General features: G+C 68.7%; 57 protein-coding genes and 1 tRNA gene (2 of these 58 only partly in view). 26 read left to right on the top strand and 32 right to left on the bottom strand.

Going from position 1 to position 55,424, the window contains the following annotated elements; genetic code table 11:
- Positions 1–498, bottom strand: partial view of a tRNA glutamyl-Q(34) synthetase GluQRS gene (gene gluQRS / locus G537_RS0122340; RefSeq protein ID WP_034852627.1) — the 5' portion only. Its footprint begins 360 nt before the window's first position; 498 of the gene's 858 nt are visible here — the first part of the coding sequence; the start codon lies at positions 496–498; the stop codon falls past the left edge of the window.
- 66 nt (positions 499–564) lie between these two features.
- Between gluQRS and G537_RS0122335 the strand changes: the two genes are divergently transcribed.
- Together G537_RS0122335 and G537_RS0122330 are read left to right on the top strand one after the other, a co-directional pair.
- Positions 565–1,245, top strand: coding sequence for an alpha/beta hydrolase (locus G537_RS0122335; protein WP_026872011.1), 681 nt, complete (start codon positions 565–567; stop codon positions 1,243–1,245).
- A 150-nt stretch (positions 1,246–1,395) separates the two neighbouring features.
- Entirely contained in the window at positions 1,396–1,959 is a 564-nt protein-coding gene (locus G537_RS0122330; protein ID WP_026872010.1) for an HNH endonuclease, read from the top strand.
- A gap of 21 nt (positions 1,960–1,980) precedes the next feature.
- On the opposite strand, the gene G537_RS0122325 is transcribed toward G537_RS0122330, so the two are convergent.
- From G537_RS0122325 to G537_RS0122310, 4 genes are read right to left on the bottom strand one after another with little or no spacing between them, the layout of a single operon-like run.
- A complete protein-coding gene (locus G537_RS0122325; protein WP_026872009.1) occupies positions 1,981–2,442 on the bottom strand; it encodes a CreA family protein in 462 nt (153 codons plus the stop codon).
- Between the two features lie 5 nt (positions 2,443–2,447).
- The gene (locus G537_RS0122320; protein WP_026872008.1) at positions 2,448–2,999 is read right to left on the bottom strand and encodes a demethoxyubiquinone hydroxylase family protein; all 552 of its coding nucleotides are present in this window, start codon (positions 2,997–2,999) and stop codon (positions 2,448–2,450) included.
- Positions 2,996–3,478 carry a disulfide bond formation protein B gene (locus tag G537_RS0122315; protein ID WP_064742192.1) on the bottom strand — a complete coding sequence of 161 codons (483 nt, stop codon included), beginning with the start codon at positions 3,476–3,478 and terminating at the stop codon, positions 2,996–2,998. The genes G537_RS0122320 and G537_RS0122315 overlap by 4 nt, the downstream gene beginning before the upstream one ends.
- A gap of 53 nt (positions 3,479–3,531) precedes the next feature.
- Positions 3,532–4,512, bottom strand: coding sequence for a threonine ammonia-lyase (locus G537_RS0122310; protein WP_051248867.1), 981 nt, complete (start codon positions 4,510–4,512; stop codon positions 3,532–3,534).
- A gap of 90 nt (positions 4,513–4,602) precedes the next feature.
- On the opposite strand from G537_RS0122310, the gene G537_RS0122305 reads away from it, so the two are divergent.
- Entirely contained in the window at positions 4,603–5,094 is a 492-nt protein-coding gene (locus G537_RS0122305) for an Lrp/AsnC family transcriptional regulator (RefSeq protein ID WP_026872005.1), read from the top strand.
- A 55-nt stretch (positions 5,095–5,149) separates the two neighbouring features.
- Positions 5,150–5,236: transfer RNA gene (locus G537_RS0122300), tRNA-Leu, on the top strand.
- An 11-nt stretch (positions 5,237–5,247) separates the two neighbouring features.
- Here G537_RS0122300 and G537_RS0122295 read toward each other — a convergent pair.
- Together G537_RS0122295 and G537_RS0122290 are read right to left on the bottom strand one after the other, a co-directional pair.
- Complete coding sequence (locus tag G537_RS0122295) at positions 5,248–5,775, bottom strand: GNAT family N-acetyltransferase (protein WP_026872004.1); 528 nt, start codon at positions 5,773–5,775, stop codon at positions 5,248–5,250.
- Positions 5,776–5,831: 56 nt separating this feature from the next.
- Positions 5,832–6,476 (bottom strand): TetR/AcrR family transcriptional regulator, encoded by a 645-nt coding sequence (locus G537_RS0122290; RefSeq protein WP_162146137.1) that lies wholly within the window; start codon positions 6,474–6,476, stop codon positions 5,832–5,834.
- Positions 6,477–6,638: 162 nt separating this feature from the next.
- Between G537_RS0122290 and G537_RS0122285 the strand changes: the two genes are divergently transcribed.
- The 3 genes from G537_RS0122285 to G537_RS0122275 all read left to right on the top strand — a co-directional run bounded on the left by G537_RS0122285 (position 6,639) and on the right by G537_RS0122275 (position 9,113).
- Positions 6,639–7,136, top strand: a complete 498-nt coding sequence (locus G537_RS0122285; protein WP_026872002.1) for an anthrone oxygenase family protein — start codon at positions 6,639–6,641, stop codon at positions 7,134–7,136.
- Positions 7,137–7,350: 214 nt separating this feature from the next.
- Positions 7,351–8,415, top strand: coding sequence for a glycosyltransferase family 4 protein (locus G537_RS0122280; protein WP_026872001.1), 1,065 nt, complete (start codon positions 7,351–7,353; stop codon positions 8,413–8,415).
- A gap of 116 nt (positions 8,416–8,531) precedes the next feature.
- Positions 8,532–9,113 (top strand): HPF/RaiA family ribosome-associated protein, encoded by a 582-nt coding sequence (locus G537_RS0122275; RefSeq protein ID WP_026872000.1) that lies wholly within the window; start codon positions 8,532–8,534, stop codon positions 9,111–9,113.
- A gap of 9 nt (positions 9,114–9,122) precedes the next feature.
- Here G537_RS0122275 and G537_RS0122270 read toward each other — a convergent pair whose 3' ends face one another.
- Complete coding sequence (locus G537_RS0122270; protein ID WP_026871999.1) at positions 9,123–9,707, bottom strand: TetR/AcrR family transcriptional regulator; 585 nt, start codon at positions 9,705–9,707, stop codon at positions 9,123–9,125.
- A 327-nt stretch (positions 9,708–10,034) separates the two neighbouring features.
- Here G537_RS0122270 and pseB point away from each other — a divergent pair, with 327 nt between their 5' ends.
- Both pseB and pseC read left to right on the top strand, forming a co-directional pair.
- A complete protein-coding gene (pseB, locus tag G537_RS0122265) occupies positions 10,035–11,075 on the top strand; it encodes a UDP-N-acetylglucosamine 4,6-dehydratase (inverting) (RefSeq protein ID WP_026871998.1) in 1,041 nt (346 codons plus the stop codon).
- Between the two features lie 52 nt (positions 11,076–11,127).
- Complete coding sequence (pseC, locus tag G537_RS0122260) at positions 11,128–12,345, top strand: UDP-4-amino-4,6-dideoxy-N-acetyl-beta-L-altrosamine transaminase (protein ID WP_026871997.1); 1,218 nt, start codon at positions 11,128–11,130, stop codon at positions 12,343–12,345.
- A gap of 97 nt (positions 12,346–12,442) precedes the next feature.
- On the opposite strand, the gene G537_RS0122255 is transcribed toward pseC, so the two are convergent.
- Entirely contained in the window at positions 12,443–13,090 is a 648-nt protein-coding gene (locus tag G537_RS0122255; RefSeq protein ID WP_026871996.1) for an NnrU family protein, read from the bottom strand.
- Between the two features lie 70 nt (positions 13,091–13,160).
- Here G537_RS0122255 and G537_RS0122250 point away from each other — a divergent pair, with 70 nt between their 5' ends.
- The 5 genes from G537_RS0122250 (at position 13,161) to G537_RS0122230 (ending at position 18,395) form a co-directional block, all read left to right on the top strand.
- Positions 13,161–13,802: a TetR/AcrR family transcriptional regulator gene (locus G537_RS0122250; RefSeq protein WP_026871995.1), complete on the top strand. Its 642-nt coding sequence runs from the start codon at positions 13,161–13,163 to the stop codon at positions 13,800–13,802.
- A gap of 121 nt (positions 13,803–13,923) precedes the next feature.
- On the top strand, positions 13,924–14,877 hold the full coding sequence (locus G537_RS0122245) for a sugar ABC transporter substrate-binding protein (protein WP_026871994.1): 954 nt from the start codon (positions 13,924–13,926) through the stop codon (positions 14,875–14,877).
- A gap of 241 nt (positions 14,878–15,118) precedes the next feature.
- Positions 15,119–16,267, top strand: a complete 1,149-nt coding sequence (locus tag G537_RS0122240; RefSeq protein ID WP_026871993.1) for an ABC transporter permease — start codon at positions 15,119–15,121, stop codon at positions 16,265–16,267.
- Positions 16,264–17,070, top strand: coding sequence for an ATP-binding cassette domain-containing protein (locus tag G537_RS0122235; protein ID WP_026871992.1), 807 nt, complete (start codon positions 16,264–16,266; stop codon positions 17,068–17,070). Before G537_RS0122240 ends, G537_RS0122235 begins: the two co-directional genes overlap by 4 nt.
- Positions 17,071–17,222: 152 nt before the next feature.
- Positions 17,223–18,395, top strand: a complete 1,173-nt coding sequence (locus tag G537_RS0122230) for a Gfo/Idh/MocA family protein (protein ID WP_034852658.1) — start codon at positions 17,223–17,225, stop codon at positions 18,393–18,395.
- Positions 18,396–18,582: 187 nt separating this feature from the next.
- On the opposite strand, the gene G537_RS0122225 is transcribed toward G537_RS0122230, so the two are convergent.
- Together G537_RS0122225 and G537_RS0122220 are read right to left on the bottom strand one after the other, a co-directional pair.
- Positions 18,583–18,918, bottom strand: a complete 336-nt coding sequence (locus G537_RS0122225) for a hypothetical protein (RefSeq protein ID WP_155888715.1) — start codon at positions 18,916–18,918, stop codon at positions 18,583–18,585.
- Positions 18,919–19,057: 139 nt separating this feature from the next.
- The gene (locus tag G537_RS0122220; RefSeq protein WP_026871989.1) at positions 19,058–19,510 is read right to left on the bottom strand and encodes a VOC family protein; all 453 of its coding nucleotides are present in this window, start codon (positions 19,508–19,510) and stop codon (positions 19,058–19,060) included.
- 250 nt (positions 19,511–19,760) lie between these two features.
- Here G537_RS0122220 and G537_RS45105 point away from each other — a divergent pair, with 250 nt between their 5' ends.
- The 4 genes from G537_RS45105 (at position 19,761) to G537_RS39295 (ending at position 22,554) form a co-directional block, all read left to right on the top strand.
- Positions 19,761–20,591, top strand: a complete 831-nt coding sequence (locus tag G537_RS45105) for a BON domain-containing protein (protein ID WP_051248865.1) — start codon at positions 19,761–19,763, stop codon at positions 20,589–20,591.
- Between the two features lie 110 nt (positions 20,592–20,701).
- Complete coding sequence (locus G537_RS0122210; RefSeq protein WP_026871988.1) at positions 20,702–20,971, top strand: hypothetical protein; 270 nt, start codon at positions 20,702–20,704, stop codon at positions 20,969–20,971.
- A gap of 255 nt (positions 20,972–21,226) precedes the next feature.
- On the top strand, positions 21,227–21,655 hold the full coding sequence (locus tag G537_RS0122205) for a cupin domain-containing protein (protein ID WP_026871987.1): 429 nt from the start codon (positions 21,227–21,229) through the stop codon (positions 21,653–21,655).
- Between the two features lie 11 nt (positions 21,656–21,666).
- Positions 21,667–22,554, top strand: a complete 888-nt coding sequence (locus G537_RS39295; protein ID WP_211230467.1) for a DMT family transporter — start codon at positions 21,667–21,669, stop codon at positions 22,552–22,554.
- Here the strand turns inward: G537_RS39295 and G537_RS0122195 are convergent.
- Together G537_RS0122195 and G537_RS0122190 are read right to left on the bottom strand one after the other, a co-directional pair.
- Positions 22,551–23,492, bottom strand: coding sequence for a zinc-dependent alcohol dehydrogenase family protein (locus G537_RS0122195; protein ID WP_026871986.1), 942 nt, complete (start codon positions 23,490–23,492; stop codon positions 22,551–22,553). The two genes, G537_RS39295 and G537_RS0122195, sit on opposite strands and share 4 nt — an antisense overlap.
- A gap of 31 nt (positions 23,493–23,523) precedes the next feature.
- Complete coding sequence (locus tag G537_RS0122190; RefSeq protein WP_026871985.1) at positions 23,524–24,450, bottom strand: cysteine peptidase family C39 domain-containing protein; 927 nt, start codon at positions 24,448–24,450, stop codon at positions 23,524–23,526.
- Between the two features lie 262 nt (positions 24,451–24,712).
- Here G537_RS0122190 and G537_RS0122185 point away from each other — a divergent pair, with 262 nt between their 5' ends.
- On the top strand, positions 24,713–25,168 hold the full coding sequence (locus G537_RS0122185; protein WP_026871984.1) for a nuclear transport factor 2 family protein: 456 nt from the start codon (positions 24,713–24,715) through the stop codon (positions 25,166–25,168).
- Between the two features lie 54 nt (positions 25,169–25,222).
- Positions 25,223–25,834, top strand: a complete 612-nt coding sequence (locus G537_RS0122180; RefSeq protein WP_026871983.1) for a gamma carbonic anhydrase family protein — start codon at positions 25,223–25,225, stop codon at positions 25,832–25,834.
- 11 nt (positions 25,835–25,845) lie between these two features.
- Here the strand turns inward: G537_RS0122180 and G537_RS0122175 are convergent, their stop codons facing one another.
- Complete coding sequence (locus G537_RS0122175; protein WP_026871982.1) at positions 25,846–26,505, bottom strand: ArsR/SmtB family transcription factor; 660 nt, start codon at positions 26,503–26,505, stop codon at positions 25,846–25,848.
- 71 nt (positions 26,506–26,576) lie between these two features.
- On the opposite strand from G537_RS0122175, the gene G537_RS0122170 reads away from it, so the two are divergent.
- Positions 26,577–27,080, top strand: coding sequence for a DUF2938 domain-containing protein (locus G537_RS0122170; RefSeq protein ID WP_026871981.1), 504 nt, complete (start codon positions 26,577–26,579; stop codon positions 27,078–27,080).
- A gap of 12 nt (positions 27,081–27,092) precedes the next feature.
- Here G537_RS0122170 and rfbA read toward each other — a convergent pair whose 3' ends face one another.
- The 9 genes from rfbA to G537_RS39275 all read right to left on the bottom strand — a co-directional run bounded on the left by rfbA (position 27,093) and on the right by G537_RS39275 (position 39,181).
- Positions 27,093–27,998: a glucose-1-phosphate thymidylyltransferase RfbA gene (rfbA, locus tag G537_RS39290; RefSeq protein WP_051248864.1), complete on the bottom strand. Its 906-nt coding sequence runs from the start codon at positions 27,996–27,998 to the stop codon at positions 27,093–27,095.
- Positions 27,999–28,181: 183 nt separating this feature from the next.
- Positions 28,182–29,417 (bottom strand): glycosyltransferase, encoded by a 1,236-nt coding sequence (locus tag G537_RS0122160; RefSeq protein ID WP_026871980.1) that lies wholly within the window; start codon positions 29,415–29,417, stop codon positions 28,182–28,184.
- Complete coding sequence (locus tag G537_RS43080) at positions 29,414–31,714, bottom strand: glycosyltransferase (RefSeq protein ID WP_081688971.1); 2,301 nt, start codon at positions 31,712–31,714, stop codon at positions 29,414–29,416. Before G537_RS43080 ends, G537_RS0122160 begins: the two co-directional genes overlap by 4 nt.
- On the bottom strand, positions 31,704–32,951 hold the full coding sequence (locus G537_RS43075) for a class I SAM-dependent methyltransferase (RefSeq protein WP_081688970.1): 1,248 nt from the start codon (positions 32,949–32,951) through the stop codon (positions 31,704–31,706). Before G537_RS43075 ends, G537_RS43080 begins: the two co-directional genes overlap by 11 nt.
- A 12-nt stretch (positions 32,952–32,963) precedes the next feature.
- The gene (locus G537_RS39285; protein WP_051248862.1) at positions 32,964–33,923 is read right to left on the bottom strand and encodes a class I SAM-dependent methyltransferase; all 960 of its coding nucleotides are present in this window, start codon (positions 33,921–33,923) and stop codon (positions 32,964–32,966) included.
- Positions 33,924–34,106: 183 nt separating this feature from the next.
- Positions 34,107–35,582 carry a glycosyltransferase family 4 protein gene (locus G537_RS0122130; protein WP_026871975.1) on the bottom strand — a complete coding sequence of 492 codons (1,476 nt, stop codon included), beginning with the start codon at positions 35,580–35,582 and terminating at the stop codon, positions 34,107–34,109.
- Complete coding sequence (locus tag G537_RS0122125; RefSeq protein WP_026871974.1) at positions 35,579–36,928, bottom strand: glycosyltransferase family 4 protein; 1,350 nt, start codon at positions 36,926–36,928, stop codon at positions 35,579–35,581. Before G537_RS0122125 ends, G537_RS0122130 begins: the two co-directional genes overlap by 4 nt.
- A gap of 53 nt (positions 36,929–36,981) precedes the next feature.
- Entirely contained in the window at positions 36,982–38,793 is a 1,812-nt protein-coding gene (locus tag G537_RS39280; protein WP_034852616.1) for an ABC transporter ATP-binding protein, read from the bottom strand.
- Positions 38,794–38,965: 172 nt separating this feature from the next.
- Complete coding sequence (locus G537_RS39275; protein WP_034852615.1) at positions 38,966–39,181, bottom strand: hypothetical protein; 216 nt, start codon at positions 39,179–39,181, stop codon at positions 38,966–38,968.
- A 542-nt stretch (positions 39,182–39,723) separates the two neighbouring features.
- On the opposite strand from G537_RS39275, the gene G537_RS0122110 reads away from it, so the two are divergent.
- From G537_RS0122110 to G537_RS0122100, 3 genes are read left to right on the top strand one after another with little or no spacing between them, the layout of a single operon-like run.
- Entirely contained in the window at positions 39,724–40,782 is a 1,059-nt protein-coding gene (locus tag G537_RS0122110) for a methionine ABC transporter ATP-binding protein (protein WP_026871973.1), read from the top strand.
- The gene (locus G537_RS0122105) at positions 40,751–41,416 is read left to right on the top strand and encodes a methionine ABC transporter permease (protein ID WP_026871972.1); all 666 of its coding nucleotides are present in this window, start codon (positions 40,751–40,753) and stop codon (positions 41,414–41,416) included. Before G537_RS0122110 ends, G537_RS0122105 begins: the two co-directional genes overlap by 32 nt.
- A 25-nt stretch (positions 41,417–41,441) precedes the next feature.
- The gene (locus G537_RS0122100) at positions 41,442–42,221 is read left to right on the top strand and encodes a MetQ/NlpA family ABC transporter substrate-binding protein (RefSeq protein WP_051248860.1); all 780 of its coding nucleotides are present in this window, start codon (positions 41,442–41,444) and stop codon (positions 42,219–42,221) included.
- Positions 42,222–42,289: 68 nt separating this feature from the next.
- Here the strand turns inward: G537_RS0122100 and G537_RS0122095 are convergent, their stop codons facing one another.
- The 6 genes from G537_RS0122095 to G537_RS0122070 all read right to left on the bottom strand — a co-directional run bounded on the left by G537_RS0122095 (position 42,290) and on the right by G537_RS0122070 (position 47,661).
- Positions 42,290–42,730, bottom strand: a complete 441-nt coding sequence (locus G537_RS0122095; RefSeq protein WP_051248858.1) for a DoxX family protein — start codon at positions 42,728–42,730, stop codon at positions 42,290–42,292.
- 70 nt (positions 42,731–42,800) lie between these two features.
- A complete protein-coding gene (locus G537_RS0122090) occupies positions 42,801–43,904 on the bottom strand; it encodes a helix-turn-helix transcriptional regulator (RefSeq protein ID WP_026871969.1) in 1,104 nt (367 codons plus the stop codon).
- 109 nt (positions 43,905–44,013) lie between these two features.
- Complete coding sequence (locus G537_RS39270; RefSeq protein WP_051248856.1) at positions 44,014–44,865, bottom strand: alpha/beta fold hydrolase; 852 nt, start codon at positions 44,863–44,865, stop codon at positions 44,014–44,016.
- Entirely contained in the window at positions 44,862–45,752 is an 891-nt protein-coding gene (locus G537_RS39265) for an NAD(P)-dependent oxidoreductase (protein ID WP_051248854.1), read from the bottom strand. Before G537_RS39265 ends, G537_RS39270 begins: the two co-directional genes overlap by 4 nt.
- Positions 45,753–46,042: 290 nt before the next feature.
- Complete coding sequence (locus G537_RS0122075) at positions 46,043–46,498, bottom strand: hypothetical protein (RefSeq protein ID WP_026871968.1); 456 nt, start codon at positions 46,496–46,498, stop codon at positions 46,043–46,045.
- A 158-nt stretch (positions 46,499–46,656) separates the two neighbouring features.
- Positions 46,657–47,661, bottom strand: a complete 1,005-nt coding sequence (locus G537_RS0122070; protein ID WP_211230466.1) for an NmrA/HSCARG family protein — start codon at positions 47,659–47,661, stop codon at positions 46,657–46,659.
- Between G537_RS0122070 and G537_RS0122065 the strand changes: the two genes are divergently transcribed.
- Positions 47,642–48,559 (top strand): LysR family transcriptional regulator, encoded by a 918-nt coding sequence (locus G537_RS0122065; protein ID WP_026871966.1) that lies wholly within the window; start codon positions 47,642–47,644, stop codon positions 48,557–48,559. The two genes, G537_RS0122070 and G537_RS0122065, sit on opposite strands and share 20 nt — an antisense overlap.
- Before the next feature lie 83 nt (positions 48,560–48,642).
- Here the strand turns inward: G537_RS0122065 and G537_RS0122060 are convergent, their stop codons facing one another.
- Complete coding sequence (locus tag G537_RS0122060; protein ID WP_026871965.1) at positions 48,643–50,928, bottom strand: phosphocholine-specific phospholipase C; 2,286 nt, start codon at positions 50,926–50,928, stop codon at positions 48,643–48,645.
- 98 nt (positions 50,929–51,026) lie between these two features.
- Positions 51,027–51,638: a TetR/AcrR family transcriptional regulator gene (locus G537_RS0122055; RefSeq protein ID WP_026871964.1), complete on the bottom strand. Its 612-nt coding sequence runs from the start codon at positions 51,636–51,638 to the stop codon at positions 51,027–51,029.
- A gap of 78 nt (positions 51,639–51,716) precedes the next feature.
- On the opposite strand from G537_RS0122055, the gene G537_RS0122050 reads away from it, so the two are divergent.
- Positions 51,717–52,667, top strand: a complete 951-nt coding sequence (locus G537_RS0122050; protein WP_026871963.1) for an alpha/beta fold hydrolase — start codon at positions 51,717–51,719, stop codon at positions 52,665–52,667.
- Between the two features lie 65 nt (positions 52,668–52,732).
- Here the strand turns inward: G537_RS0122050 and G537_RS39260 are convergent, their stop codons facing one another.
- Positions 52,733–55,424, bottom strand: partial view of an alpha-2-macroglobulin family protein gene (locus G537_RS39260; protein WP_155888713.1) — the 3' portion only. Its footprint extends 2,507 nt past the window's final position; 2,692 of the gene's 5,199 nt are visible here — the last part of the coding sequence; its start codon lies beyond the right edge, outside the window — the gene reads right to left on this strand; the stop codon is at positions 52,733–52,735.

Genomic DNA, 55,424 nt, shown 5'->3' with positions numbered 1-55,424 from the left:
CGGCCCGGTGCGCCGGATGGCCCCCGCCATGTCGAGCCGCAGGGCATAGGACCTTCCTTCGGCCAGGCGGTCGGCGCGCTGCTGCGGCGACAGGCGGCGGCAGGTGCCGGGGTAGAGCGGCACGCCGTCCGGCGTGTCGGCCGGGCCGTGCGGCGCGCTCTGCATCGCCGCGATCTCGGCCTGGATCTCGCGCCGGGTGCAGAAGCAGGGATAGATCAGCCCCTGCCCTTCCAGCACCGCCAGCGCCGCGCGGTAGTCGCCCCAATGCTCCGACTGGCGCCGCACCGGCCCGTCCCAGTCGAGGCCGAGCCAGGCCAGGTCCTCCAGGATCGCCGCCTCGAACTCCGGCCGGCAGCGGCCCTGGTCGATGTCCTCGATCCGCAACAGGAAGCGCCCGCCCGCCTCGCGCGCCCGGCGCCAGCCGGCCAGCGCCGAATGGGCGTGGCCGAGATGCAGGAAGCCGGTCGGGCTGGGGGCGAAGCGGGTCACGACGGTCATGATGGAAGAGCACTAGGAACCCCGGCCGCGATTGACAAGGGACGGCAGGGCCGGGAGAGATGGCGCATGGACACGATCCGCCCTCTCTTCGGCCCCCGCCTCGCCCCGGCCAGTGGCCGCGCCCCCAAGGCCCTGATCGTCCTGCTGCACGGCGTCGGCGCCGACGGGCAGGACCTGATCGGCCTGGCGCCCTATTGGGCGCAGCAGCTGCCCGAGGCCGAGTTCCTGGCGCCGGACGGGCCCGAGCCCTGCGACATGGCTCCCTTCGGCCGGCAGTGGTTCAGCCTGCAGGACCGCACGGCCGCGGTGATGGAAGCCGGGCTGCAGGTCACGGTGCCGATCCTGAACGGCTTCCTCGACCAGGCGCTGGCCGAGCGCGGCCTGACCGATGCCGACCTGGCGCTGGTCGGCTTCAGCCAGGGCACCATGACCTCGCTCTACACCGCGCTGCGGCGGCCGCGACCCTGTGCCGCGGTGGTCGGCTATTCCGGCGCGCTGCTGGGCGCCCCGACCCTGGCCCGCGACATCCGCTCGCGCCCGCCGGTGCTGCTGGTGCATGGCGAGGAGGACCCGGTGGTGCCCTTCGCCGCCATGGCCGCCGCGGCCCAGGCGCTGCAGGGCGCCGGGGTGGCGGTCGAGACCCTGGCCCGTCCCGGCCTCGGCCACGGCATCGACCCGGAGGGCCTCGCCGCCGGCCTGGCGGTGCTGCGCCGGCATCTGCCCCAGGCGATCGGGGCCGCGGCGTAGCGAGGCCCGAGGAGCGAGGCGGGACGGCGTGACGAGATCGTGACATTTCCTGTGCTTTGGGCGCAGGATATTGCGTCAAGCGGGTTTCTGCGTATATCCATGGCGCATCCGCGGCCCCGCGGGAACACGAGGTGATGGCGAAGGAGTGGGATGGTGTCTCCCCCACCCGACAACTGCCCGGCTCTCGTCCTCAACGCCGACTTCCGTCCGTTGAGCTACTTCCCGCTGTCCCTGTGGCCCTGGTACGAGGCGATCAAGGCGGTCTTCCTCGACCGGGTGAACATCATCGCCGAATACGACCGGGTGGTGCGCAGCCCGTCCTTCGAGATGCGGCTGCCCAGCGTGATCTCGCTGAAGGAGTACATCCCCTCGGCGCGGCGCCCGGCCTTCACCCGGTTCAACGTGTTCCTGCGCGACCGCTTCAGCTGCCAGTACTGCGGCGGGCGCTTCCCGTCGCAGGAGCTGACCTTCGACCACGTCATCCCGCGCGCCCGCGGCGGGCGCACCAGCTGGACCAACGTGGTCGCGGCCTGCTCGGTCTGCAACCTGCGCAAGGGGCACCAGATGCCCGACCACTGCGGCATGCATCCTTTGACGCCGCCGCAGCAGCCGACGACGTATGAGCTTCAGGAGAATGGGCGGGCTTTCCCGCCCAATTTCCTTCATCAGAGCTGGCGCGACTTCCTGTACTGGGACACCGAGCTGGAGCACTGAGCCCGGCTCGGGCGGCCTTCCCTACTGTCCCCAGGGCATCACCGGAACCGCCGAGACGCTGTTCATCGGCGAGCCATCAATCAGCTTGGTCGAGTAGGACAGGTAGACCAGCGTGTTGCGCGGACGGTCGTACATCCGCACCACCTGTGTCTCCTTGAACAGAATCGAGGTCGAGCTGTCGAACACCTCCTTCTGCCGGTCGATGCGCTCCGGCAGGGTGATCGGGCCGACCTGGCGGCAGGCGAGCGCGAAGCGCGACGGGTCCTCGGCCAGGCCGAGCCAGCCGGAGACGCCGCCGGTGCGGGCCTGGCTGAGATAGCAGGCGACACCCGGAATGTCCGGGTCGGTGAAGGCCTCGACGCAGACCTTGTGGTCCGGGCCGATCAGCTTGAAGGCGGTGTTGACGCAGCCGACATCCTCGGCCCAGGCGCCGGAAGCGGTCAGCAGCGCCGCCCCGGCGATGAGAAGCGCGGAAAGCCGCATCGCCGTCAGACCCGCTCCGACAGCCAGATCGCGGTGCGCGTCGCCGCCTTCACCGCGCCGGACAGCAGCCGGTATGCCGGCGCCTGCTCGGCCTCGTGCTCGAGCCCGATGTCTCGATGCTCCAGCTCCTCCGCCCGGAAGCGCTCGATCACCGCCTTCAGCTCCGGCTCGTCCTCGCCCAGCGCCTCGGCCTGGCGGGCGTAGTGGTCGTCGATCACCTCCTCGACCGCCACGGTGCAGGCCATCGCCGCGCGGTCGCCCAGGAGCGCAGTGGCCGCGCCCATGGCGAAGGCGCCGACATGCCAGAGCGGGTGCAGCAGGGTCGGGCGCACGCCGCGCTCCGTCACCAGCCGGTCGAAGGTCTCGAGATGCTCGCGCTCCTGCTCCGCCATATGCTCGATCACCGGCCCCTTGGGCCCGCGGCCGAGCACGGCGAGCTGGCCTTCATAGATGCGCTTGGCGCCGTATTCGCCGGCATGGTCGACCCGGATCATGCGGGCGATCCGCTCGCGGCGGGGAAGATCGCCCGGCAGGGCGCGGCGGCGGGAGACGGTCATGCGGCCCTCGAACGGATCGCGGCGGCCAACAGGACGAGCCCGGCAACCACCGACAGGATGGCGTTATATCCCGCCATGGAGATCCCGAACAGGACGAAGCCCGGCACGTCGCAGCGCACCACCGGCGCGTTCAGCAGCTGGTCGCGGAGGGCCGAGGCGTCGCCGCTGCCGTAGGAGATGGCGGCAGTGCAGGCGGTGAAGCCCGGAAACCAGCCGTACTCGACCCCGGCATGATACGCCGCGAGCAGGCCGCCGAGCAGGATCACCAGCCCGGCGAGCAGCACCAGGACGCGCCGCGCCGGGCGAATCGCCGCGGCCAGCCCCCCGAGCACGATCACCGCCGCCCAGGGCCAGCGCTGGTAGAGGCAGAGCTCGCAGGGCTGCAGCCCGCCGAGATACTGCGAGGCGAGGACGGCGCCCAGCACGACGACGCCGAGGGCGGCGGTGAGCCAGGAGAGGAGATCGAGGCGGCGCAACATGGCGCGGATCATGCCGCGCGGCCGATACGCCGCCTAGCGCCCAAATGTCGCGATCAGCCGCCCAGCAGCCGGGCCTGGAAGGCGGCGTCGAGATTGCTGCCGGTGATCACCGTCGCCACCCGGCGTCCGGCGAAGCGGTCGCGGTTCGTCATCACGGCGGCCAGGCCGGCGGCGCCGGAGGGCTCCGCCAGCACGCCGGCGCTGCGCAGCAGCAGCCGCGCCGCGGCGAGGATGGCGTCGTCGTCGACCAGCAGGATCTCGTCGACGCAGGCGCGCAGCTGCGCCACGGCCGAGGGCACCGGCCGGCTGATCGCCATGCCGTCGGCGATGGTGTCCGTACCCGGTGTGTCGATCGCCCGGCCGGCGGCGAAGGACTGGGCCATCGCCGGCGCGCCGCGGGCGACCACGCCGACGATCCGCACCCCCGGCGCCTGGGCCTTGAACCAGGAGCCGATGCCGGTCGCCAGCGCGCCATCACCGATCTGGAGCACGACGTCGTCGACCTCATGGCCGGCGGCCGTCAGCTCCTGCCCGATGACCCCGGCGCCGGCGGAGATCACCGGATGGCCGCCATCCTCGACGAACAGCGCCCTGGTCTCCGCGGCGATCCGACGGGCCAGATCCTTGCCGGCGCCGTCCTCCGGCTCGGCCAGCCGCACCGTGGCGCCGAGCCGGCGCATCGCCTCGAGCTTCAGCGGGTTGGCCCAGGCCGGCGCGACGATGGTGACGGCGACACCGCGCCGGGCGGCCGCCCGCGCCAGCCCCTGGCCGAAATTGCCGCTCGAGGTCGCGATCACCGCCTGCGGACGCGGTTCCAGCGCCGCCATCACCGCCTCGGTGCCGCGTCCCTTGAAGGAGCGGATCGGGTTCAGCGTCTCGACCTTCAGCGTGCAGGCGCAGCCCAGCGCCTCGTCCAGCGCGCCGTGCCGCATCGCCGGCGAATCGAGGAAGGCCGGGTCGATCGCGGCCCGGGCGGCGAGAATCTGCTGCGGCGTGATCGCCGGGGTCGAAGGAAGGCCGGCCTGCGCGTCCATGGTGGGTCTCCCGGTTGAGCTGCCGGGACTCTAGCCGGCGCCGCCCCGGCTGTTGTTGAAATCTCATGCACCGTCGCGCAAAATTCTTGCATGAACACCAAGCCCTCCCCCGTCCTGGACCGCCTCGACCACAAGCTGCTGGCCCTGCTGCAGGCCGACAGCGGCCGGACGCTGGAGGAGCTGGGCGACGCGGTCGGCCTGTCGCCCAGCGCCGTGCAGCGCCGCATCGCCCGCTACCGGGCCGACGGCCTGCTGCAGCGGCAGATCGCGGTGCTCGACCCCGGCCGCCTCGACGGCGTGGTGCTGGCCGCGGTGTTCGTGACGCTGGAGCAGGAATCGGTCGCCCTGCACCGCGCCTTCAAGGACCGGATGCGGGCGGCACCGGAGGTGCAGCAATGCTATGACCTGGCCGGCAGCCGGGACTATCTCGTGATCCTCGCCGTCACCGGCATGCGGGCCTGCCGCGAGGCCGTCGACCGGCTGTTCATGACCGACCCGAACATCAAGCGATTCGACACCCATTTCGTGTTCGATGCGGTGAAGACGGGTCTGGCCCTGCCGACCGCTGGCGCCGGAGGGTGAGCGCCCGCGCAATTTCGTTGACGAGGGTCCGCCGCCCCCTATGATGCGGCCCCGCGCGGGCGTGGCGGAATTGGCAGACGCGCTGGACTCAAAATCCAGTTCTGGTGACAGAGTGTCGGTTCGACCCCGACCGCCCGCACCACCTTCCCGATCTCACGAGTCCTTCGCGAGCATCAGGTACCAGAACAAGGCCACCTCGTTCCGCAGCCCCGGAATGGTGGCGTAGTGGTATTCGTCATATCCGCCCAGGACGAAGCCGTACCGTTTGTAGAAGCGGCAAGCGGGCACGTTGTTGGACTGCGTCTCCAGCCGCACGCCCGGCAGGCCCTGCTCCCTGGCCCACCGCACCGACCGATCCATCAGCCGTAGCCCGATGCCCGCTCCGCGGAACGCACGGTCGACCGCGAAATCGTCAATCGAGGCGTAGTTGTTCCAGCTTCTGGACACCAGGATGTAGCCGCGAAGGCGGCCGGCGTCCTTCGCCACGGCAAGCATCCGGTCGGGGCCGATGTCCGAAAACTCCTCCGGGTCGAATTCATACGCCTTCCGGTACGGCTCGACCGGTCTGGCATGCTCGACCGGATCCCGGTACGGGGCCACGAGCTCGCTGTCGATCTCGAACGAGAAATCGCAATGCGCGATATCGGCCTTCGCAAGCCGTTCTGCCGTCTCGATCATCATGTCATAGGCCCGTTCGCCGAGGTGATGTCGGTTTCTAGCGCCCGAACCGACCGAGTTCAGCCCTGCTCCGGCGCCAGCTCCCGCAGCGCCATGCGCTTGTAGGCCTCGACCAGCGCGTCGCCCTCGTCGCGGCCGACCGAGATGGCGAGCCGCATCGTCGCCTCGCCCAGCTGCATCACCAGGAAGGCGCGGGTGAAGAGATCGGCCGGGTCGGCCTTCGGGTCGATCCGGGCCAGCGCCTCGGCCAACACCCGGCCGTTGATCCGGCTGTCCTCCAGATCGATCTCGCGCAGCCCCTTGTCGGCCTGCAGGCCGGACCAGATGTCGCGCATCACCGGTTCCGCCAGGAACAGCCCGTAATAGGTGTCGATCAGCCGGCCGAAGGCCCGGCGCAGCCCGGCGGCGTCGCGCACCTCCCTCAGCCCCTCTTCGATGCAGGCCCGGCCCTCGGCGTTATAGCGCTCGGCCAGGGTGCGGATGATCGCCGCCTTGTCCGGGAAGTACTGGTACAGCGAGCCGATCGAGATCCCGGCCTTCGCCGCCACCTCACCCATGCGCAGCGCGTCGCTGCCGCGTTCGGCGATCAGCTCGCTCGCCACCGCCAGGATCCGTTCCACCCGCTCGCGGCTGCGGCGCTGGCTCGGCGCGCGGCGCAGCGGGCCTGCCGGTTCGGCAGTGGTGACTGGGATGGCAGCGGCCACGGGCGACTCCTCGATTCGGCTTGACGTGATAAATATGAGAGATTATCACATTTGCAAAAGTGACAAACTCTCATATTGAGAGAAGAGCATGGTCCCGCTCCCACATTCGGCGCAGCGCCGACCCTGCCAGTGTCCTCGAGATCCTGACGATGGAGAGCTGAGATGGGCGAACGCCTGGTGTCGGTCTTGGTCCTGCTGTCGGCGTTGGGGTCCGGCCTGGTCGCCGGCATCTTCTTCGCCTTCTCGACCTTCGTGATGGCCGCTCTCGCCCGCCTGCCGGCGGCGCAGGGGGCGGCCGCCATGCAGTCGATCAACATCGTGGTGATCAACCCGATCTTCCTCGGCGTCTTCCTCGGCACGGCGGTCCTCTGCCTGGTCGTGGCCGCCGGCGCGCTGGTCGGCTGGGCCGGCCCGCAACCGGCCCTGGTGCTGGCCGGCGCCGCGCTCTACGTCGTCGGAACGGTGGCGGTGACGATGATGTTCAACGTGCCGCTGAACGACGCGCTTGCCCCGCTCGACCCGAACAGCACCGAGGCGGCCGCGGTCTGGACCCGCTATGTCGGCCGCTGGACCGCCTGGAACCATGTGCGCACCGCAGCCGCCCTGCTGGCGGCGGCCTGCTTCACCCTCGCCTGGCGCTGGCCCGTCACCACGGCTTGACGGTCGCCACATCAAACCAGCATCGAATACTAACCTCCGATTGAGAATACGCCCCTATGTTATAAACAAATATCAACATAGCACATTCTACTACATCAAAAAGCAAAATACAGCTGCGTCATCCGCAAAATACATATTTAGACAACTTTTCCGCTCCATTGGAACGGCCCGTCGCCATAACCCATTCACTGGTGAACGGCAGCAGGAGCCCAAGATGAGGATCGCGCAGATTGCGCCGCTTTGCGAGGCGGTGCCGCCGCGCCTGTACGGCGGTGCGGAACGCATCGTCGCAATCCTTTGCGATACTCTGACGGACCTCGGACACGACGTCACCCTCTTCGCCAGCGCGGATTCACGAAGCCGGGCGAGGCTGGTCTCCGTCCGCGATCAGGCGACCCGGCTCGATCCCAATCCTCTCAAATGCGAGCTGGCCGCGCATCTGGCGATGCTGCATGAGGTCCGGCAGCGGGCTGACGAATTCGATATCTTTCACTTCCACATCGATCTGCTTCATTTTCCTCTGTTCGAGGACATTGCCGGGCGCACAGTGACGACGCTTCACGGCAGGCTCGATTCCGAGGACTTGCCCGGTCCGTATCGGCGATGGCCCGACTACCCGCTGGTTTCGATTTCGGATGCCCAGCGAGCCCCGCTCCCCTTCGCCAATTGGTGCGCGACGGTGCATCACGGCCTTCCCGAATCGCTCCTGCGACCCCCGATGGCCGGCGGTGACGGATATCTCGCCTTTCTGGGCCGGATCTCCCCTGAAAAGCGGCCCGACCGAGCCATCGAGATCGCCTGCAGGGCCGGGCAGCGATTGAAGATCGCCGCCAAGATCGACAACAAGGACCGGCACTATTTTCGGGAGACGATCGAGCCCATGCTGGCCGATCCCAGAGTCGAGCTGGTGGGCGAAATCGGTGACGAGGACAAGGCGGAGTTTCTCGGCAACGCCGCCGCCCTGCTGTTTCCCATCGACTGGCCCGAACCCTTCGGCCTAGTCATGATCGAGGCGATGGCGTGCGGCACGCCGGTGATCGCCTGGCCCTGCGGATCCGTGCCGGAGGTCATCGATGATGGAACCACCGGCTTCATTGTCCGGAGCGTGGAGGAGGCGGTGGCGGCGATCCCCCGTCTTCCGACCCTCGATCACCGCGTGATCCGCCAGGTGTTCGAACGACGCTTTTCAGCCCTGGCGATGACCAGGTCCTATCTCGGGATCTATGAGAACGCGCTCGACGGTTCCCCGATGCCCAGCCTGGATATGGCCGCGGAGTGAACCCGAAGCGGGAAACCTCTTCTGAGCCTCAGGCTGGAACTCGCAACCGTCCGGAGCGGTTCGCCAGGAGGGTGACAGCCCGCGATCAGATGGCTCGAACGCGATGGAGGCGCGAAATGCAGAAGCCGTTGCAGCTCTCCTTCAAGAACATCGAAGGGTCGGACGCGATGAGGGCGATCGTGGAAGACCGCGTCAGCCATCTCGACCGCCTCTACCCCAACCTGATCGGCTGCCGCGTGGTGATCGAGGCTCCCCATCGCCCCGCCCGGGGCGGCGCGAGGCCGCCGCTCGGGATCTCGGTCGAGGTCGAGATCCCCGGCAAGCCCAAGATCGTGGTCAAGGACATGGAGGAGCGGCGCAACCAGCGCGATCACGCCGCCGTCGTCAACCGCAGCTTCGACGTGGTCGAGCGGAAGCTGGACGACGCCGCCAGCGTCGTCCAGGGCGAGGTGAAGACACATGAGGGGGCGGGCGAGACCGGCACGATCACCCGCCTGTTCCCCGAGCAGAACTACGGCTTCGTCGAGGCCAAGGACGCCGGCAGCCTGTATTTCACGCGCAACGCCGTGGTCGATGGCCGCTTCGATGAGTTGGCGGTCGGCATGATGGTGCATCTGACCCCGGCCACCGGCGAAGGCCCGATGGGGCCGCAGGCCAGCTCGATCCGGCTGCTGGGGGCGGACCGCACCGGCGAGTGAGGCTGCTGCCTAGGCCTTCAGCCCGCCGACGATCAGCGCGGCCAGGGCGGCGGCCGCCTGGACCTCGTCCACCCGGCCGCGCAGCATGTCGCGCGAGATCGCCTCCGCCGCGCCGATGATGCCGACGCAGCGCAGATGCAGCTCGTCGGGAGGCAGAGTCGAATACGGCGTCAGCGCGTCCCGGTAGAAGGCGACGTAGCGGTCGAGCAGCCGCTGGTGGAATGCTTCCATCTGCCCGTCGCCGCTCAGCGCCGCGGTGATGGCGTGCGCCTCCGACCCGACCGTGAGGTAGCAGGCCATGTAGGCGTCGCTCATCACCCGGGCGACGTCCTCGAGCCGCCGCGGCGTGCGCTCGAGGGCCTGCAGCAGCGCCGCGACCTGGCGGTCGTCGATGCGTTCGTAGAGGGCGATCAGCAGCCCCGAGCGGGTGCCGAAATGCTCATAGGCGATCGGCTTGCTGACGCCGGCGCGCTCGGCGAGATGGCCAAGGGTGAGGGCATCGGTCCCCTCCTCGCGCACGATCGCGAGCGCGGTGTCGAGCAACTGGTCGCGCCGCTCCGCCTTCGGCAGCTTCCTCGCGGGGGCTGGGCTCATCTCCTGATCCGCACTCCTCGGCCGAACCGTTGCCGGCCGCGAAATTACCATTGGTAATCTCCTATTTGTAAACTCCGCAGCCGGCGGCAAGCAGGCTGCCGGTCCGCGCCGGATCTCACCCGCCAAACGGGAGATCCGGCACAAAAAATGGTGCCGTCTTGCCAAAGCGATACAGTCGGCCGGCAGCCCGCCGGACCGCGTTGCAAATCACCATGCATACGGTTATAGGCTGAAGCGTTCTTGCGCGGGGGGATGGGGGCGGTTCCGGGCCGATTCTCCCTAAGCTTTCATGTGGCTGTCCGTCGTTTTCAACAGCGCTGGTGATTCATGTATCGCACTTTTGACGACAACCTCGTCGACCTGAACGGCAAGGTTCTTTTCGTGACGGGCGGCACCGGCTCCTTCGGGCGCAAATTCGTCTCCACCATCCTGCAGCGCTATCGCCCGCGGAAGCTGATCATCTTCTCGCGCGACGAGCTGAAGCAGTTCGACATGCAGAATGCCGTGCGCGCCGCCTATCCGGCCGAGGTGCACGGCTGCATGCGCTTCTTCATCGGCGACGTGCGCGACCGCGAACGGCTGGCGCTGGCCACCCGCGGCGTCGACTACATCATCCACGCAGCGGCGCTGAAGCAGGTTCCGGCGGCGGAGCACAACCCGTCGGAATGCATCCACACCAACATCATGGGCGCCGAGAACGTGGTCTGGGCGGCGCTGCAGAACCGGGTGAAGAAAGTCATCGCCCTCTCGACCGACAAGGCCTGCAATCCGGTCAACCTGTACGGCGCCACCAAGCTGGCTTCGGACAAGACCTTCGTCGCCGCCAACAACCTGTCGGGCGACATCGGCACCCGCTTCGCCGTGGTCCGCTACGGCAATGTCGTCGGCTCGCGCGGCAGCGTCGTTCCGTTCTTCCGCCAGCTGCTGGAACAGAAGGCGGAGTACCTGCCGATCACCGACGACCGCATGACCCGGTTCTGGATCACGCTGCAGCAGGGCGTGAACTTCGTGCTGTCGAATTTCGAGATCATGCGCGGCGGCGAGATCTTCGTGCCGAAGATCCCGAGCATGAAGATCACCGAGCTGGCGCGCGCCCTGGCGCCGAACCTGCCGCACCGCACAGTCGGCATCCGCCCGGGCGAGAAGCTGCACGAGGCGATGATCGCTGTCGATGACGCGCATGCGACGGTGGAGCTGCCGGACCGCTACGTGATCGAGCCGCAATTCGGCGAGTACACCCGCACCTCCTTCGCCGAGGACGGCAGCGGCAAGCCGGTGGCCGACCGCTTCAGCTACTGCAGCGACAACAACACCGAGTGGCTGGACGACCGCGAGCTTCTGGAGATCCTGGAGCGGCACGCGAACTGACGGCCGCTCCGCCCATCTTTTGCCCTGTCCAGGCCCGCGCGGTTCGGAGGCGATGACCGTGACCTTCCTGCCCTATGGCCGCCAATACATCGACCAGGACGACATCGACGCCGTCGCCCGGGCGCTGCAGGCCGACTACCTGACCACCGGCCCGACGGTCGGCGAGTTCGAGCGCGCCTTCTGCGCCGCCACCGGCGCGCCCTTCGCCGCCGCCTGCTCGAACGGCACCGCAGCGCTGCATCTGGCGGCGCTGGCGCTGGGGCTCGGCCCCGGCGATGTCTGTGTGGTCCCGGCGGTGACCTTCCTGGCCACCGCCAACTGCGCCCGCTTCGTCGGCGCCGACGTTGTCTTCGCCGATGTCGATCCGGAGACCGGGCTGATGCGGCCCGAGGATCTGGAGGCGGCGATCGCCCGGATCCCGCAGATCCATCCGGAGGGCCGGTTCCGCGCCGTGCTGCCGGTGCATCTGGCCGGCCAGACCGTGGCGCTGGCGCCGATCGCCGGGATCGCCCGCCGCCACGGCGCCTTCGTGATCGAGGACGCCTGCCACGCGCTGGGCACGGAGTACGAGACGGCGGAGGGCCGGGTCCAGGTCGGCACCTGCACCCATTCCGACCTCGCCTGCTTCTCCTTCCACCCGGTCAAGACCATCGCGCTGGGCGAGGGCGGCATGGTCACCACGGCCGATCCGGAGCTGCATCGGAAGCTGGCCCGGCAGCGCTCGCACGGCATGACCCGGGACCCGGACGCCTTCGTCAACACCGAGCTGGCGGTCGACCCTGCCCAGGCCGGGGTGAACCCCTGGTACTACGAGATGCAGGAGATCGGCTTCAACTACCGGCTGACCGACATCCAGGCGGCGCTCGGCATCAGCCAGCTGCGCAAGCTGGACTGGTTCAAGGCCCGGCGCCGGGCGCTGGCGGCACGCTACGACGACGCGCTGGCGCCCCTGGCCCCGGCGGTGCGGCCGATCGCCAAGGCGCCCGGCTGCGACCCGGTGCTGCATCTCTACGAGGTGCTGATCGATTTCGCCGCGATCGGCCGGACCCGCGGCCAGGTGGTGCGCACCCTGCACGCCAGGGGGATCGGCACCCAGGTGCACTACATCCCGGTGAACCGGCAGCCCTATTACGAGGATCTCTACGGCCGCCGGCCCCTGCCCGGCGCCAAGGCCTTCTACGCCCGCTGCCTGTCGCTGCCGCTGTTCCCCGGCATGCAGGACGGCGACGTCGACCGGGTGGTGCAGGCGCTGCGCGACGTGATCGGGTAACGCTCACCGCCGTAGGTTGGGTTCGCCGCACGCGAACCCAACATCCCGCAGCCCGAGCCATTGTTGGGTTCGCCGACGGCGAACCCAACCTACACCCTCACAAGAAACCGTGCAGCCACAGCGCGGCGACGAACAGCAGGACGCCGAGGCCGAGCCGCCACAGCGCCAGCTCGCCGAGCTTGAGCTCGCCGCGGCCGGCCAGCACGGCGGCGAAGGGCAGGCGCGAGGTGCGGCGGGCGAAGTCGTCCCAGGCGGGGCCCAGCCGCGCTGCCCGCTTGCGGTCGATCGAGGCCATGCCATTCAACGCGGTGACCAGGACGGCGCCGAACAGCAGCACCCCGGCCCAATGGCCGTTGACCGCCAGATGCGCCGCCGCCCAGAGCGCGAAGGCCCAGAGCATCGGATGGCGGGTGATCCGGGTGATGCCCTGGACCGGCAGCGCGCTGCCCATCCGCTCCGCCCCCACCTGGGTCGGGTTGGAGGGGCCGAGGCTGTAGGCCAGCAGCACGAAGCCGAGGAGCACCAGCACCGCCGCGATCCAGAAGGGCGCCGGGGCCCATAGCGGCTGATAGGGCGCGTCGCGATAGGCCAGGATCAGCCAGACGAGGCCGACGGCGCTGAGCACCGAGAACAGGCCGCGATACCCCATCTCCCCCAGCCGCCCCACCAGGGCCGGGCGGAGCGGGCCGGCGACGCCGAGGTGCAGCACCACCCAGAACAGTGCGGCGAGGGCGAGAGAGAGCATCGTTGCGGCCTTTACAGCAGGACCGATCCGGTCGATGTTGACAGAAGCAACATATGGATGGATGTGGACCGTGTCAACATCGGAGCAGGCGGGACCGGAGCAGCCCTATCACCATGGCGACCTGCGCCGGGCGCTGGTGGCGGCGGCGCGCGAAATCCTGGAAGAGACCGGGCCGGAGGCGCTGAGCCTGCGCGACGTCGCCCGCCGGGTCGGCGTCTCGCACAACGCGCCTTACCGGCACTTTCCGACCAGGCAGGCGCTGCTGGCCGCGGTGGCGGTGGAGGGATTCGCCGCGTTGTCCGCCTGCATGCAGTCCATCCCGGCCTCGGCCGTGCCGGGGCTGGCCGCCGGGTTCCGCGCCTATCTCGGCTTCGCCCGCGAGCAGCCAGGGCTGTTCCGGCTGATGTTCGAGGGAACGCTGGAGAAATCGGCCGACCCGGCGCTGTGGGCGGCGTCGGAGCAGGCTTATGACGGGCTGCGCCGCGCCGTGCACCGCCTGGCGCCGGCGGCGGATCGGGCCGCGGTGGTGGCCGCCTGGGCCCAGCTGCACGGCCTGGCGCTGCTGGTCATCTCCGGCCAGCTGGCCGAGGAGCTGGTGCGCGATGGCGGGCTGGACGTGCTGGCCGGCCGCGCCGCCGCGATCCTGGAGGCCGGCCTGCGCGGCGCCGGCAGCCCTGAAACGGCCGGATCAGAAATAGAACAGAAATTCTGAATTGCCTTCTGATTAAAAATCCTGTTCAATTCTGGTGATCGACCGACACCGGCGCCGGGCGGCGGGCATCCGTCCCTCCCCGGCCCGACGAATCGGCGACGAAACCGAGGGAGGACCAGGAATGCTTCGGACATTGCTGTGCGGTGCGGCCATTGTGGCCGCCATGGCGCTGGGCCTGGCGGCGGCGCCCCAGCCGGCGCAGGCGGCCAATGAGCGCTTCGTGCTGATCAGCCACGCGCCCGATTCCGACAGCTGGTGGAACACGATCAAGACCGCGATCCGCGACGCGGGTCAGCAGGTCGGCGCCACCGTGGACTACCAAAACCCGTCGACCGGCGACCTCGCCGACATGGCCCGCATCCTGCAGCAGGCCACCGCGTCGAAGCCCGCCGGCATCATCATCACCATCGCCGATTTCGATGTGCTGAAGGGCCCGATCACCGATGCGGTGAAGCGCGGCATTCCGGTCATCACCATCAACTCCGGCACGGCGGAGCAGAGCAAGCAGCTCGGCGCGCTGATGCATATCGGCCAGCCGGAATACGACGCCGGCAAGGGCGCCGGCGAGAAGGCCAAGGCCGCGGGCGTCACCAAGTTCCTGTGTGTCAACCACTACATCACCAACCCGGCCTCGGTGGAGCGCTGCCAGGGCTTCGCCGACGCGCTCGGCGTTCCGCTGGGCAACCAGATGATCGATTCCGGCATGGACCCGGGCGAGGTGCAGACCAAGGTCTCGGCCTATCTGCGCGCCAACCCGGACACCAACGGCATCCTGACCCTCGGCCCCAACTCGGCCGAGCCGACCATCGCCGTGCTGCAGGCCAATAAGCAGGCCGGCAAGGTGTTCTTCGCCACCTTCGACCTGAGCCCGGCGATCGCCGCCGGCGTCAAGGACGGCACGGTGACCTTCGCCATCGACCAGCAGCCCTATCTGCAGGGCTACCTGCCGGTGGTGCTGCTGGCGAACTACGTCCGCTACGGCGTGATCCCCAGCAACAACATCAACTCCGGCCCCGGCTTCATCACCAAGGACAACATCGCCCAGGTCGAGAAGCTGGCCGGGGAGTACCGGTAGGACTGAGCAAGCCTCTCTCCGAGAGGCGGGGCCGCCGCTTTGAGCGCTGCCTCTCCCGCTTGCGGGAGAGGTCGGAGACGCGAAGCGGCTCCGGGTGAGGGCCCTTTGTCGAGGCCGGTGCCAGCCCTCATCCGGTCGTCCTGCGGACGCCCGACCTCTCCCGCCACGCGGGAGAGGCAATCCAAAAATCGGCACCCCAGACCCGCCTCCCCTCTTCCCGCCCACAAGCCCGGAAGACGCCATGACCACCCTCCAGACAGACACCAGGATGCCGCAGGGCCGGGCCCCCGCCCCGCGTCCGGCGGGCGACGAGCGGCTGCGCTCCGTCTCCCTCGCCTCACGCCTGCTCTCCCGCCCCGAGCTCGGCGCCATGGCCGGCACCGTGCTGGTCTTCGTCTTCTTCGCCATCGCCGCCGGCGGTTCCGGCATGTTCAGCGCCGACGGCGTCTCGAACTGGCTGGTGGTCTCGGCCCAGCTGGGCATCCTCGCGGTGGGCGCCAGCCTCCTGATGATCGCCGGCGAGTTCGACCTGTCGATCGGCTCGATGATCGGCTTCGCCGGGATGATGATCGCGATCCCGACCGTGTTCTTCGGCTGGCCGGTCTGGCTGTCGCTGGCCTTCGCCTTCGCCGGCGCCCTCGCCATCGGCGCGTTGAACGGCTGGCTGGTGGTGCGCACCGGCCTGCCCAGCTTCATCGTCAGCCTGGCCTTCCTGTTCATCCTGCGCGGCATGACCATCGCGCTGTCGATCCTGTTCACCAACCGCACCATCGTCGGCGGGCTGAAGGACCCGGCGGCATCCGACTGGCTGGCGCCGCTGTTCTACGGCACCGTCCTGGACGGGCTCTATCGCTGGGCCGGCAGCCTGGGGTGGATCGCGACCTTCCCGGACGGCACCCCGGTGGTGCCCGGCCTGCCCGTCCTGGTGGTGTGGTGGGTGGCGCTGACCGCGATCGGCGCCTGGATCCTGCTGCGCACCCGCTTCGGCAACTGGATCTTCGCCGTCGGCGGCGACAACACGGCGGCCCGCAACATGGGCGTGCCGGTCGGCCGGGTGAAGGTGCTGCTGTTCATGGGCACCGCCTTCTGCTCCACCGTCTTCGCCGCCTGCCAGGTGATGGAGTTCGGCTCCGCCGCCGCCGACCGCGGCCTGCTGAAGGAGTTCGAGGCCATCATCGCCGCGGTGATCGGCGGCACGCTGCTGACCGGCGGCTACGGCTCGGTGATCGGCGCCGCCTTCGGCGCGCTGATCTTCGGCGTGGTGCAGATGGGCATCTTCTACTCCGGCGTGAACACCGACTGGTTTAAGGTCTTCCTCGGGGTGATGCTGCTCTTGGCCGTGATGGTGAACAACTACATCCGCCGCAAGGTGACGGGAGGCCGGTCGTGAACGCTGCATCCATCCCCCTCGTCGAGCTGCAGGGCGTCTCCAAGTATTTCGGCTCGGTGGTGGCGCTGAAGGACATCACCATCTCGGTCCGCGCCGGCGAGGTGCTGGCCCTGCTCGGCGACAACGGCGCCGGCAAGTCGACCCTGATCAAGACCCTGGCCGGCGTGCACCAGCCGAGCGAAGGGCAGATGCTGGTCGAGGGCCGCGAGGTGCGCTTCACCTCGCCGCGCCACGCGCTCGACCACGGCATCGCCACGGTCTACCAGGACCTGGCGATGGTGCCGCTGATGAGCATCACCCGGAACTTCTTCATGGGCCGCGAGCCGACGGTGGGCTGGGGCCCGACCCGGCGCATCGACATGGACAAGGCGAACGCGGTGGCGCGCGCGGCGATGCGCGAGATCGGCATCGATGTGCGCGACCCCGGCCAGGCGGTCGGCACCCTGTCGGGCGGCGAGCGGCAATGCGTCGCCATCGCCCGGGCCGTGCATTTCGGCGCCAAGGTGCTGATCCTGGACGAGCCGACCTCGGCCCTCGGCGTCAAGCAGGCCTCGGTGGTGCTGCGCTACATCGTGCAGGCACGGGCGCGCGGGCTGGGGGTGATCTTCATCACCCATAACGTGCACCACGCCTATCCGGTGGCCGACACCTTCACCTTGCTGAACCGCGGCCGCTGCCTGGGCACCTTCGCCAAGAGCGAGATCAGCCGCGAGCAGGTGCTGGAGATGATGGCCGGCGGCCAGGAGCTGGCCAGCCTGACCGCCGAGCTGGCCGAGTTCGAACGCAGCGACGCGGCGGCGTAGACCCATCTACTACCCCCTCCCCTCGCGGGAGGGGGTTAGGGGGAAGGGGTTCGAGCCACCCGCTCCGGCCCGGACCAGCTCCCTGCATCGACACCCCCTCCCCCTGTCCCCTCCCGCGGGGAGGGGGGACTGACTTGGTCGAGGACCATCAGATGACCACCAGCATCGGCGTCGGGCTGATCGGCACCGGCTTCATGGGCGAATGCCATGCTTTGGCCTTCCGGGCCGCGCCCGCGGTGTTCCGCACCCGGCTCGGCGTGCGGCTCGAGGCCGTGGCCGACATCGACGCCGGCGCGGCTCGGCGCGCCGCCGAGCGCTTCGGCTTCGCCCGCGCCACCGATGACTGGCGCGACCTCGTCTCCGACCCGAAGGTCGACCTGGTCGCCGTCACCTCCCCCAACCTGCTGCACAAGCCGATGGCGCTGGCAGCGCTGGAGGCCGGCAAGCACGTCTATTGCGAAAAGCCGCTGGCCCTGACCGCCGCCGATGCGGCGGAGATGGCGGCGGCCGCCGCCAGGGCCGGTACCGTCACCATGGTCGGCTACAACTACCTGCGCAGCCCGGCCGTCTCCTTCGCCGCGCAGCTGATCCGCGACGGCGCCATCGGCCGCGTCACCTATTTCCGCGGCGTCAGCGACGAGGACTACATGGCCGATCCGGCCGTGCCGATGTCCTGGCGCTGCCGGCGCGACCAGGCGGGCAGCGGCGCGCTGGGCGACATCGGCTCGCATATCCTCAGCGTGGCGCTGTCCCTGATCGGCCCGATCGCCGAGGTCTCGGCCGACCAGCGGACGGTGATCGCCGAGCGTCCCCTGCCCGCCGCCGGCGAGGGCCGCGAGCGCCGCGACGGCGCCGCCGCGGTGACGGCGGAGACGGCGAAGGTGGAGAACGAGGACCAGACCCACGCCCTGCTGCGCTTCGCCGACGGCACCATCGGCACGGTGGCGACCAGCCGCGTCGCCTGGGGCCGCAAGAACCACTTGGCCTTCGAGGTGTTCGGCACCGAGGGCGCGATCCTGTTCGACCAGGAGCGGATGAACGAGCTGCAACTCTACCAGCCCAGCGCCGCGCCGGGCGACCGCAACGGCTTCCGCACCGTGCTGACCGGCCCGGCCCACCCGCATTACGGCGCCTTCAGCCCCGCCGCCGGCCACGGCCTCGGCTTCAACGACCTCAAGGTGATCGAGGTGGCGCAGCTGCTCGACGCCATCGCCAGCGGCCCGGCGGCCTATCCGGACTTCGCCGCCGCCGCGGCGCTGGAACGGGTGAGCGAAGCGATCGGCCGGTCGGCGGCGGAGAGGAAGTGGATCGGCGTCGGCGAATGATACCGGTGAGCCTATGAAGGGGTCGTCATTGCGAGCGCAGCGAAGCAATCCAGGGCCGCAAGAGCGGAGGCATGGATTGCTTCATCGGCTTCGCCTCCTCGCAATGACGGTTCCTTCGCAGGAGAGTCCGATCATGGGGTCGTCGGTATGAGGCGGCGACCAGGAGGAGACTCGCTCGTCTATCGGACTATGCGTTCGATTGCGGTACACCGGCCTGCGACAAGCGGCGGAAGGACTGTCTGACCAACAGGAACATCCCCCACGAGAACGCGATCGCGGCGAGCCCAGGGATGAGGGACACGATCGAAGACAACAGATCGGAATACGGCCAGCCCTTCCAAGCGATCGCGACGACCGTCGCCGTCCAGGCGACACTAGAGAAGATCGCGATGCCCTGCAGCACATGCAGCACCCACAGCCGGCGCAGCACGAGCCCGAGAACGAGCGTAAGACAGATGGCCCACATCGGGAGCCAGAACTGAGGATCTTCCGAGCCGGGAAGCCAATGCACTGAAGCAGTCACGACGAGAAATATCGCGGCATAGAGATGGAGGGGCCATGGAATACGCCTATTGAAATCCGTGCGTCCTGTACGGCGGAGATCGTAGCATCTCTCTCCAGCCGCTTCAGCCCGGCCGCGTCTCAAAATCACTGGGACACACTCACCCCGGCCCCATCCCCTTCTCCGTCAGCTCCTTGATCGCCTGTTCGGTCTTGCCGAGATGGGACAGGCCCATGCCGCGCAGCACATGCGGGGCCTTGGTGAACTGGATGTTGCCGTAGCCGACGATCTCGATCCGGTTGCCCCAGGGGTCGAGGAAGTCGAGGAACGGGCCGGGCAGCACCTTTACCCCGGCCTCGGCCAGCGCCCTTCGCACCGCGTCCTTGTCGTCCACCACCAGCCCGAAGTGGCGGCCATCGTCAGGCCCCTGGCGGCGGCCCTGCTGCAGCGCCAGGAACTGGTCGCCCAGGTCGATGAAGGCCATGCCTTCGGAGCGACCGCGCAGGGTGAAGTCGAACAACTGGCCGTAAAAGGTCAGCGCCTCGTCGATGTCGCCGACCTCGAGCGCGACGTGGTTGAATCCGATCGCACGGGCCTTGCGGTCCTCGGGCATGGCGGGATCCTCCGGCTGCCTCGGCCTCGGCAGGATACCGCCGCAGCGCCGGGACGGCCAAGCGGAGCCCGCGACGGAAATGCGCCGTGAGCGGACCTGAGCACCCGGCCGGACGCAGGCCTCATCGAGGGGCGGCCGGACAGATAAATTCTTTCTGCGTCGCTGCGAACCGAACCCGGAACCGGCCGATAATCCGGCAGATTTTCTCCTCAAAGCCGACAGAACGTCGGCGGCAAAAGGGAGACTTGAGATGGCCAACGAGAGGCGCAGATATCAGGAGCGCGAGCGCGAGGACTGGCGGCGCCGGGAACGGCGCGACGAGGGCTATCGCAGCGGCCGCTCCGAGGACGAGGGTGAATACGGGCAGTACGGCCGCGGTCGCGATTACGGGCGCGGCGAAGACTATTATGGCCGCGGCGAGGAGATGCGCGAGGGCGGATATATGGGCGGTCCCGGCCGCGAGCCCTCTGGCCCGGGCTACCGGGAGAGCGACTACGGCTATCGCGGCCGGGGCTGGGAGGGCCAGGAAGATCGCCCCCGCTGGTCCGGCCAGGGCTATGGCGGTCAGAGCTGGGGCGAAGGCGGCTACGGCCGGAACTGGGCCGGGCAGGAAGGCTATGGCGGCCGCGGCTATGGCGGCCAGTGGACCCAGGGCGGGGACTGGATGCGTGGCGAAACCGGCTATGGCACCACGGGCGAGGGCTTCGGCCGCGGCATGGAAGGATTTCGCGGTCGAGGGCCGCGCGGCTACACCCGGTCCGACGAGCGCATCCGCGAGGATGTCTGCGACAGGCTGACCGACGATCCCGCCGTCGACGCGTCCGAGATCGAGATCACGGTCTCCAACGCGGAGGTGACGCTCACCGGCACGGTCAACAGCCGTGACCAGCGCCGGCGCGCCGAGGATTGCGCCGAGCAGGTGTCCGGGGTCGGCCATGTCCAGAACAACCTGCGGGTCAAGAAGGAGGAGCAGGGCGGCAGCCAGACCATCTCCGGTCAGGGGACGACCGGCAGCCAGACCGGCACGAGCACGGGCAGCAGGACCAGTTCCTCCGGCCGACGCTCGGCCACCGAGCTCTAAGCGTGGTCGGCGGGCGCCCTTCGGGGCGCCCGCCTTTCCAACTTCATCGGAGCCGGCCTCTGGCATGGCCTTTGCATCGTCTCGGCCGTGTTGGCGACGAGGGAAGGTCAATGTCGGACAACGTGGTCGGTCTGCGCGGCGCCTATGTCCCCCCGGCTGTGGAGGAGACGCCCGCGGCGAATCCAACGGTCGTGGAGGAGCTGGAGCGGCTGCTCGAGGCGGCAAAGGCCGGCGAGATCGTCGGGCTGGCCGGCGCCTATCTGCACAAGGATCGGGTCGTTGGCTATTCCTACGCGGGCCCGGTCTCCGGATACGCCGTGATCGGCGCTCTGGAATGCATGAAGGAGCGTCTCCTCCGCATCGCCTTGAGCCAGGACTGAACGGCGTCGAGGTCGGCGGCCGCCCGCAAAGCGGGCAGTCTCTGCCTAAATTTTAGGCCGCCCGGCGAGATGACCTTGCTCTCACGCCATCTCCACCTGCGGCTGGCGGGTTTCGGATCGAGAGCCCGTCTACGGTTGCGCCGTCAGGCCGGCACACAGAGGACCCGGCTCGGCGCGCCCATTGCCGACGCCGGTGGGATCGCTCACCCTGTCCGGAAGGCCGACGGGCGCGGAGACGGCCCACGGGAGGACAGCATGGCGGAGACGATCAGGATCGGCGGGCTGCTGCTGGAGTTCCTGCACGACAAGGAGAGCACGGCCGGCAGCCTCGACATGTTCCGGATGACGGTTCAGCCGAACGCCCGGATGCCGGTGCCGCACTATCACGAGAGCTGGGACGAGGTCGCCTATGGCCTCGCCGGCACCCTGACCTTCCAGGTCGACGGCCGCGATGTGCCGGTCGGGCCAGGGGACTCCGTCTTCATCCGGCGCGGCGTCGTGCACGGCTTCCGCAACGACACACAGGCGCCGGCGACCTGCCTGTCGGTGCTGACGCCCGGCGTGCTAGGCCCCGCCTATTTCCGCGAGGTCGCCGCCCTGGTCGCCGCCGGCGCGCCTGACCCGGCGCGGATGAAGCAGGTCATGTTGCGCTACGGGCTGGTGCCGGTCGCGCCCGGCGCCTGATCGACGGCCCGATGGCGGAGCAGGCGACCGGGCGCGCCAGGACGGCCGCGGGAATGGCCAAGGGCGTGGCGCTGGGCTTCCTCGCCTATGCCCTGTTCACCTTCGGCGACGCCAATGTGAAGGCGCTGTCGGGCCGCCTCTCGGTGTTCGAGATCGGCTTCTTCGTCGGCGTCTTCGCCCTGGCCATGCTGCCGTTCATCCGCAGGCCGGGCGAGCCCTGGCGCGAAGCCTTCCGGCCGAAGCGCCCGGGGCTGGTTGCCGTGCGCGTGGCCAGCGGCATCTGCGCCGGACTGCTGGGCATGGTCGCGTTCACCAACCTCCCCTTCGCCGAGGCCTATGCCATCATTTTCCTGGCGCCGTCCTTCGTGACGATCCTCTCCGCCCTCATCCTGAAGGAAAGGGTGGCTTGGCAGCGCCTGGCCGCCATCGCCCTCGGCTTCGGCGGTGTCCTCCTGGTCGTCCGCCCCGGCTTCCAGGAGCTGCATCCGGCCCATCTGGCCGCCCTGGGAACGGCGCTGGCGATGGCGGCGACCGTGCTGGTGCTGCGGGTGATCGCGCCGGTCGAGAGCCGGGTGACGCTCCTCGCCTATCCGATCCTGACCGGTAAGCTCGTGACCGGTCCCTTGATGCTGCTGGATTTCCGCTGGCCGGAGCCGATCGAGTTCGGGTTCCTGGCTCTGGCCGGCCTGCTGGCGGCGGCCGCCCAGATCGGGCTGATCCAGGCGACCCGCTTCGCCCCGGCGCACCGCGTCGGGCCTGCGCAGTACAGCCAGATCGTCTGGGCGGTGGTGATCGGCGCGGTGTTCTTCGCGGAGATCCCCGACGGCGTCGCGCTCGCCGGCATCGGCCTCGTGCTGGCGTCCGGTCTCTTCGCCTTCCTGGGCCGGGCGGCGGCCTAACCCGGCACCAGCAGCACCTTGCCGCCGCGGCCTGGAAGGGCGTCATGCGCCAGCGCGGCGGCGAAGTCGATGATCGGGTAGTGGGCCGCCACGGCGGTGGTGGCGAGGCCGGAGCGGATGTCGCCGAACACCTCGGCCATGGTCTCGCGCAGCGCCGCGCGAGGGGCCGCATGGACCCAGCTGCGCAGCCAGAAGGGCCGCACCGCCACTCCGTCCCGCCGGCCCAGCTCCGGCGGCAGCGGCACGCCGGAGAGCAGGCCGTAATGAATCATGGTCCCGCCCGGCCGGATCGCCGCGGCCAAAGCGGCGCCGGCCGCGCCGCCGACCGCGTCGAAGCCGCCGTCGAGACGCGGCAGCGGAAAGCCCTCGACCACCACCTCTGCGGCAGGTTCTTCCTCCAGCGCGGCCACGGAGGCGGCGGAGCGGAGGATCGCCACCGGCCGGGCACCGGCCGCGCGCAGCATCCTGAGCAGCATGCGGCCGATGGCGGAGCCGGCGGCGTTGATCCCGATCAGCGCCCCGGGCGTCGGCGCCAGGGCGCGCAGCATCAGCCGCGCGGTCAGCGGGTTGACATAGGCGGTGGCGGCCTGATCGTCGGTCAGGTCCTCCGGCACCGGCACGCACCATTCGGCCGGCAGCGCCTTGAGCCCCTGCCACCCGCCGGCCGAGCCGAGCGGCAGCACCCGCTGCCCGACGCCGAGGCCCGTCGTCGCGGGCCCCAGCGCCTCGACCACGCCGACGCCTTCGAAGCCGGGGACGAAAGGCAGCGGCGTGCGCTGGGGATAGGCGCCGCGGATCGTCAACAGGTCGGAAGGGTTGATGGCGCTGGCCAGCATCCGCACCACCGCGCCGGCCGGCCCCGGCTGCGGGCGCGGCGCGGTTTCGACGGACAGGACCTCGGCGGGCGGGCCGAAGCGACGGGCGACGAGTCGGAGCATGCGCCGACCGGACACCGGCGTGGCCACGGCGTCAACCCGCCTCCAGCGCGGCCGACAGCTCGGCGTAGCTCGGCCCCAGGCGACGCAGCAGGCCGGCGACCGCGGCGGCGTCGCCGACCACCAGCGGGTGCTGCAGCGCGCCGATCAGACGGGCCTGGCGGTCCATGATCCGCGCCGCCTCCCCTCGCCCGATCCGAGCCAGGCAGGTCGCGGCGTCGGCCGCGCGGCGGGCGCCCACCCGGACGGCGAACTGGATCAGGTGTTCGCGCAGCCCGGGATCGCCGCCGGCCTCGATCAGCTCGGCCAGGCGCTCCGCCGCCGCGCCGTTGCCGAGGGTGCCGGCGGGCAGATGGCGGCCCTCCGCCATCGAAAGCCAGCGGATCGCGGCGGGGAGCGAGGCCCGGACCGCCTCCTCCTCCGCCACCGCCCGCAGCTGCCGGAACCCGGTGCGGAAGGTGAAGGGTGTGGCGTAGTCGACCGTCTCGGCCCGCCAAGCGGCGAGAAAGTCGTCGACCGGCAGCGTGGCATAGGGATGGCCCTGCGGGTCGTGCATCAGCACCCGCCTCTCCTCCAGGCCGAGCACGACGACGTAATGGTCGGCGCCGATCGGCCCGGTCATCTCCGGCTGGTGGCGCAGATGTCCCATCTCCACCGGGCCGACCCAGACGGGTCCGTCCGCCAGCGCCGCCGCGAGGGCGGCCAGCGCCTGCCCCGCCGTGCCGCCGCGGTGCAGCGAGGAGGTCCAGCCCAGAGCGTCCAGGACACCGTCGAACCCGGCTTCCGGCGTCCAGCCATAGGGGTCGAAGAACGGCAGGGTGCCGCCGACCAGCTGCATGCCGAAGGGGCTGCCGGTGGCGAATTCGATCACCGCGGTCGAGGGCGTGCGGTCGCCGAACATCATCGCGAAGGAATTCGCGTAGCAATAGGGGCCGGAGCCGATATAGCGGAAATACGTCATGGCCGTCGCCATCTCCAATTTCATCGAGGCGACACGACAAGAGCGGAAAATTTCCGGGAATTGTCAACATCAACTTTACGACAAAAATACTGGCCGAAAGCCTCACGAATAATTTGTCGAAATTCATGAACCTGAATTCGCCCTCAGCCCCATCTCGGCTGGCACCGGCCGCATCGGCACTTGGGTGCGCTGCCGCGCGGAACGCCGTTTTCGCGGCCGCCGTTGTCCCGGGTGGAAGGGGCCCGGAACCGAGGAGACAACGGTGAGCGAGAATCTGAGCCGCACATCCCTCCCGGACGAGCTCGGGCAGATGCTGGAGCATGTCTACCGCGAGTGGGACCGCGCCTGGTCCGAGGACGACCTCGAGGCGATGATCGCCCTCTACGCCCCCGACGCCGTGCTGGAGAGCCCGCTGGTCGCCCATCTGCTGGGCCGCCCGGACGGGGTGCTGCGCGGGCGCGACCGGATCAAGGCGCTGCTGGACAAGGCCGCGCCGCGGAAGCCCGACCGGCGCAGCTTCCACCGCCGCGGTTACTTCACCGACGGCCGGACGCTGGTGTGGGAATATCCGCGGGCCACGCCCGACGGCGAGCAGATGGATTTCTTCGAGGTGATGGAGATCGAGGACGGGCTGATCCGCCAGCACCGCGTCTACTGGGGCTGGCGTGGCGTGGAGATCATCAAGGCCGACGCCTACCACAAGGGCAAGGAGGCCTGAGCGCGGCCTCGACGGCATACTGGCCGGGGCCGGCAGCAACGAGGAGGCACGGGGATGATCATCCGCTACGGGGAGCACAAGCCGACGATCGACCCCGAGGCCTGGGTCGCACCGGACGCCACGGCCTGCGGCGACGTGACCATCGGGCCGGGCGCGCGGATCCTGCACGGCGCCCGGCTGGTGGCAGAGGCCGGCGGGTCGATCCGGATCGGCCGCAAGGGCATCGTGATGGAGAACGCGGTCATCCGCGCCACGGCGCGGCATCCCTGCACGATCGGCGACCATTGCCTGGTCGGGCCGAACAGCCATGTCGTCGGCGCCGAGATCGGCGACGAGGTCTTCATCGCCACCGGGGCCGCCGTGTTCCATGGCGCGGTTGTGGGCGACGGCGCGGAGATCCGGGTCAACGGCACCGTCCATCTGCGCAGCCGGCTGGAGGCGGGCGCAACCGTGCCGATCGGCTGGGTCGCGGTCGGCGACCCGGCCCGGATCCTGCCGCCGGACCAGCACGAGGCGATCTGGGCGCTGCAGAAGCCGCTCGATTTCCCGGGCTTCGTCTACGGGCTCGACCGCGGGACGCCCGGCCTGATGCGCGAGGTGACCGCCCGGCTGTCGGAGCGGCTGTCGGTGCACCGCTCGGAGACGCGTATCGACGAATCCGGCTGAGCCGCCGGCCTTTATCCCGCCGTCTCCACCTCCAGCCCCGCCGCCTTCCAGTCGAGGAAACCGTCGCGCAGCCGCCGCGCCTTCAGGCCGCGGGCGCGCAGGGCGGCGACCGCCTCGACCGAGAGGACGCAGTAGGGGCCGCGACAATAGGCGACGATCTCCCGTCCCGTCGGCAGCTCGGCCAGGCGGCGCTCCAGCGTCTCGACCGGGATGTTCACGGCGCCGGGCAGGTGGCCCAGCGCGAACTCCTCCCCCGGCCTGACGTCGAGCAGCGTCACCCCGCCCTCGCGCAGCCGCTCCAGCAGCTCCTCGCGAGAGATGCCCTCCAGCCGTTCCGGCCGGCCGAGACTGTCGGCGAGCACGTCGCGGATCTCCGCCCGCCGATGCTCGGCCTGCTGGCGTAGGGCGGCGAGCAGCGGCACGATTGGGCCGCCGCCCAGCCGGTACAGCACCCGCTTGCCGTCCCGCCGCGTTTCGACCAGCCCGGCGCGCCGCAGATGCTGCAGATGCTGTGAGGCGTTGGCGACGGAAAGGCCGGAGAGCTCGGCCAGGCGCTCCACCGGCCGCTCGCCCTGGCCGATCTGCTCCAGGAGCATCAGCCGGTGGGCGTGGCCGAGGGTGCGGGCGAGCTCCGCCAGCTCGGTGAAGATCAAGGTCTGGGCGTCGGTCATTGACAGGAGGCTAGCATCGCTTCATCAATCAAGCAATTCATTGAATGATTCCGATGCGGAAGGGACGACGGATGGATGAAGGGCTGGAATTCGGGCTGCGCGCGGTCGCGATCGGGGCCGGCGCCACGGTCGTTGCCGATCTGTGGACGGCGCTGCTGGCGCGGCTGACGGGCGTGCGGGGGCTCGACTGGGCCATGGTCGGCCGCTGGGTCGGGCATTTCCCGCGCGGCCGCTTCGTGCATGACGGCATCGGCAAGGCGGCGCCGGTCGCGGGCGAGCGCGCCCTCGGCTGGATCGTCCATTACGGCACCGGGATCGTGTTCGCGGCGCTGCTGCTGGCGATCTCCGGCCTGGGCTGGGCGCGCGACCCGACCCTGCCGCCGGCGCTGGCCTTCGGCCTCGTCACGGTGGCCGCGCCGTTCCTGCTGATGCAGCCGGGACTGGGCATCGGCATCGCGGCCTCGAAGACGCCGAACCCGACCGCCGCGAGGCTGCGCAGCCTGATGACCCATGCGGTGTTCGGGATCGGCCTCTACCTCGCCGCCCTGGTCACGGCGGCGCTGATGGGGGCGTGAGGGCGCGCGGCGTCAGGCCTTGGACCGGCCGCGCGCGAGCTCCCCGGGCTCCTCGATCTCGGCGACCTTGAGCAGGTACTTGCCGTAGCCGCTCTTCTCCAGCTTGCGGCCCTGGGCGACGAGTTGCTCCCGGTCGATGAAGCCCTGGAGATAGGCGATCTCCTCCGGGCAGGCGACGCGCAGGCCCTGGCGCCGCTCCAGCGTCTGCACGTAGCTCGCGGCCTCGAGCAGGCTGTCATGCGTGCCCATGTCGAACCAGGCGAAGCCGCGGCCCATCTTCTCGACATGGAGCCGGCCGCGCTCGAGATAGGCGCGGTTGACGTCGGTGATCTCGAGCTCGCCGCGGGCCGAGGGCTTCAGGTTCGCGGCGATGTCGACCACCTCCGCGTCGTAGAAGTAGAGGCCGGTGACCGCCCAGTTGGAGGTCGGGTTGCGCGGCTTCTCCTCGATCGCCGCGGCCCGGCCGTCGGCGCCGAAATTGACCACGCCATAGCGTTCCGGATCGTCGACATGATAGGCGAAGACCGAAGCGCCGGAGGGCCGGCCGGCGGCCGAGGCCAGAAGTTCCGGCAGGCCATGGCCGTGATAGATGTTGTCGCCGAGGATCAGCGCCGAGGGGCCGCCGGCGACGAAATCGGCGCCGATGATGTAGGCCTGGGCCAGCCCGTCCGGGCTGGGCTGCACCGCATACTCGATGGTCATGCCCCATTGCGAGCCGTCGCCGAGCAGCCGCTGGAACTGCGGCATGTCGTGCGGGGTGGAGATGACCAGCACCTCCCGGATCCCGGCCAGCATCAGCACGCTGAGCGGGTAGTAGACCATCGGCTTGTCATAGACCGGCATCAGCTGCTTGGAGGTGGCGAGCGTCAGCGGGTGCAGCCGGGTGCCGCTGCCGCCGGCGAGGATGATGCCTTTCATGGGGACTCCCGAGGGTGGAAGACGAGAACGGCCACTTCTGGATGTCTGTCCGGACTGAATCGGTCAACTGCCGAATGATGGATGTTCATTCCAGCCCGACCTCGGCTTCGCCAACGCGGCCTGGGAGAGCCGAGCTTGTGCTCATCCGGCGTCACCACCGCGGCTAGTGACGATCGCAATGGCTTACGACGCGGATTCGATGATGAGAGACGATGCCGCCGGCTTTAGGGCCCGCCGCCGACGCCCCTGGCACAAAGCAAGAATCCGCTCGCACGTCGTCTCCGCAAATCGACGAAAAGTGAAGGCATCGACGTGTCGCTTGGCTTCGCGGTCGAATTCCCGGAGCGACATGCGCCCACGGTCGAGATGTAGGTGCGGCTGCTCAGGCGCATCCAGGGCCGCTGCTGTTCCGTTCACAACATCGAGCATCGCTTCGCCGAGTGCGTCGATGTCGCCCGCGGCCGTCAATCGCCCCAAGCCACCGACGACATTGGGCAAGTTATGGGCCGCGTACCCAACGGGAATGCAGCCGGCCCTGAGAGCCTCCACGACAGTCTTGCAGAAGCCTTCGTGATACGAGGGGATGGCGAAGACATGCGACGACAGATAGAGGTCATGCAGGCGCTGGTCATCGACGGTCCCGAGCAGCTCGACCGACAGATCGCCTTCGAGCGCTGCGATCTCCGCCCGGACGGCGGCGATATAGGCCCGGTCGGAGAAACGCTCGTTCCCGACGATCCGGATACGCACGGGCACGCGAAGCCGCTGCCGGATGCGTGCCATTCCCCTGACCAGGTCGAGCACGCCTTTGGATGGCACCAAGCGTCCAACAAAGAGAATCTCTATGGGTTTCGCTGGCTTGCCTTCCAGATCCAGCAGTCGCGGCCCTTCGACCGACAATGGGATGATGTGAAGGCGCGATTGATCGAAGTCCCGATCAATCAGTTCCTGCGCATTGACGGGGCTGACCGGCCACACCTCGTCGGCATGTGCAAGATTCGACATCTGCCGGAAGGATCGCTCGATAACCGGCCGATCTGCCGCCGGGACGATCGCGGCGGGGGTAATGTTGTGAAAGTAGACGGCCTGGATCGCATGACCGTTGCCCACCAGCAAGGCATCGATCAGTTCGGCATAGATGCCGAAGTGATAGACGAGCATATCAGCGCGGAGGAATGCTGGGTCGAGCAGCATGTCCGCGACCCCGCCCTGCACGATACGCGCCTTGATCTCCGGGAAATCATTGCACCACGTCAACAGAACGACATCGAAGCGCGGATCATTTGCCAAGGCGCGGTATGTATCCACCGCGGCGGCGGAGATCGCGTCGTGCTGGACGACGATCGGACATATGACGGCGACACGCAGCGGGATGTCGGGGATGCGACCGTCCGCCGGAGAAGCGGAGCCGGAGATCATGTCCGTGCCATCGCCGCCGGCCCGGTCTCACGCGCGGGTCTTCGAGTATGGGCGATGGCCGCGCGATCCAGACAGTCGATGATGCCTCGGGCCATCCGCTCTGCCGTAAAGAGATTCTCATACCGGGCCCGGGCCGCTGTTCCCAGGCGCTCTCGCAATGTCTTGTCCGTTACCAATCGCTCCACGCACTCAGCCAAAGACGTCCGGTCACCCGGCTCGGCCAGCAGGCCACTGACACCGTCCTCCACGACCTCGACCATTCCGCCGGCGCGGCAGCCGATGACGGGCTTGCCGAACATCATGCCCTCGATAAGCATCAGGCCGAAGGATTCGAACCGCGAGGGCGTAACCAGCAAATCACAGCTTCGGTAGAAGCCTCGCAACCGCTCGTCATTGACCTCGCCGTGGAACACAACGCGATCCCGGATCTGGTCGATGCTGAAATCGGCTTCGAAAGAGGCCCGCCAAGTCGTGCCATTCGGCCCCTGAATGCTGTCGTTGCCGACGACGTCGAGATGAAGGTGCGGATATTTCGGCAGGAGGGATCTCGCCACGTCGAACAGCACGTCGATTCCCTTGCGGGCTTCCAGGCGGCCGACAAACAGCATCCGCAACGACCCGGGGGCCAGATCCGGCGGGCATTCGGCGGGAAGATCGCTCCAGTCCTCCAGACCGTGAGGGACCAGGGACAGGCGGTCCGGCTCGAACGTCAGGCCATAGCTCTCCTGAATCTGGCGGACGATGGCTTCGCTGTTCGCGAGGATGCGATCGGAGTGCTGCAGGACATGACGCTCCAATGCCAGCATCGGCGTGCCGAATTCACGCATATAGGTGGCGTCGTCGGCAAACTCTCGATGACTATCCAGCCAGGAACGCAACATCGTGTGTAAACTGGTGCAGACGGGAAGCCGACCGTCCGTGAGCGGACCGATTGATTCGCAGTCCCAGGTGGGGGCGACGATGGCAGTGACCGGCCGCTTTTCGTCGATCGCCGCAACCGCCTGGGTCATCGTCGAGGAGGCGACCCAAACAGGCGCAGGAACGTCGAGGCCGGCAGGCAAAGCCTGGGCCTGTTCCGGGCGTGCCAGCAGCCTGTGGACCCAGACCCCGTTCTCGAAATCCACGCGGTCATGGCCTTCCCCGCGAGTCAGCACATGGACATGATGTCCGAATGCCGCGATGCTTCGGGCCGCTTGATGGACATATCGGCCGATCCCGCCTGTACGCCCGGGCGGATACTCCTGACTGAGAAAGCAATAGGTGCGCCGCCCGCCCTCGGGGTTGGGACGGGGAAATTCGAGATAGCCTGCGGCATAGCGGCTGAGCGTCTCATGGCGCAGCAGCCGGCGCTGGCCGCTCAGACCGCGGGACAGGCCTACCGTCCATGCGCGCTCGCAATCCCGGTGGAAACTCTTCAGATCCTCCTCGCTGAGAGTTCCCCGTTCGATATGCCAGGCAATATCCCGCGCATGCTCGTCAATGAAAGCCGACGCGTCTCGGACGGCCCGATCAACACTGTGATGGCCATGATTGTTGATCAGTGAAAAATATATCTTGTTCTTGATCACCGCAAAGCGATGTCGGGTCACTCGGTGTTCGTTGCGGATCGCGCTGGGGAGGAACTTGTGGTGGACGAGAGCCGCGGGCAGTTGCGCAACTTTCCAGCCCGCATCGACCAAGCGACAGCACAGATCGGTTTCGTCTAGATAAAACTCGTACTCTTCGTCGAAGCCGCCGAGCTCCAGCAGAACGGAGCGACGAAAGGCACTATTGGTGCCCTGAACATACGGGAAGTTGTAGGAGAGAGGAAAGTTGTAGTCATCGGCCGGCGTCGCACGTGCCCAGTCGGCACGAGCCAAACGATCGGCGCTCGAATAGAGATATTGCGGAGAGGCTCCCGTATGGTCGTAGACGACCCCTCCGGCCCCGCCGACCGGAGCGTCGCGGAAGGCGACTTCCAAATCCCGCAGCCATTCAGGTTCGGCAAGCCCATCGTCGTCGATGAATGCGACGATGTCGCCCGACGCCATGGCGATACCGATATTCCGCGATATCGACAGGTTCCGTTCCGGATTGGCCGCGACCTTTATCGCACCGCGATAACCACCCAGAACAACGTCGGTGCCATCCTGTGTCGGCCCGTGGACCACACAGACCTCAAACGAGGGGTAGTCGATGTAACGAAGGCAATCCAGGGTGTTGCGTAAGGCGTCGGCGCGTCCATCAGTGCAGATGACGACAGAGAAGCGCGGCACCGATCCGGCTTTGTTCTCGTCTCGAGCTTGGCTAAGCTCCATTGTAAGAAATCGCCTCCACCATCACGCCAAGAGCCCTAGCATCCGGACCACCTCCGACTTCACGAGGAACTCGTGTTTCGGACCCGATGTGGAGGACCCGATTAGTCCCGCTCAGCGGAATTGTAAAGTCTCGACGCTCGCCCGGCTGGAAGTTGTGCCGCGCCACATAGCTTCCGCAATAGAGGTTCACTTCGATCGGAACCGGCAGATAGTTTTCTGCATGGACCGTCGCACTCTGCCACTCACTGGAATTATCCAAGGTCAAGCGACTGGCCCATTGGGCAAAGCGCCGTTTCGTAGCCGAATCGAGAACCCAGGTCTCCTCCTCATCCGCGGGCAAGATAGTCTTTTCCAATTCGACCCGGCCGTCATGTCTTGTGCAGTGATACAGAAGACCGAGAAGGCCCAAGTTCGGCGTCACCTCCTTCTGCACCAGAAAGCCGGACCGCAGCAGGAGACGGATGAAATAGCTCTCCTGAAATCCCAGTTCCATCCAGCCAAAGCGGCGAACAGCCCAAAGCGCATGGCCATCCCTGCGCAGCCCCCACGGCACGGGAAAGGATGGATCGATTGGCTCTCCGCACAATATCAGCCGACCGCCCGGACGCAGTAGATTCCGGATATTGGCCACCACCGCGCCGTGCTCGAGGGCATGATGAAAGGCCTCGAAGAAAACCACCCCATCGAACTTCGACCCATCCGCGGGATTGCATCCGAAATGCCCCTCCCACGTATCGAGGTGATTGCCCAGGGCCTTTGCCTGACGACGCGCGATTTCGAGGAACTTGGGCTCTATATCGACGCAGGTGACCGCGTATCCGGCTCGTGCGAGAGCCGCTGAAACATGCCCCCAGCCAACGCCGTACTCGATGACCCGACTTCCCGAAGGAAGCGCGAGATTCCGCAATATGTTTCCCACACCCATCATGTAAGATCCAATGAAATTCGGATCTTTTGTCGAGAAGGGAAAATACTCGGGAAACGGCAACTCCCGAGACACGTTGGGGTCCAGCTCAGCTCTTTCCGGATCATAGAGATCCTGGTTAGCTATACGCTTATATGTCCCAAGAACCCAATCACGATAAGAGTCGGTGAATGGATCCAATGGGCCTGGATCCTCGAAACCCATGGTAAAAGCGCCGAGAAGCCGAATGGCTGCCGCATAGTCGGTTTGCATCAACTCGTCGGCTCGACTCAGCGTCGCATCCAATTCCTGATAGCTGCTGGTCGGCGGCATCGAATCCCTCGACTATGGACGAGTTGCTTGAATCTCGAATTCAAAACACTTGCCGTTCGGCCGTCCCTTGACTGGGACGACGACATCGCGGAACCCCGCCTCCTGCAGCAAGATTGACAGGCTCTCCGGCGTAAACATGTTGTAGTGGAAGTCGCCGTCGTAATCCTGAGCACCGAACAGGACCTCCCGGAAATCCTCGAACGGATAGGTCCCGGCAGCGGCGCCCGCGAGCATCGCCTCTCCATCCGGTACGATCGCCCGGAACAGACCTCCTTCGACAAGCAGGTCCCGCCAGTAGGGCAGCAGGCGCCTCCGGATCTCCTCCTGCGGAAAATGCTCCATGAGATGTGCCGAGAAAATCTCGCTGATGCTGCCAGGCTCTACCGGGATGTCGGCAGCCTCGGCCACGATGTCGACGCCCGGCAATTCCCGCATATCAACGTTGATGTAGCCATCCAGAGGGATATGGCCGCATCCGATATTCAACCGGACATGACCGGCGCGCCGTTGCTCGTCGACACGGTCCTGATTGACGATCCGGCCCGCGGGCTTGGCCTGACCTCGCTTGACTGCCGCCCCGCCATAGGCCATCTCGAACATGATCTCGCGGCGGACGAATTCGATCCGTTCCCACAGCTTGGCGATGCTGCCATCCGTGTTGTGAGCGAAATTGCGAAACTCGCCATGCAGCGCTTCGCTGCGTTCCGTCAGTTCCGTTTGCACTTTCTGAAGGCGCAACGGGATCTCCGACGAGACGTCCTCGTGGCGCCTCCGCAGGTCGTCGACCTCTTTGCGATTGCGGGACAATTCGTGCCCGAACGCCCCCACCGTGGAGACTGCGTTGAGGAAGGCAGGCACATGTTGACGCCAGCCGGCCTCGAGCCGATCCAGGCGCTCCTGCATCGATCCGAGCCGCGGCTCAATCTGCTTCGAGATGCGCTTCCAGATCGGCCGCTCGATGCGCCGCCTCAAAGGTCTAAGCAATCCCACGCCCGCCAGCCCCTTTTTCGATTTCGCACCAACCAGCACTCACAGGGGCTGGGTTGTGCCAGAGAATGCCAGCCAACTCAATTGGCCTCGATCGGCACGGCCTTGAGCTGCGAGGCGATCTCCGATTGCTCCCGGTTCCGAACACCCGACAGCGCGCCCCATTCCCTATGAAGTCCGGCTGTCGACCGCTCCTCCCCGCGTCTCTTCGGCTTCGGTCGACGCATTCAGCGCTTGCCAGATCCCTTCGGCCACATCGGACCACCGGCGAAGATCCTCCCGGCGAATCCGCCGGGCCATCGCCTCGCGATGCTCATCATCCGTGATCAGCCTGAGGCAGGCGTCGAGGATGGAGTTCGGATCGTAAGGATCCACATATTCGACAAGCGCCCCGCCGACCTCGGGCATCGAGCTCACGTTTGAGGCAACGACGGGGCGCCCGAACCAGAGGCTTTCGCCGATAGGCAGGCCCCAGCCCTCATAGTAGCTGACGCAAACCGAGAACAGGCAGCGCCTATAAAGGTAGGCCAGCTCGAAATCGTCCGGCCGGTCAACAATCCGGATATAGCCGTCGAGATTGCCGGTGCCTTGGAGGAAATCGTCGAAGGCTCCCTTAAGCCAACCGTGCTTACCGGCGAAGACCAGCCGCGGCGTGTCGAAGCCCAGGCGCCGATAGATCTCCTGCCAGACGGTCGCCAATGTCCAGACATTCTTCCGCGATTCGATCGTACCAACGACCAGGACATATGGAAGCTGGGCCGCGTTCAGCACCTCGGCGCGGATGCGACGGCGATTGAAGCTGTGACGTTCCGGATCGAAGAACTTGGCCGGAACCTTCGCCACCCCGCGATGATCGTCTGGCAATAGGAATTCGTGAGCCAGCGGAACGACACGGATCGGCGTGGCGCGCCCGGTGTGCGCCTGCATGAAGCGCTCGAGATCCCGCCGGGTGGCTTCGGAGTTCACCAGGAACAGATCGACAAGATCGCTCATTCGGCTGATCCAGTCCGAGAACTGCTCCGGCACGTTGTCCACCACGTGCTCCGGGCAAGCCAAGGGTATCAGGTCATGCACGAAGAGCGAGACTTCGATGCCAATGCTCCTTCTGGCCTCCATCAAGGCGTCCACATATGTCCTGAAAAGATCGCCCCATGTGGCTCCCGTGATAAAGACACAGTCCCCCCTCTTGAAGGAGATTTCGAAGGCGTGCGCCGGCTTCGCTTCGAACTTACGACGGCGCTTCTGACGTATTCTGTGGCGCTCGAACGTACGTCCTTGATCCAGCGCGTTTCGCAGGCGCAGTCGCAAACCGTGGAAGACTCGCTTGATCGGGCTCTTGTACCGCTGCTTCAAGTAGTCCCGAAGCTTACGGAAACCGGCAGCGCGGTATTCAATGGAGAAATAGCGGCAGAATTCTGCCTGATCATATACATAGGAAGCGCTAAACGGCTCGGCGGAGAACCATAGCATCCGCTTAAATAGCGGGTGATAGCAGATGAGACGAAGATGCTCGTTGCCGTAGACCTGCGAAAGGTACTTTATGATCTCTATCGAGACCCTTTGAATACCGCTCAGCCGTTCGTTCGAGCGCGCAAATTCGACGACATCACTGACGTCAAAATAGATCACCTTTTCAGCGCTCAAGGATCACCTGCTTGATTTTCCGCCGACAGTTCCGACACGGGCGTCAAATATGTCCCCACAGATGGGGGCCCTGAAGAAGTCAAACTGCCATAGACATCTTCACCGACATCGCGCCAGCGCCTCAACTGGGTCTGCTTAATCGCCTGTTCCCGACCCTCGATATAGCCCCCCTCGCCAACCGCCCGCCCGATCACCCGCCGCATGTCCTCGAGATCGTGCGGATCGACATACTCCGCCAGATCCCCGCCCACCTGCGGCATCGACGATGTCTTCGACGTGATGCAGAGCTTGCCGAACCACAGGCTTTCGCCGATCGGCAGGCCCCAGCCCTCGTACAGGCTGGGGAACACCGTGAACCGGCAGTTCCGGTACAGGAAGGCGAGCTCCGCATCCGACGGCCGCTCCGCCACCGCGACATAGCCGCCGAGGTTGCCGGTGGCGCGCAGCAGGTCGAACACGTCCTCGGTCAGCCAGCCGCGCTGCCCGGCCAGCACCAGCCGCGGCAGGCCGACCCCGATGTCCTGGCGCAGTTGGGCCCAGACCTTGCAAAGGGCCAACGTGTTCTTGCGCACCTCGATGGTGCCAACGCAGAGCACGAAGGGATGCTCCGCCAGGGCGCGGATGGAATGGGCGATCGGCGTCCCGTCCTCCACCTCGCCCATGAATTCGTGCGCCAGCGGCACCACCCGCGTCGGGATCGCGCCGCCCGCGGCCGGCATCACCCGCCGCAGATCCGCCTCGGTCTGGTCGGAGACGCAGAGGAAGCCGGAGACATAATCGGCCGCGCGCTCGAGGAACTTGCGGAACTCGACGTCATGGCCGGGCTTGGCCAGCCAGGGCTTCAACAGCGGAATGACGTCGTGGATCATCTGGAAGACGCGGTTGCCCACCGCCTTCCGCGACGCCAGATAGGCGATGTAGGGCTCGTTGCGGAAGTTCGGCGCCAGCACCAGAATCCCGTCGTCCGGCTGTAGGGAAGGCTCCCGCAAGCGGCCTTCGTGCCCGGCGGCACCGCCGAGCGCTCCCCAGCGGAGCCGGCGCCTCCGGCTCTCCAACCGGCCGAGAAGCCCCTGCTTCCGGCCGCCCGCGTCGTCGGGAAGCGCCATCTCGCGCAGGAAATCGCCGCGCCGCGCCTCGAACCGATAGTCCGGTCCTATAAAGGAGAGGTCGATCTCGACCACCCGGCGCAGCTTCGGATGCCAGGCGATGCCGCGGACCGCGTCCGGCCCGTGCATCGCCACCAGATGACCGACGACGCGGAGGACGACCCGCTGGATGCCGGTCACGGTCGCATGCTTGCGCGCATGCGCCAGAATCGTCGTCATGTCGCAGAAGATGCGGGACAAGGCCCCTCCCCCGAGCTCGGCCGCTCAGCCCGATCTGCAGCGGGATAGCGGACTCACCCCGCCACCGCCACGGCGGGCTGCGTCTCGGCCTCGGCCTGCCGCTCGTCCTCGGCGGTCTGCATCGCCCACAGCCGGGCGTAGAGGCCGCCGCGCTTCAGCAGTTCGGCATGGCTGCCGGTCTCGACCACCTGGCCCTGATCCATGACGTAGATCAGGTCGGCGCCGCGCACGGTGGAGAGGCGGTGCGCGATCATCAGCGTGGTGCGGCCCACCATCAGCCGGGTCAGCGCGTCCTGCACCTGGCGCTCGCTTTCGGTGTCGAGCGCCGAGGTCGCCTCGTCCAGCAGCAGGATCGGCGCGTTCTTCAGCATGGCCCGGGCGATCGACAGCCGCTGCCGCTGGCCGCCCGAGAGGCGCACGCCGTGCTCGCCGATCTGGGTGTCGTAGCCCTGCGGCAGGGCGAGGATGAAGTCGTGCGCCGCCGCCGCGCGGGCCGCGGCCTCGATCTCCTCCTGGCTCGCCCCCGGCCGGGCATAGGCGATGTTGTCGCGCACCGTGGCGTCGAACAGCGTCGTCTCCTGGCTGACCAGGCCGATCTGCTCACGCAGCGAGTGCTGGGTGACGTCGCGGATATCGTGCCCGTCGATCCGGACCGCGCCCGAGGACGGGTCGTAGAATCGGGGGATCAGGTTCAGCAGCGTCGACTTGCCGGCGCCCGAGGGGCCGACCAGCGCCACCGTCCTCCCGGCCGGAATATCGACCGAGACGCCGCGCAGCGCCGGGATGGCCGGGCCGTAGGAGAAATGCACGTCCTCGAGCCGGATCGCGCCGGTCACCCGGTCCAGCACGGCGGCGCCGGGCCGGTCGGTGATCGTCGGCTGCTTGTCGATCATGGCGAAGATGCCCTCCGCCGCGGTCAGCCCCTGCTGGATCGAGCCCCAGGTGTTCACGATCCGCTTCAGCGGATCATAGGTCGAGATCAGCGCGAAGATGAAGGCCGTGAACTCGCCGGTGGTGCGGTTGCCGCTGATCACCTGCGACCCGCCGTAGAAGATGACGGCGGAGATCGCGATGCCCGACAGCACCTCCATGAACGGGGTGTTGTAGGACTTGATCCGCGTCATCCGCTGCGACAGCTTCGACACCGCCTGGACGAAGGTCTCCGTCGCCTTGATGGTGCGCAACTCGGCATTGTAGGCCTTGACGTGGCGGATGCCCTGGAAGACCTGGGTCAGGTAGCTGGTCAGCTCGCCCATGCCGAACTGCGACTTGCGGGTCACCTTGCGCAGGTCGCGGCCGACCTTGATGACCGGGATGGCCGAGAGCGGGAAGGTGATCGAGGCGACCAGCGCCAACCGCCAGTCCATGTAGAACATCGCCACCAGGAGGCCGACGAGCGTGGTGGCGTCGCGCCCGATCGAGGCGGCGCTGGTCGAGACCGCCCCCATCACGGCCTGGACGTTGTAGATGAACTGGCTGACCAGATGGCCCGAGGCGGTGGCGTGGAAGCTGGCCAGGTCGTCCCAGATCTTCTGGCTGAACATGCGCATCTGCAGCTCGGCCACGATGCGCCGGCCGATGCTGTTCATCACCACGGTGAAACCGTAGGTCGACGCCCCGCGCACGAGGAAGATGACGATCACGGCGATCGAGATCGGCATCAGCAGCTCGGCGTTCTTCTCGGTGAAGATGCCGTCGAGCGTGTGCTGCAGGGCGTAGGGGATCGCCGAGGTCGCGGCGGCGGTGGCGCCGAGGCACAGGAACGCCATGACGAAGCGCCAGAAATGGCCCTTCATGTGCTCCCGCATCATCCGCTTCGCGATCTGCCAGTCGGATGGCCCTTCGGCGCGTGGTCTCTTGCTCATGGGGTGCTCATATAGCGCCGTCCGGCCGATCCGCCAAATGACAGTCGCGTCAGGTCCGAACGAAAACAGGGCGCCCGGCCCGCCGGCGACCGGTTCGTCCGGCTGCGGCGGGCGGGCGCCCTGTCCGTTCGGCGACGGCAGCGGCCCCCTGCGACAGGCGGCCGCGCCCGGCTCAGCGGCGATAGGTGCCGCGGGCGATGGCGTCGAAGTCGGCCGGGCCGATGCCCAGCTCGTCCATCTCGCGCCGGTCGAGCTTCAGGAGCTCGTCGTAGATCCGGTTGTACTGGCGGCGCTCGGCGACGCGGCGCGCGACGGCATCGCGCATCCGGGCGAACAGGCCGGCACGGCGGGCGGGGGCGGGAGCGAAGTCCAGAACGTCGATATGCATGCTTACCTCAACTGCCGGCGAAACCGGCCTCTCGTGTCTTTCCTTGTGCCTCACCAATGTAGGACGTCTGTGTCTCGGCAGGATCGGCCTTTTTGCAGCGCAGCAATGGTAAGCATGCATGACATGGATCTGCCACGATCCCGCCGGACAGCCGAGAGAACGGGACTTCGAATATCTCAAGATTCAGTTGTGAAACTCAGCAATCCACAGGCCGCATGCCGCGATTGATTGACCTGCCCGGGGCGCCGCGATATCTAGAGGGCGACGGATCGGCCCACCGTGACGGGCCCGCGGCGATTTGATGGGAAGCAGCTTGCGCCCGCGTCACCAACCGCTAAAGCGCCACGATGCAGGTCGTGGTTCCCTCGGAAGAGACGAGGACGCGACGATGACCAGGACGCCCCACAGCCCTTTCGCGCACCGGCCCATGGCCGCGGCGCCGATGCGCTGTCGCCGCGCCTGACCCGGGGCCCCGCCCCTTGCCGCCCTGCCCGCGGCGGCCATCTTCGTCCCCGCACCGATCCACTGATCCGGCACCGTCCATGATCCGCCTCGATTCCGTCACCAAGACCTTCACCCGCGCGGGCCAGGCCCAGGTCGCGGCGCTGTCCGACGTCTCCCTGACCATCGAGCGCGGCGAGATCTTCGGCGTGATAGGGCCGAGCGGCGCCGGCAAGTCGACCCTGATCCGCGCCATCAACCTGCTGGAGCGGCCGACCAGCGGCACCGTCACCGTCGACGGCACCGAGCTGACGGCGCTGCCGGAGGCGGATCTGAGGGCCGAGCGGCGGAAGATCGGCATGATCTTCCAGCATTTCGCCCTGCTCTCCTCCCGCACCGTCTTCGACAATGTCGCGCTGCCGCTGGAACTGGCCGGCCTCGACCGCCGCGGCATCGCCGCCCGCGTCGACCGGCTGCTGGAGCTGGTCGGCCTGGCCGACAAGCGCGACCGCTATCCGGCCGAGCTGTCGGGCGGGCAGAAGCAGCGCGTCGGCATCGCCCGGGCGCTGGCCAGCGAGCCGAGCGTGCTGCTGTGCGACGAGGCGACCTCCGCCCTTGATCCCGAGACCACGGCCTCGATTCTGCAGCTGCTGGCGAAGATCAACCGCGAGCTGGGGCTGACCATCGTGCTGATCACCCACGAGATGGCGGTGATCAAGGCGATCTGCCACCGCGTCGCGGTGCTGGAGCAGGGCCGCGTGATCGAGGAGGCGCGGGTCTTCGACCTGTTCACCCGGCCGCAGACGGCGACGGCGCGCGCCTTCGTCGCCAGCGTCACCGGCGCGGAGCTGCCGGAGGCCCTGGCCGCCAAGCTGTCCGAGGCGCCGCTGGCCGGAGGCGAGACCGTGCTGCGCCTCGTCTTCGCCGGATCGCAGACCGGCACCACCGCGCTGGGCCAGTTGGCCCGGCGCCTGGGCATCGACGTGGCGCTGCTGCACGGCCAGGTCGACAGCGTGCAGGGCGCGCCCTTCGGCACCCTGATCGTCGCCGTGCCGGGCGGGCCGGAGACGGCGCGGTCGGCGATCGATTTCCTCACCTCCCTCAAGCTTTCCGTCGAGGTCCTGGGCCATGTCCCCGCAACTCTTCGCGCTGCTGGCTGACGCCGCCTGGGCGACGCTGTACATGGTCGCGGTCTCGGCCGCGATCGGCACGCTGGTGGGCGGCCCGATCGGCATCTGGCTGGCGACCAGCGGCAAGGGCGAGCTGTTCGCGGCGCCGGCGGCCAACCGCATCGTCGGCCTGGTGGTCAACGCCACCCGCTCCACCCCCTTCATCATCCTGGTGGTGGCGATCATCCCCTTCACCCGGCTGATCGCCGGCACCTCGATCGGCACCACCGCGGCGATCGTGCCGCTGACCATCGCCTGCATCCCCTTCATCGCCCGGATCATCGAGACGGCGGTGCGCGAGGTCGACCAGAGCCTGGTCGAGGCGGCCAAGGCGATGGGCGCCTCGCCACTGCAGATCGTGCGCAAGGTGCTGGTGCCCGAGGCGATGCCGGCGATCGTGGCCGGCCTGACCCTGACGGTGGTCAGCCTGATCGGCTATTCCGCCATGGTCGGCGCGGTCGGCGGCGGGGGGCTGGGCGACCTCGGTATCCGCTACGGCTATCAGCGCTTCATGCCGGAGATGATGGCCGCGGTCGTGATCGTGCTGATCCTGTTCGTGCAGGCGGTGCAGATGGCCGGCGACCGGCTGGCCCGCCGCGTCAACAAGCGGCAGCGCGCCGCCTGAGCCTTTCCACCCGAGGGGGAGTGTGATGAGCCTGAAGACGATTCTGGCCGCGGCGGCGTTCGCCCTGGCCGTGCAGCCGGCCGTGGCCGAGACCGTGAAGATCGGCGTCACGCCGGGGCCGCATGCCGAGATCCTGGAGCAGGTGAAGCCGATCGCCCATGAGAAGGGCCTCGACATCGAGATCGTCGAGTTCTCGGACTATGTCGTGCCCAATGCGGCGCTCGATTCCGGCGAGCTCGACGCCAACTCCTTCCAGCACGAGCCGTACCTCGTGAACGAGATCGAGAAGCGCGGCTACAAGATCAGCAAGGTGGCCAACACCGTCACCTTCCCGATCGGCATCTATTCCAGGAAGATCAGGAAGATCGAGGACCTGAAGGACGGCGCCACCGTCGGCATCCCGAACGACCCGACCAATGGCGGCCGCGTCCTGCTGCTGCTGCAGTCGACGGGACTGATCAAGCTGGCCGACGGCGTCGGGCTGAAGCCGAGCGTGGCCGACATCACGGACAATCCGAAGAAGCTCGAGATCATCGAGCTGGACGCGGCGCAGCTGCCACGGTCGCTGGACGACACCGACATCTCGGCGATCAACACCAACTACGCGGTCGAGGCCGGGCTGGACCCGTCCAAGGACGCGATCCTGCGCGAGGCGGCGGACGGCCCCTATGTCAACATCATCGCGGTGCAGACGGCGCGGAAGGACGAGCCCTGGGTCAAGACCCTGGTCGACAGCTACCACACCGACGCGGTGAAGCAGTTCATCGCCACCCGGTTCAAGGGCGCGGTGGTGGCCGGCTGGTAAGAGCGAGGCCCCAATCAGGCAAAGGGCGCGCGACCCGCAGTCGTGCGCCTTTTTCTTTGATGCGCCGCTCAGTCGGTCGGGCCGCTGTCGAGCGAGTGGCGGCCGCCGCCGGTGCCGGTGATGAAGAGCAGGCCGCCGAACACGGCGAGGTTGCTCATGCAGATCGCGAAGTCGAGCTCGAACCGGCTTGGCGGCGAGTCCCAGAAGCCGTGGAACAGCACGGTGGCGACCACGGTGAAGCCGGCCAGGGCCAGGGCCGCGAGGCGGGTGTGCCAGCCGAGCAGCAGGAGGGCGCCGCCGACGATCTGCAGCGCCGCGGCGGCGGCCAGGAGCAATTCGGGCTCCGGCAGGCCGCGGTCGCGCACCATCGCCACCATCGGCTCCCAGTCCGGGATCTTGGCGATGCCGGCGGCGAAGAAGACCAGCGCCAGGCAGAGACGGCCGGCGAGCTGGATGAGGTCGAGCCCTGAATTACGCTCGGTGTGTCGGTCGAGAACGGTGGAGGACATGAAACGGTTCGCTCATGATGTCACTATGGGCGAAGCTAACCGCATCATTATGGCCGCGCCGTGTCGGCGATCACACCCGCCGCATCAGCCGGCTCTCGCGGGCCAGATCGGCCAGGAGGCGGATCAGGGCCCCCTGCCGCCGCGTGCCGGTCTTATCGAAGACCGAGCGGAGCTGGCTGCGCAGCGTCTCGCGGCTGAGCTGCAGCGTCTCCGCGATCTCGGACAGGGAGAAGCCCTCATGCAGGGCCATCGCCAGCCGCACCTCGGCCCGGCTGAGCCCGAACAGCGCCGGCAGAACCTGGCCGAGATCGTCGCGGCTCGACCCGATCGGGGTCAGGAACAGCGCCGCCACCGCCTGCGGCTCGGCGACCGCGGCGGGGCGCCGGTCCGGCAGGCGGCAGCCGCTGGCGATCAGCGTCGTCCCGGCGGAGCCGGACAGGAGCCGGGTGAGACCGGTGCGGGGGGTCGGGTCCAGCACCGCCGCGATCAGCCCGCGCAGCGCCGCCGCCTCGGCCGGATCGCCGGAGTCCAGACGATTGCCCCGCAACAGCAGCCGGCCGCTCTCGAACAGCCGGTCCGCCGCCGTGTTGACATGCACCACCCGGCCATTGGCGGCCAGCAGGACCACGGCCCGGTCGAGCCGGTCGAGCACGTCCTCGGCGAGGCGGGCCCGGCCGGCCACCGCGTCGAGCCGCTGGGCCAGCGCCAGCGACCGGCGGATATGCGGCACCAGCAGATCGAAGCGCCGTCCCTCCTCCGCCGTGAACGGCCCGGCCCGACGCGGCCGGCGCACGCTCATCCCCGAGATCCCGTCGAAGCCCGGGTCGATCGCCGCCATGGTCCAGCGGCAGCCGTGCTCATCCAGGAAGGCGCCGAAATCCTGGCGGTCGAACCAGGCGGGATCGACCACCTCATGGCAGAGATGGACGCTCGGCGGCAGACGGCGCCAAGCCGGCAGGCGAGGATCCTCCAGCGCGTATTCGCGCAGATAACGGGCATGGACGGCCGCATCGTAGCCGACGGCGACGTTGAAGAAGGGAGTCGAGGCCCCGGACTCCAGCACCAGGATCTGGGCCACCTCGCCGCTGGTCCAGCGGCAGATGTCGACCAGCACCTGCCGCCACGCCGCCTGGTCGGCCCCGGCGTCGTAGATGCGGCCGATCAGACCGTTCATTTGCCCGAGTGTTTCCATGCGGCCTCCGCCGCCGCGTCGCACCTGCCGACACTTGATCCTGTTTGCCGGGCCGGGGCAAGTGCCGGCATCCGCCCCAGCCGCGACAGAGTCACCCGGCGGACACGATCGCTTCGATCAGCCGGTTGACCTCGGCCGGCGCCTCGATCGGCAGCATATGGCGCTGGCCGGGAAACAGATGGACCGCCACCGCCGCCGGCAGGCCATCGCCATGGGTGACCGGCAGGATGGCGTCATCCGTGCCCCACAGCACCTGCACCGGCATCGCCAGCTCCGCCAGCCGGTCACGCAGCACCAGACGCTGGCGGCCCGGGGCGAAGCACTGGTCGGCCAGACGGCGCAGCACCTCGCGCGCCCCCGGAGCGGACAACGCCGCCAGCACCAGCTCGCCCAGCGCCGGGGTGACCAGCCGGGGATCGGCGTAGAGCGGCCGCAGCGCCGCCGCCAAGGCGGCCGGATCATCGGCGCCGAGCAGCCGGTCGATGAAGTCGGTGTCGGCCTCCACACCGAGGCCGCCCGAGGCGATCAGGGTCAGGGAGGCGGACCGGTCCGGCCGGGACAGGGCCGCCTGCAGTACCACCGCCCCGCCCAGGGAATGGCCGACCAGATGGGCGCGGCCGACGCCGACGGCGTCGAGGAAGGCCAGCAGCGCCTCGGCCAGGCCGGGCACGCCGCCGGCGCCGAGATCCTGGGAGGAGCCGCCGTGGCCGGGCAGGTCGAGGGCATAGACCGGGCGGCGCGCCGAGAGCGACACCTGATTGGCGGCCCAGGTCAGCAGCTCTCCGGCGAAACCATGCACCATCACGATCGGGGTGGGCACGATCGGGGCGGCGTCATCCGCTCCCATCAGGCGATAGCGGATCGGACGTCCGTCGGCCAGCAGCACCTGCCGGGTCCGGACGCCGCCGGCCGTGGCCGGATGAGAGGGGCCCGAGGGGCTCATTCTTCCGCGAGGCCCGCGAGCCGGAACTGCACCTTGTGCACGGCGTTGGCGTGCAGCTCGCCATGGCCGGCGGTCAGGGCGGCGCGATACAGCTCCGCCGTCAGCGCCGTGCCGGGCATCGGCACGCCGCCGGCGCGGCCGAGATCGAGCATCAGCCCGATGTCCTTGGCCATGTTCTTGAGGTGGAAGGCCGGCTCGAAGTCGTTCGCGAGGGTCTTGCGCGCGGCGCCGCGGATCACGCCGGAGGAGCCGCCGAAGCGGTCCAGCACCTCGATCACCCCTTCCGCCGCCAGCCCGTTCCGGCGCGCCAGGGCCAGGCCCTCGCCGAGCGCCGCGATCTGCGCCGCCGACAGCAGGTTGCCGACCAGCTTCATCACCGCACCGGCGCCGCTGGGCCCGAGATGATGCACACCGCCCGAGACCGCCTCCAGGATCGGCCGCACGGTCTGCAGCGCCGTCGCGTCGCCGCCGACGATGAAGCCGATGCCGCCGTCCCAGGCCTGGTCCTTGCTGCCATAGACCGGGGCGTCGAGATAGGCGTGGCCGGCCTCCGCCGCCGCCGCGGCCAGGCTGCGCGACACCGCCGGGTCGGTGGTGGTGCTGTCGACGACCACCGCGCCCTTCGCCGCATGGGCGAAGGCGCCGTCGGACCCCAGCAGCACGGCCCGCTGGGCGTCCGGCCCGGTGACGCAGAGCATGACCAAGCCGCGGCCCGACGCCGCCTCCGCCACCGAGGCGGCGCGGACATAGCCGGGATGGCCGGTGATCTCCTGCGGCAGCTCGACCGGGCTGCGGTTCCAGGCGTGGACGCGATGCCCGGCCCGCAGCAGGTTGCGCACCATCCCCCGGCCCATCAGGCCGAGGCCGAGATAGGCGATGTCGGCCATGTCTCCATCCTCCCGTCGCGGCGGGGCCGGGATTCGGCCGCGCTTTCTTACATCCTACAAAACGCCGGGCCGGAAGACAGCCCGCGCGAACGCGTGCAGCCCCCTCCGCCCTCCGGTGAGGAAGGGGGAGCGGAAGCCTCTGCTTTTAACTGTCATGCCCGGGCGGGTCCTCGGGTCAAGCCCGCGGACGGGCATTCAGGAATGTCGATGCCGCTCCGGGTGGCCCCTGGATCGCCGGGTTGATCCCCGGATCAAGTCCGAGGACGGCGATGACAAAAGGGGGATGGCGCTCACCCCGTGTCCGGCGGCTCGGGCGGGTCCGCCGGCGGCAGGTCCATCGTCGCCAGGAACCGGTCCGACTCCGCGACCCAGCGCTCCCCCTCCTCCGGCGGAAGGCCGAACCGCGGGCCCAGCCGGGCCACGGCCTCCGCCGCCGGGCGGCCGTCGGCGATCTCCACCAGCTCCGGCCGGTCCATCTGCCCGGCCATCTCGAAGAAGCGGCGGTCGCACTCCGCCTCGTCCTCGGTTCCGGCCTGGATCGCGGTGCCCGACGCCATGATCACCCGCAGCCGGCGCCGGATCTTGTCCTGGTCCACGGGTTCGGCCTGGACCGGGGCGGCGTCGTCCGGCGGCACGAAGCCCAGCTCCTCCAGGGCCGCATCCGCGGCCGCGAGCCAGCGCTCCGTCTCCTCCGGCAGCCCGAAGGTCCGGCACAGCCGGGCCACGGCCACGGGCTGGATCGCCACGCCCCTGCGGGGGCTCGCGATGACGGGATGGCGAGGGCCGCCCCCCAAACCCGCCATTGCGAGCGCGGCGAAGCCATCGTGGCGCGGATCATGCGGATCGATGGATCGCTTTGTCGGCCTCGCCTCCTCGCATGACGGTGGGACGGCTGGGGCTCCACTCAGGCGGACGGCGTCCGATCCAGCACGCTCCAGTCGAATGCGCGCGCCCAATCGGCGAAGCTGTGCCAGCGGATCTCGGGGAAGTCCCGCCGCAGCGCGGCGATGTCGGCGGAATAGCCGACCCGATCGAACCATTCGAACATGAGCGCCGCGTCCTCGCTCTGCTGGCGCATCACGGCGACCGGGATTTCCCGATACGCGATCGGGCGGCCGATGGCCTGCGACAGGACCGTCGCCTGCGCCTCGCCGATCAGCTCGTCACCGGCGATGTCGAAGCGCTTTCCGAACACCTGATCGCGCCGCTCCGCCAGGGCGGCGACGAACGCCCCGATATCCGCGACGGCCACCAGCTGGATCGCGCGCCCGGGCGGCAGGGCGAAGGCGTGCGCCCCCTGGCGCAGCCCGTCGATCGCCCATGGCGCGACGGCATTCTCCATGAACGCGACCGGCGCGCTGATGGTGTAGGGAATGCCGAGCCCGGCGATGTGCTTTTCGACGAGATACTTGCTTTCGAAATGCGGGATGCCGGTCTTCCGGTCGGCGCTGGCGACCGAGGAGTAGATCAGGTGCCCGATTCCGGCGGCCTTCGCGGCATCGGCAGCCAGGATGCCCTGGCGGGTCTCCTCCGCCGGCCCGGCCTCGTAGGCGTCAGTCATCAGGAACATCGTGTCGACGCCGCCGGCGGCCTGCCGAATGGAGGCCGCATCGCCGAGATCGCCGGCCACGATCTCGACGCCGGCGGACGCCAGGCGCCGCGCGGCATCGCCGTCCGGCTTGCGGGTCACCGCCCTGACACGGTGGCCCCGCGACAGCAGGCCGCGCGCGACGGCACCTCCCTGCTGGCCCGTGGCGCCGGTCACGAGGACGTTCCGTTTGGTGGTCATGGGTCTGCTTCCCTTGGTTTCCAACGAAGCAGAGTTGGGGGTTCCCGCATTGGCCCGTAATGGGCGATAATCGGGAAACGCTGTCCCGCAGGCGCACACAATGCTCGATCTCAACGACATCCTGGTGTTCGCCCGCGTCGTCGAGTCCGGCAGCTTCACCGCGGCCGCGCGGCTGCTGGGCATGCCCAAGACGACGGTCAGCCGCCGCGTCGCCGCGCTGGAGCAGGCCGTCGGCGTGCGGCTGCTGCAGCGGACGACGCGCAGCCTCGGCCTGACGGATGCGGGGCGCCTCTACTACGAGCAGAGCAGCCAAGCCCTGCGGACGATCGAGGATGCGAATCTCAAGCTGGCGGAAGCAAGGGCGGAGCCATCGGGGACGATCCGCATCTCGGCCCCCGTCGGCTTCGGCGGTCCCCTGGCCGCCATGGTGTTCGACTTTCTGACGGCCTATCCGAAGACCAGGGTCGAACTGCGCCTCACCGACGAGAGGCTGAACCTGGTCGAGAACGGCATCGACCTCGCCTTCCGGACCGGGATCCTGCCGGATTCCACGCTGATCGCCCGCAGGCTCGGCACCACACATCGGATCCTGTGTGCCAGCCCGGACTATCTCGCGCGCCGGGGCGAGCCGGCCTCGCCGCCGGATCTCGCCGGCCATGACTGCGTCATCGCCGGCCCGTCGGCCGCCGGCGCATCCTGGGTGCTGGACGGGCCGGACGGCCGGGAGACAATCATGGTGTCCGGACGCTTCGCCGCGAACGAGATGCAGGCGGTGCTCGCCGCCGCGATCGCGGGTTGCGGGATCGCCCGGCTGCCCCTCGGGATCGCCGAGACCCCGATCCGGGACGGGCGGCTGCGCCGCGTGCTGGCCGACCATACGACGCCGGCCGGCGGAGTCCATGCCGTCTATCCGAGCGGCCAGCACCTCTCGCCGCTGGTCAAGGCCTTCATCGCGCTGGCGGCCGAGCGGATGAGCCGGATCGGGATCGGCCGGAATGACGAGGGCGTATCGGCCTAGCTGCAGCCGATCCGCCCACGATCTGCTTTCCGCTCGTCTCGCGATGCGGCCGCGGCGCCGGACAGCGCCGCGACCGCATCTTCCTAGACCGTCTCGACGGCGGGGCCGCCGATCTTCGGGTCGGTCAAGCCCGGGCGGCCGGTCTCGACATGGCCGGCGAAGCGGCGGAGGAAGCCGTCCCCGGTTCCCGCCGTGACGCTCAGGTCGAACCAGCCGGAGCTGGAGCGCAGCGACCAGCGGTCGCGGACCAGGGCGCCCGGCCGGAGAGTGTGGCGCCGCGACGGCTCGGCGCCGTAGCCGTTGGCGACGGTCAGGGTGCAGGGCCGGAAGCCGGTATTGCTCAGCAGCAGCGTCACGTCGCCGTTCACGCTGTCCTGCATCAGCCGCACCTCGGGCCGCGCGGCGCCCGACAGGATCGGGGTGAGGCGGCCCTTGAACCGGTTCAGCATGCCGTTCGGCCCATAGACGGACAGGTCGTAGCTGCGGCCGTGGTCCGGCGTCCAGCTGTCCGACAGAGTGTCGCCGGCCCCGACCGTGTATTGCCACGGCCCGCGCCGGTCGGCGGTCGGCGGCATCGGCCGGTCCGGAAACACGGTGTCGTCCGGCTCATAGGGCTTGCCCGCCTCGTCGAAGGTCGCGCCGCCATTGGCATAGACGATGAAGCAGGCGCCGGCGGTCCCGGCATTGGCGAAATCGATCCAGACCCTTCGCCCGTCCGGGTCGACCCGGCCATGGGCATAGAGCCGATAGGGCAGAGGCCGGGCGCGGCGCTGGCCCTGCTGCTGGACCGGCAGCGACGGCGTCACGGGCGGCACCGGCCCGGGCCGGCCGGCGGCAGCGTCGGCCACGGCCTTGTAGCGGCGCGTGTCGGGCAGGGGCGGCAGCACGGCATCGGGGGTGCGGAAATCAAAGGCCGCGGTCAGGTCGCCGCAGACGGCCCGGCGCCAGGGCGAAATATGGGCGCAGGGCACGCCGAAGCGCCGCTCGATGAACTGCAGCACCGAGGTGTGGTCGAACAGCTGGGAGCAGACCCATCCGCCCTTGCTCCAGGGCGAGACCACCAGCATCGGCACCCGGGGCCCGAGGCCGATCGGCACGCCGTTGTAGTTTTCATCCCCGACCGGAACCGTGCTGCGGCCCTGATAGCCGTAGAAGCGGGTGTTCACCGGCGGCACCGGCGCCGGCACATGGTCGAAGAAGCCGTCATTCTCGTCGTAGTTCACGATCAGGACGGTCTTGGCCCAGACCTTCGGGTTGCTGGTCAGCGCCTCGAGGATCTTGTCGACCAGCGCCTGGCCGGCAGCGGGAGACGCGGTGGGGTGCTCGCAATAGGCGTCGGGGCAGATCACCCAGGACACCTGCGGCAGCCGGTCGGCCCGGACGTCCTCGGCGATCGCGCGCGCCAGGACGGCGTCGTAGGGATCTTCGTTCGAGGCCAGCTTGGGCCCGACATAGGCGCGGCCGCGGCGATAGAGGTCGGAGGTCTTGTCGAGCTTGCGGAAGGCGCGGTGATAGGCCAGCGAGTTGCAGCCATAGTTGGAGTAGGCTTGGTAGACCCGCCAGTCGATCCCGTGTTTCTCCAGCGTCTCGGCATAGGCTTCCCAGGCGAGGCCCTCCCACGGCTCGTCCAGGTCCATGTCGCCGGTCCAGTTGTTGTCCAACTCCTGGCCCTTCAGCCGGCGCTTCGGGTTCTTCGGATCCCGGCCGGTCAGGGTGTAGACGCTGGCGCCGCTGGTGAAATACTGCCGGTTCGGCTCGGTGTTGGTGAAGATCGAGCAGTGGTTGGCGTCGCAGATGGTGAACGCGTCCGCCAGATGGCGGTAGAAGGGCAGATCGGCCGCGGTGTCGTAATAGCCCATCGACATCCGGCTCTTCAGCGGCACCCAGCTGTCCCAGGTCTTCCACAGCGACTGGTCGAGCTTCCAGCTGTGGTCGGTGCCGTCCATGTGCTGGGCGCTGGTGCTGCCGGTGTCGAGCCGGAACGGCAGGACATAGTCGAGCCGGGCCTGGGCCTTGGGATCGCCCTCGTACCAGCGCTCCCGCTCGTGCCAGTGGTCCCAGCCGACATTGTCGTAGCCGACGCGGCTGGCGCCGTTGCGGCCGACGCTCTGGTACCAGACCGGCCGGCCGCTCGGCAGCGGCACGGGGCGCGGGTCGCCGAAGCCGCGAACGCCGTTCAGCGTGCCGAAATAGTGATCGAAGGACCGGTTCTCCTGCATCAGCACGACGATGTGCTCGACATCGCGCAGGGTTCCGGTGACGACCCGGGCGGGAATCGCCAGCGCTTCGCGAATGCTGGCCGGCACGGCCATCGCGGCCGCGGCGGCGAGCCCGGACTTCAGGAATTGGCGGCGGCTGCCGGAAGTCATGATCGGCGTCTCATGGCGAGGGATCGGACGGGGATCCTAGCAGCGGACCGTGACGGGCCGGTTAAGCCGGTCCAGGCGAATTCCGGTAGTGCCGATACCTAGCCGATCCGCGAGGAAAGCCGCGCCGCGACTCCCGAAACGACGTCCTCGACGATCTCCTGCAGCTCCGCCAGGCTCGCCCCGTCCCGCGCCTGGATCGAGATGCCCTGCATGACGGCCGCCAGATGTCGGGCCAGGCGGCGCACCTCGTCCGCGCCGGCAAAGGGCTGGAGGGCATGAGCGATCCTCTCGCGCATGGCGTCGCGCCGCGCGGCCAGATCGCGGGCGAGCCCGGCGTGCTCCGGATGGCAGGCGATCATGCCGCTGGAGATCATGCAGCCCCGCTCACGGTCGGGATGGGTGACGGCCCGGACCGCCGCCTCGAGCAGCAGCCGCACCGCCTCCGCCAGCGAGGTCGCCGAGCCGACGGGGGTGGCGTCGAACGCACCGATCCCCTGCTCGTAGCGGGCCAGCGCTTCCCGATAGAGCCCGGCCTTGCTGCCGAAGGCAGCGTAGAGGCTGGGCGGCGCGATCCCGATCGCCTTGGTCAGGTCGCCGACCGACACCCCTTCATAGCCGTGCCGCCAGAACAGCCGCATGGCGGTGTCGACCGCCTTGTCCCGATCGAAGCTCCACGGCCGACCGCCGCGCGATTTCTCATCCGGTTCCATAGCAGTCACTAAACAACGCCTTGACAGGCGGCGTCAAGCCAGTTGATTAGTGAATACTAAACAACACGGATGGCACCCATGGATCGTTCACGACGCAGATTCCTGGCCGGCGCGGTCGGCCTCACCGCTCTGGCCGTCCAGGCAAGAACCGCCTTTGCCGTCGCGGCGGGGACCGGCCCGGCCGCGGGAGGCCCCACGGCGACGCGCGAGCCGTTCTCCGTCCGGTCGGCCGACGGCACGATGCTGGCGGGCGAGGCCCAGGGCGACCCGCAGGTGCCGGAGATCCTGTTCATCCACGGCCTGCGCCAGAGCCGGCTGAGCTGGGACAAGCAGTTCGCCGACCCGGCCTTGGCGGGCTTCCGCCTGGTCCGGTTCGACCTTCGCGGCCACGGGGATTCGGACAAGCCCGGCGCGCTCGACGCCTATTCCGACGCCGACCGATGGGCGGATGACGTGGCCGCCGTGATCGCCGGCGCGAAGCTCCGCCGTCCCGTGCTGGTGGGCTGGTCGCTCGGCGGCTATGTGGCTGGCGCGTATCTCCGGAAACATGGCGGGGCGAAGGTCGCGGGGATCAACCTGGTCGATGCCGTCACCAGGCTATCGCCCGATCTGCTCACCCCGTCGGCGGGCACCTTCACCCGCACCACCACCTCGCACGATCTGGCGGAGCGGGTGGCGGCGACGGCCGAGTTCCTCGCCGCCTGCTTCCACCAGCCGCCGACGGACGTCGAATTCCAGCGCATGCTGGTGGTCAACGGCATGACGGCGCGCGCCGTGAACGAGGGCTTCGTCCGGACCGCGACGACCGATCTCGAACCCGTCTTCCAGGCCTATGCCGGCCCGATCCTGCTGACGCACGGGGCGCATGACCGGCTGGTCCGTCTGGCCATGTCGGAGCGGATCAAGGCGCTGCACCCGGGCAGCCGCCTCTCGGTCTATGCGGAGAGCGGGCACAGCCCCTTCTACGAGGAGCCGGCCCGGTTCGGACGGGAGCTCGCCGCATTCGTGGCCGCCGCGACCGAAGGGTAACGGCAGAGCCCCTCGGACAGGTCCGAGGGGGCCTGCTTGACGGAGGGGGGAGCGGCCCCTCCCCTTTACTTCCGCGCCTCGATCGTCAGCGTGCCGAAGCCGCCGCGGGCGTTGTATTGCGGGCGGTACATGTCCTCGACATAGGGCGCCGGCAGGGCGAAGCGGCCCGGGGTCACGGCGCGGGCGAGATAGGCCACCGCGAAGTACCGGCTGTCGCTGCCGAGGTCGATCGCCGCGACGTAGCGGTCGTCACGCATCTCGACATGCTGCGTGTCCGACAGCGTGTCGGCGATGTCGCCGAGCTGGGCGCCCTTGCCGACCGAGGGATTCTCGATCTCCAGCCCCGCCGGCAGCAGGTCGACCACCAGCGCCTGGTGGTCCAGGTCGTCGGTGGCGCGGCCGCGCAGCAGCACGGCGACGAGGTCGCCCTGCTTCACGGCCGTCTTCGCCGGATCGAAGGGCCGGCCGTCGCGGTCAAGATAGGTGCGGGTGATCTCGAACCCGTCGCCGCCCGCCGGCAGCGGCGCCGAGGGCACGCCGCGGACCGTCAGCACCTGCCGCATCGGCCCGTCGCCTGTGTTCTTGACCGGGATGCCGGCGGCGAGGTCCGCGGCCTCGGGATTGAACCGCCAGATGGTGCCCGGATCCGCCACCGGCCGGCCGGCGACGTCGAGCGACAGCGGCTTGGCGTCGTCCAGCGCCGCGTCGGCCGCGATCAGCATCCAGGTCATGTCCTGGGTGCTCCACCACCGGTCCCTGGCGAACAGGTCGGCGGCGATGTCGACCTGCTGCAGCACCTGCTCCTGCGGCTGCTTGGCCTCGTGCAGCAGCGCCGCGATGGCGGCGTGGTCGCGCAGCGGCGAGCCGTAGTCGCCGTAGAAATTGGCCGGCCGCACGGTCGAGGTCGCCGCGGCGAAGGCCTTGGCGGTGCGCGCCGTGTCGCCGAACTGGGCGGCCGCCGCGGCGATCTGCGCCTGCGACACCGGCGTCTGGTACTTCGGCAGGCAGTTGTCGACGTAGTAGCGCATGGTGCCGACATCGCCGCCGCCGGCGCGGGACACCACGTACAGCGCATAGGCGCTGGCCGGGGTGCATTCCGAGCGCGCCTCGAACCAGTCGAGGTAGTTCGACAGGAACCTGATGCCGCGCTGATAGGCCCGTTCCGGGATGCGGTAGCCGCCTTCGGCCCGCGCCCGGGTCAGGAAGTCGAGCGCATAGGCGGAGAGCCAGGGATTGGCGTTGCCGAAGGGCGACCACATGCCGAAGCCGCCGCCCGGCTGCTGCGCCGTCATGATCCGGTCGATCGCGCCCTGCACCCGGCGATGGACATCGTCCGGCCGGAAGCCGGTGTCGACCTTCTCCGCCACCTTGGAGACGTAGAGCAGCGGCAGCGCCCGGCTGGTGGTCTGCTCGACACAGCCATAGGGGTACTCGTCCAGCGCCTTCAGGAGGCCCGGGATATCGAAGGTCGGGCGGGTGGAGAAGCTGGCGAAGACCTGCACCGTGTCGGGCAGGAAACCCTTCACGAGGTCGGCGTTCAGCACCACCGACTGGCCCGGCCGGACGATATTGGCAACCCGTTCCGTGGTCAGGGCCTGGGCCGGGCGGACCGACAGGTCCCAGTCGCGGTCGCGCCGGAAGCCATCGGGACCGGTCACGCTGATCCGGATCTTGCCGACGCCGGTGGCGGTGGCCGTCAGCGGGATCGCCCGGCGCGCCTCGGTGCCCGTCGCCACCGTCTCGGTGAAGTCCGCCGGGCCGGCGATCGAGAGCGGACCTTCGGCCGCGACGTGGACGCCATAGTCGCCGGCCGGGCCGGACAGGTTGCGCAGCGAGAAGGCCAGCTGCGCCTGGTCGCCCGGCGCCAGGAAGCGCGGCACGCCGATCTCGGCGATCACCGGGTCGCGCACCTTCATCGCGGTGGAGGCGGCGCCGAGCGAGGTCGGCGTCCAGGCCACGGCCATCAGCCGCAGCTCGCCGTCGAAATCCGGCAGGTCGAGCGGCACGGAGACGCGCCCGTCCGCCCCGACCGGCAGGACGCCGCTGTAGAGCGCGACGGTGCGGGTGGAGCGCTTCGGCAGCCCGGCCATCTGCTGGGCCGCGGCGTCGCCGCCGCTGCGGACCTGGCCGCGGCGGCCGTCGCTGATGATCAGCCTGCCATAGGCGTCGCGCATCTCGACCCCGAGGGCGCGGCGGCCGAAGTAATGCTCGGTCGGGTCCGGCGAGGTGAAGTCGGTCAGCAGCAGGATGCCTTCATCGACCGCGGCCAAGGTGACCCAGGCGCCCTGCCCCTGCGGCACGCCGGTGACGGTGAGCGGCAGGTCGAGCCGCTGGTTCGGCCGGATCTCGGCTGGCGCGTCGATCGAGACGCCCAGCACCCGCTCGGTGACGTCGATGCCGAACCAGGCGACGCCGACGGCACGGCCGGGGCCGTGGCGGCGCTGCCCGCCCTCGCCCGAGGGGCGGAAGGCGGTGGCCAGCACATAGGCGCCGGAGCCCCAGTCGGACGAGACCGGGATCTCGACGGTGGCGCCGTCCGCCGGGACGGAGATGTCGCGCGTCTCGAGCACCCGGTCGTTGGCGATGAACAGCAGCACGTCGCCGGCGAAGGGCGGCTCGATCCGCACCTTGGCGGTGTCGCCGGCCCTGTAGCTGGTGCGGTCGAGCGCGACGGTCAGCTTGTCCGGCGTCGGGTTCGGGTCCTCCGACACCCACCAGCCGGCATAGAAGCGGGCCGAGGTGGCGCCGCCGCCCTGC

It is taken from the genome of Inquilinus limosus DSM 16000, assembly GCF_000423185.1.
GTDB lineage: Bacteria > Pseudomonadota > Alphaproteobacteria > DSM-16000 > Inquilinaceae > Inquilinus > Inquilinus limosus.
This window is presented reverse-complemented; position numbering and strand designations above follow the sequence as displayed.

Coding starts and splice junctions, on each gene's coding strand:
- G537_RS0122325 (WP_026872009.1), bottom strand. CDS start 2,442: ATGCGGCTTTCCGCGCTTCTCATCGCCGGGGCGGCGCTGCTGACCGCT.
- G537_RS0122050 (WP_026871963.1), top strand. CDS start 51,717: ATGGATCGTTCACGACGCAGATTCCTGGCCGGCGCGGTCGGCCTCACC.
- G537_RS0122195 (WP_026871986.1), bottom strand. CDS start 23,492: ATGCTCCGACTCGTCGCCCGTCGCTTCGGCCCGCCCGCCGAGGTCCTG.
- G537_RS0122285 (WP_026872002.1), top strand. CDS start 6,639: ATGGGCGAACGCCTGGTGTCGGTCTTGGTCCTGCTGTCGGCGTTGGGG.
- G537_RS45105 (WP_051248865.1), top strand. CDS start 19,761: ATGGCCAACGAGAGGCGCAGATATCAGGAGCGCGAGCGCGAGGACTGG.
- G537_RS0122105 (WP_026871972.1), top strand. CDS start 40,751: ATGTCCCCGCAACTCTTCGCGCTGCTGGCTGACGCCGCCTGGGCGACG.
- G537_RS0122315 (WP_064742192.1), bottom strand. CDS start 3,478: ATGTTGCGCCGCCTCGATCTCCTCTCCTGGCTCACCGCCGCCCTCGGC.
- G537_RS43080 (WP_081688971.1), bottom strand. CDS start 31,714: ATGGAGCTTAGCCAAGCTCGAGACGAGAACAAAGCCGGATCGGTGCCG.
- G537_RS0122205 (WP_026871987.1), top strand. CDS start 21,227: ATGGCGGAGACGATCAGGATCGGCGGGCTGCTGCTGGAGTTCCTGCAC.
- G537_RS0122230 (WP_034852658.1), top strand. CDS start 17,223: ATGACCACCAGCATCGGCGTCGGGCTGATCGGCACCGGCTTCATGGGC.
- G537_RS0122295 (WP_026872004.1), bottom strand. CDS start 5,775: ATGATGATCGAGACGGCAGAACGGCTTGCGAAGGCCGATATCGCGCAT.
- G537_RS0122220 (WP_026871989.1), bottom strand. CDS start 19,510: ATGCCCGAGGACCGCAAGGCCCGTGCGATCGGATTCAACCACGTCGCG.
- G537_RS0122245 (WP_026871994.1), top strand. CDS start 13,924: ATGCTTCGGACATTGCTGTGCGGTGCGGCCATTGTGGCCGCCATGGCG.
- G537_RS0122090 (WP_026871969.1), bottom strand. CDS start 43,904: ATGAACGGTCTGATCGGCCGCATCTACGACGCCGGGGCCGACCAGGCG.
- G537_RS0122305 (WP_026872005.1), top strand. CDS start 4,603: ATGAACACCAAGCCCTCCCCCGTCCTGGACCGCCTCGACCACAAGCTG.
- G537_RS0122335 (WP_026872011.1), top strand. CDS start 565: ATGGACACGATCCGCCCTCTCTTCGGCCCCCGCCTCGCCCCGGCCAGT.
- rfbA (WP_051248864.1), bottom strand. CDS start 27,998: ATGAAAGGCATCATCCTCGCCGGCGGCAGCGGCACCCGGCTGCACCCG.
- G537_RS0122170 (WP_026871981.1), top strand. CDS start 26,577: ATGGATGAAGGGCTGGAATTCGGGCTGCGCGCGGTCGCGATCGGGGCC.
- G537_RS0122110 (WP_026871973.1), top strand. CDS start 39,724: ATGATCCGCCTCGATTCCGTCACCAAGACCTTCACCCGCGCGGGCCAG.
- G537_RS0122255 (WP_026871996.1), bottom strand. CDS start 13,090: ATGCTCTCTCTCGCCCTCGCCGCACTGTTCTGGGTGGTGCTGCACCTC.
- G537_RS0122330 (WP_026872010.1), top strand. CDS start 1,396: ATGGTGTCTCCCCCACCCGACAACTGCCCGGCTCTCGTCCTCAACGCC.
- G537_RS39265 (WP_051248854.1), bottom strand. CDS start 45,752: ATGGCCGACATCGCCTATCTCGGCCTCGGCCTGATGGGCCGGGGGATG.
- G537_RS0122320 (WP_026872008.1), bottom strand. CDS start 2,999: ATGACCGTCTCCCGCCGCCGCGCCCTGCCGGGCGATCTTCCCCGCCGC.
- G537_RS0122240 (WP_026871993.1), top strand. CDS start 15,119: ATGACCACCCTCCAGACAGACACCAGGATGCCGCAGGGCCGGGCCCCC.
- G537_RS0122190 (WP_026871985.1), bottom strand. CDS start 24,450: ATGACGTATTTCCGCTATATCGGCTCCGGCCCCTATTGCTACGCGAAT.
- pseC (WP_026871997.1), top strand. CDS start 11,128: ATGACCGTGACCTTCCTGCCCTATGGCCGCCAATACATCGACCAGGAC.
- G537_RS0122270 (WP_026871999.1), bottom strand. CDS start 9,707: ATGAGCCCAGCCCCCGCGAGGAAGCTGCCGAAGGCGGAGCGGCGCGAC.
- G537_RS39295 (WP_211230467.1), top strand. CDS start 21,667: ATGGCGGAGCAGGCGACCGGGCGCGCCAGGACGGCCGCGGGAATGGCC.
- G537_RS0122070 (WP_211230466.1), bottom strand. CDS start 47,661: ATGTCGTTGAGATCGAGCATTGTGTGCGCCTGCGGGACAGCGTTTCCC.
- G537_RS0122065 (WP_026871966.1), top strand. CDS start 47,642: ATGCTCGATCTCAACGACATCCTGGTGTTCGCCCGCGTCGTCGAGTCC.
- pseB (WP_026871998.1), top strand. CDS start 10,035: ATGTATCGCACTTTTGACGACAACCTCGTCGACCTGAACGGCAAGGTT.
- G537_RS0122160 (WP_026871980.1), bottom strand. CDS start 29,417: ATGATCTCCGGCTCCGCTTCTCCGGCGGACGGTCGCATCCCCGACATC.
- G537_RS0122060 (WP_026871965.1), bottom strand. CDS start 50,928: ATGACTTCCGGCAGCCGCCGCCAATTCCTGAAGTCCGGGCTCGCCGCC.
- G537_RS0122280 (WP_026872001.1), top strand. CDS start 7,351: ATGAGGATCGCGCAGATTGCGCCGCTTTGCGAGGCGGTGCCGCCGCGC.
- G537_RS0122175 (WP_026871982.1), bottom strand. CDS start 26,505: ATGACCGACGCCCAGACCTTGATCTTCACCGAGCTGGCGGAGCTCGCC.
- G537_RS39280 (WP_034852616.1), bottom strand. CDS start 38,793: ATGAGCAAGAGACCACGCGCCGAAGGGCCATCCGACTGGCAGATCGCG.
- G537_RS0122180 (WP_026871983.1), top strand. CDS start 25,223: ATGATCATCCGCTACGGGGAGCACAAGCCGACGATCGACCCCGAGGCC.
- G537_RS0122275 (WP_026872000.1), top strand. CDS start 8,532: ATGCAGAAGCCGTTGCAGCTCTCCTTCAAGAACATCGAAGGGTCGGAC.
- G537_RS43075 (WP_081688970.1), bottom strand. CDS start 32,951: ATGCCGCCGACCAGCAGCTATCAGGAATTGGATGCGACGCTGAGTCGA.
- G537_RS0122310 (WP_051248867.1), bottom strand. CDS start 4,512: ATGGACGCGCAGGCCGGCCTTCCTTCGACCCCGGCGATCACGCCGCAG.
- G537_RS0122100 (WP_051248860.1), top strand. CDS start 41,442: ATGAGCCTGAAGACGATTCTGGCCGCGGCGGCGTTCGCCCTGGCCGTG.
- G537_RS39275 (WP_034852615.1), bottom strand. CDS start 39,181: ATGCATATCGACGTTCTGGACTTCGCTCCCGCCCCCGCCCGCCGTGCC.
- G537_RS39270 (WP_051248856.1), bottom strand. CDS start 44,865: ATGAGCCCCTCGGGCCCCTCTCATCCGGCCACGGCCGGCGGCGTCCGG.
- G537_RS0122095 (WP_051248858.1), bottom strand. CDS start 42,730: ATGTCCTCCACCGTTCTCGACCGACACACCGAGCGTAATTCAGGGCTC.
- G537_RS0122055 (WP_026871964.1), bottom strand. CDS start 51,638: ATGGAACCGGATGAGAAATCGCGCGGCGGTCGGCCGTGGAGCTTCGAT.
- G537_RS0122210 (WP_026871988.1), top strand. CDS start 20,702: ATGTCGGACAACGTGGTCGGTCTGCGCGGCGCCTATGTCCCCCCGGCT.